This is a genomic window from Amycolatopsis albispora, assembly GCF_003312875.1.
In the GTDB taxonomy this organism is placed as follows: Bacteria; Actinomycetota; Actinomycetes; order Mycobacteriales; family Pseudonocardiaceae; genus Amycolatopsis; species Amycolatopsis albispora.
In genome coordinates this window covers 6,147,055-6,204,725 of sequence record NZ_CP015163.1, presented here as the reverse complement: position 1 = coordinate 6,204,725, position 57,671 = coordinate 6,147,055, and the positions used below count along the sequence as shown (strand labels likewise).

Annotated in this window: 51 protein-coding genes (2 of these 51 only partly in view); 26 read left to right on the top strand and 25 right to left on the bottom strand. The window is 71.0% G+C overall.

Features of this window, described 5'->3' with window-relative positions:
- On the bottom strand, positions 1-478 hold the 5' portion of the coding sequence (locus tag A4R43_RS29320) for an HpcH/HpaI aldolase/citrate lyase family protein (RefSeq protein WP_162788644.1). 377 nt of this gene lie to the left of the window's left edge; only the first 478 of its 855 coding nucleotides appear in the window; the start codon lies at positions 476-478; its stop codon lies off the left edge, out of view.
- Positions 475-1,533, bottom strand: a complete 1,059-nt coding sequence (locus tag A4R43_RS29315) for an HpcH/HpaI aldolase/citrate lyase family protein (RefSeq protein ID WP_113695243.1) — start codon at positions 1,531-1,533, stop codon at positions 475-477. The genes A4R43_RS29320 and A4R43_RS29315 overlap by 4 nt, the downstream gene beginning before the upstream one ends.
- A gap of 105 nt (positions 1,534-1,638) precedes the next feature.
- On the opposite strand from A4R43_RS29315, the gene A4R43_RS29310 reads away from it, so the two are divergent.
- From A4R43_RS29310 to A4R43_RS29290, 5 genes are all read left to right on the top strand, one after another.
- On the top strand, positions 1,639-3,603 hold the full coding sequence (locus A4R43_RS29310; protein ID WP_236808355.1) for a serine/threonine-protein kinase: 1,965 nt from the start codon (positions 1,639-1,641) through the stop codon (positions 3,601-3,603).
- On the top strand, positions 3,600-5,783 hold the full coding sequence (locus A4R43_RS29305) for a serine/threonine-protein kinase (RefSeq protein WP_113695241.1): 2,184 nt from the start codon (positions 3,600-3,602) through the stop codon (positions 5,781-5,783). The genes A4R43_RS29310 and A4R43_RS29305 overlap by 4 nt, the downstream gene beginning before the upstream one ends.
- Complete coding sequence (locus tag A4R43_RS29300; RefSeq protein ID WP_205215105.1) at positions 5,774-8,074, top strand: serine/threonine-protein kinase; 2,301 nt, start codon at positions 5,774-5,776, stop codon at positions 8,072-8,074. Before A4R43_RS29305 ends, A4R43_RS29300 begins: the two co-directional genes overlap by 10 nt.
- Positions 8,075-8,304: 230 nt before the next feature.
- On the top strand, positions 8,305-8,946 hold the full coding sequence (locus A4R43_RS29295) for a hypothetical protein (RefSeq protein ID WP_113695240.1): 642 nt from the start codon (positions 8,305-8,307) through the stop codon (positions 8,944-8,946).
- A gap of 44 nt (positions 8,947-8,990) precedes the next feature.
- Positions 8,991-9,641 carry an NAD(P)H-binding protein gene (locus tag A4R43_RS29290; protein WP_113695239.1) on the top strand — a complete coding sequence of 217 codons (651 nt, stop codon included), beginning with the start codon at positions 8,991-8,993 and terminating at the stop codon, positions 9,639-9,641.
- On the opposite strand, the gene A4R43_RS29285 is transcribed toward A4R43_RS29290, so the two are convergent.
- Positions 9,638-10,945, bottom strand: a complete 1,308-nt coding sequence (locus tag A4R43_RS29285; RefSeq protein ID WP_113695238.1) for a D-arabinono-1,4-lactone oxidase — start codon at positions 10,943-10,945, stop codon at positions 9,638-9,640. The two genes, A4R43_RS29290 and A4R43_RS29285, sit on opposite strands and share 4 nt — an antisense overlap.
- 93 nt (positions 10,946-11,038) lie before the next feature.
- Here A4R43_RS29285 and A4R43_RS29280 point away from each other — a divergent pair, with 93 nt between their 5' ends.
- On the top strand, positions 11,039-12,220 hold the full coding sequence (locus tag A4R43_RS29280; protein WP_113697977.1) for an amino acid deaminase/aldolase: 1,182 nt from the start codon (positions 11,039-11,041) through the stop codon (positions 12,218-12,220).
- Between the two features lie 636 nt (positions 12,221-12,856).
- On the opposite strand, the gene A4R43_RS29275 is transcribed toward A4R43_RS29280, so the two are convergent.
- A complete protein-coding gene (locus tag A4R43_RS29275; protein ID WP_236808354.1) occupies positions 12,857-13,492 on the bottom strand; it encodes a TetR/AcrR family transcriptional regulator in 636 nt (211 codons plus the stop codon).
- Positions 13,493-13,654: 162 nt separating this feature from the next.
- On the opposite strand from A4R43_RS29275, the gene A4R43_RS29270 reads away from it, so the two are divergent.
- The gene (locus tag A4R43_RS29270) at positions 13,655-14,983 is read left to right on the top strand and encodes a GH1 family beta-glucosidase (RefSeq protein ID WP_113695237.1); all 1,329 of its coding nucleotides are present in this window, start codon (positions 13,655-13,657) and stop codon (positions 14,981-14,983) included.
- Positions 14,973-16,214: an MFS transporter gene (locus A4R43_RS29265; RefSeq protein ID WP_113695236.1), complete on the top strand. Its 1,242-nt coding sequence runs from the start codon at positions 14,973-14,975 to the stop codon at positions 16,212-16,214. The genes A4R43_RS29270 and A4R43_RS29265 overlap by 11 nt, the downstream gene beginning before the upstream one ends.
- A gap of 329 nt (positions 16,215-16,543) precedes the next feature.
- Here the strand turns inward: A4R43_RS29265 and A4R43_RS29260 are convergent, their stop codons facing one another.
- Together A4R43_RS29260 and A4R43_RS29255 are read right to left on the bottom strand one after the other, a co-directional pair.
- A complete protein-coding gene (locus A4R43_RS29260) occupies positions 16,544-16,942 on the bottom strand; it encodes a hypothetical protein (RefSeq protein ID WP_113695235.1) in 399 nt (132 codons plus the stop codon).
- A 13-nt stretch (positions 16,943-16,955) separates the two neighbouring features.
- Positions 16,956-17,267: a hypothetical protein gene (locus A4R43_RS29255; protein ID WP_113695234.1), complete on the bottom strand. Its 312-nt coding sequence runs from the start codon at positions 17,265-17,267 to the stop codon at positions 16,956-16,958.
- A 326-nt stretch (positions 17,268-17,593) separates the two neighbouring features.
- Here A4R43_RS29255 and A4R43_RS29250 point away from each other — a divergent pair, with 326 nt between their 5' ends.
- Positions 17,594-18,985: a helix-turn-helix domain-containing protein gene (locus A4R43_RS29250; protein WP_113695233.1), complete on the top strand. Its 1,392-nt coding sequence runs from the start codon at positions 17,594-17,596 to the stop codon at positions 18,983-18,985.
- A gap of 42 nt (positions 18,986-19,027) precedes the next feature.
- A complete protein-coding gene (locus A4R43_RS29245) occupies positions 19,028-19,915 on the top strand; it encodes a phosphotransferase enzyme family protein (RefSeq protein WP_113697975.1) in 888 nt (295 codons plus the stop codon).
- 187 nt (positions 19,916-20,102) lie between these two features.
- Here the strand turns inward: A4R43_RS29245 and A4R43_RS29240 are convergent, their stop codons facing one another.
- The 5 genes from A4R43_RS29240 to A4R43_RS29220 all read right to left on the bottom strand — a co-directional run bounded on the left by A4R43_RS29240 (position 20,103) and on the right by A4R43_RS29220 (position 25,332).
- Positions 20,103-22,157, bottom strand: a complete 2,055-nt coding sequence (locus A4R43_RS29240; RefSeq protein WP_236808353.1) for an ATP-binding protein — start codon at positions 22,155-22,157, stop codon at positions 20,103-20,105.
- Positions 22,158-22,406: 249 nt separating this feature from the next.
- Positions 22,407-23,429 (bottom strand): copper resistance D family protein, encoded by a 1,023-nt coding sequence (locus A4R43_RS29235; RefSeq protein ID WP_113695232.1) that lies wholly within the window; start codon positions 23,427-23,429, stop codon positions 22,407-22,409.
- Entirely contained in the window at positions 23,426-23,965 is a 540-nt protein-coding gene (locus A4R43_RS29230) for a copper resistance CopC family protein (RefSeq protein WP_113695231.1), read from the bottom strand. The genes A4R43_RS29235 and A4R43_RS29230 overlap by 4 nt, the downstream gene beginning before the upstream one ends.
- The gene (locus A4R43_RS29225) at positions 23,962-24,738 is read right to left on the bottom strand and encodes a YcnI family copper-binding membrane protein (RefSeq protein ID WP_113695230.1); all 777 of its coding nucleotides are present in this window, start codon (positions 24,736-24,738) and stop codon (positions 23,962-23,964) included. The genes A4R43_RS29230 and A4R43_RS29225 overlap by 4 nt, the downstream gene beginning before the upstream one ends.
- A gap of 42 nt (positions 24,739-24,780) precedes the next feature.
- Positions 24,781-25,332 carry a hypothetical protein gene (locus tag A4R43_RS29220; protein ID WP_113697973.1) on the bottom strand — a complete coding sequence of 184 codons (552 nt, stop codon included), beginning with the start codon at positions 25,330-25,332 and terminating at the stop codon, positions 24,781-24,783.
- Positions 25,333-25,654: 322 nt separating this feature from the next.
- On the opposite strand from A4R43_RS29220, the gene A4R43_RS29215 reads away from it, so the two are divergent.
- From A4R43_RS29215 to A4R43_RS29195, 5 genes are read left to right on the top strand one after another with little or no spacing between them, the layout of a single operon-like run.
- Positions 25,655-27,418: a BCCT family transporter gene (locus A4R43_RS29215; RefSeq protein WP_113695229.1), complete on the top strand. Its 1,764-nt coding sequence runs from the start codon at positions 25,655-25,657 to the stop codon at positions 27,416-27,418.
- On the top strand, positions 27,415-28,062 hold the full coding sequence (locus A4R43_RS29210) for an ABC transporter permease (protein WP_113695228.1): 648 nt from the start codon (positions 27,415-27,417) through the stop codon (positions 28,060-28,062). The genes A4R43_RS29215 and A4R43_RS29210 overlap by 4 nt, the downstream gene beginning before the upstream one ends.
- Positions 28,049-29,248, top strand: coding sequence for an ABC transporter ATP-binding protein (locus tag A4R43_RS29205; protein WP_418190755.1), 1,200 nt, complete (start codon positions 28,049-28,051; stop codon positions 29,246-29,248). Before A4R43_RS29210 ends, A4R43_RS29205 begins: the two co-directional genes overlap by 14 nt.
- Complete coding sequence (locus tag A4R43_RS29200; protein ID WP_113695227.1) at positions 29,245-30,027, top strand: ABC transporter permease; 783 nt, start codon at positions 29,245-29,247, stop codon at positions 30,025-30,027. The genes A4R43_RS29205 and A4R43_RS29200 overlap by 4 nt, the downstream gene beginning before the upstream one ends.
- A complete protein-coding gene (locus A4R43_RS29195) occupies positions 30,024-31,001 on the top strand; it encodes a glycine betaine ABC transporter substrate-binding protein (protein ID WP_113695226.1) in 978 nt (325 codons plus the stop codon). The genes A4R43_RS29200 and A4R43_RS29195 overlap by 4 nt, the downstream gene beginning before the upstream one ends.
- A 73-nt stretch (positions 31,002-31,074) precedes the next feature.
- On the opposite strand, the gene A4R43_RS29190 is transcribed toward A4R43_RS29195, so the two are convergent.
- Positions 31,075-31,542, bottom strand: a complete 468-nt coding sequence (locus A4R43_RS29190; protein WP_113695225.1) for a DUF6474 family protein — start codon at positions 31,540-31,542, stop codon at positions 31,075-31,077.
- A gap of 118 nt (positions 31,543-31,660) precedes the next feature.
- Here A4R43_RS29190 and A4R43_RS29185 point away from each other — a divergent pair, with 118 nt between their 5' ends.
- Positions 31,661-32,542, top strand: a complete 882-nt coding sequence (locus tag A4R43_RS29185) for an RICIN domain-containing protein (protein WP_162788643.1) — start codon at positions 31,661-31,663, stop codon at positions 32,540-32,542.
- 33 nt (positions 32,543-32,575) lie between these two features.
- A complete protein-coding gene (locus tag A4R43_RS29180) occupies positions 32,576-34,207 on the top strand; it encodes a TM0106 family RecB-like putative nuclease (RefSeq protein ID WP_113695223.1) in 1,632 nt (543 codons plus the stop codon).
- Between the two features lie 168 nt (positions 34,208-34,375).
- On the opposite strand, the gene A4R43_RS29175 is transcribed toward A4R43_RS29180, so the two are convergent.
- The gene (locus A4R43_RS29175; RefSeq protein WP_113694850.1) at positions 34,376-35,749 is read right to left on the bottom strand and encodes an IS1380 family transposase; all 1,374 of its coding nucleotides are present in this window, start codon (positions 35,747-35,749) and stop codon (positions 34,376-34,378) included.
- Positions 35,750-35,909: 160 nt separating this feature from the next.
- Positions 35,910-36,668 (bottom strand): SDR family NAD(P)-dependent oxidoreductase, encoded by a 759-nt coding sequence (locus A4R43_RS29170; protein WP_113695222.1) that lies wholly within the window; start codon positions 36,666-36,668, stop codon positions 35,910-35,912.
- A 142-nt stretch (positions 36,669-36,810) separates the two neighbouring features.
- On the opposite strand from A4R43_RS29170, the gene A4R43_RS29165 reads away from it, so the two are divergent.
- Positions 36,811-38,121 (top strand): UDP-glucose dehydrogenase family protein, encoded by a 1,311-nt coding sequence (locus tag A4R43_RS29165; protein ID WP_113695221.1) that lies wholly within the window; start codon positions 36,811-36,813, stop codon positions 38,119-38,121.
- Here A4R43_RS29165 and A4R43_RS29160 read toward each other — a convergent pair.
- On the bottom strand, positions 38,060-38,947 hold the full coding sequence (locus tag A4R43_RS29160) for a DMT family transporter (RefSeq protein ID WP_113695220.1): 888 nt from the start codon (positions 38,945-38,947) through the stop codon (positions 38,060-38,062). The two genes, A4R43_RS29165 and A4R43_RS29160, sit on opposite strands and share 62 nt — an antisense overlap.
- Before the next feature lie 73 nt (positions 38,948-39,020).
- On the opposite strand from A4R43_RS29160, the gene A4R43_RS29155 reads away from it, so the two are divergent.
- Positions 39,021-39,602, top strand: coding sequence for a TetR/AcrR family transcriptional regulator (locus A4R43_RS29155; RefSeq protein WP_113695219.1), 582 nt, complete (start codon positions 39,021-39,023; stop codon positions 39,600-39,602).
- Positions 39,603-39,667: 65 nt separating this feature from the next.
- A complete protein-coding gene (locus A4R43_RS29150) occupies positions 39,668-41,440 on the top strand; it encodes a gamma-glutamyltransferase family protein (protein ID WP_113695218.1) in 1,773 nt (590 codons plus the stop codon).
- On the opposite strand, the gene A4R43_RS29145 is transcribed toward A4R43_RS29150, so the two are convergent.
- The 3 genes from A4R43_RS29145 to A4R43_RS29135 all read right to left on the bottom strand — a co-directional run bounded on the left by A4R43_RS29145 (position 41,437) and on the right by A4R43_RS29135 (position 43,561).
- Positions 41,437-42,315: a VOC family protein gene (locus A4R43_RS29145; RefSeq protein WP_113695217.1), complete on the bottom strand. Its 879-nt coding sequence runs from the start codon at positions 42,313-42,315 to the stop codon at positions 41,437-41,439. The genes A4R43_RS29150 and A4R43_RS29145 overlap by 4 nt on opposite strands.
- On the bottom strand, positions 42,312-42,827 hold the full coding sequence (locus tag A4R43_RS29140; RefSeq protein ID WP_113695216.1) for an RNA polymerase sigma factor: 516 nt from the start codon (positions 42,825-42,827) through the stop codon (positions 42,312-42,314). The genes A4R43_RS29145 and A4R43_RS29140 overlap by 4 nt, the downstream gene beginning before the upstream one ends.
- Positions 42,828-43,000: 173 nt before the next feature.
- Positions 43,001-43,561: a hypothetical protein gene (locus tag A4R43_RS29135; RefSeq protein WP_236808351.1), complete on the bottom strand. Its 561-nt coding sequence runs from the start codon at positions 43,559-43,561 to the stop codon at positions 43,001-43,003.
- A 161-nt stretch (positions 43,562-43,722) separates the two neighbouring features.
- On the opposite strand from A4R43_RS29135, the gene A4R43_RS29130 reads away from it, so the two are divergent.
- Positions 43,723-44,709 (top strand): LysR family transcriptional regulator, encoded by a 987-nt coding sequence (locus A4R43_RS29130; RefSeq protein ID WP_236808349.1) that lies wholly within the window; start codon positions 43,723-43,725, stop codon positions 44,707-44,709.
- A gap of 6 nt (positions 44,710-44,715) precedes the next feature.
- On the opposite strand, the gene A4R43_RS29125 is transcribed toward A4R43_RS29130, so the two are convergent.
- Entirely contained in the window at positions 44,716-46,140 is a 1,425-nt protein-coding gene (locus A4R43_RS29125; protein ID WP_113695215.1) for an MFS transporter, read from the bottom strand.
- A gap of 100 nt (positions 46,141-46,240) precedes the next feature.
- Here A4R43_RS29125 and A4R43_RS29120 point away from each other — a divergent pair, with 100 nt between their 5' ends.
- The 4 genes from A4R43_RS29120 (at position 46,241) to A4R43_RS29105 (ending at position 49,523) form a co-directional block, all read left to right on the top strand.
- Positions 46,241-47,080, top strand: a complete 840-nt coding sequence (locus A4R43_RS29120) for a helix-turn-helix transcriptional regulator (protein ID WP_162788642.1) — start codon at positions 46,241-46,243, stop codon at positions 47,078-47,080.
- A 96-nt stretch (positions 47,081-47,176) separates the two neighbouring features.
- On the top strand, positions 47,177-48,301 hold the full coding sequence (locus A4R43_RS29115) for a sensor histidine kinase (RefSeq protein WP_113695214.1): 1,125 nt from the start codon (positions 47,177-47,179) through the stop codon (positions 48,299-48,301).
- Complete coding sequence (locus A4R43_RS29110) at positions 48,298-48,966, top strand: response regulator (RefSeq protein WP_113695213.1); 669 nt, start codon at positions 48,298-48,300, stop codon at positions 48,964-48,966. The genes A4R43_RS29115 and A4R43_RS29110 overlap by 4 nt, the downstream gene beginning before the upstream one ends.
- A gap of 110 nt (positions 48,967-49,076) precedes the next feature.
- Positions 49,077-49,523, top strand: coding sequence for a hypothetical protein (locus tag A4R43_RS29105; protein ID WP_113695212.1), 447 nt, complete (start codon positions 49,077-49,079; stop codon positions 49,521-49,523).
- A 192-nt stretch (positions 49,524-49,715) separates the two neighbouring features.
- Here A4R43_RS29105 and A4R43_RS29100 read toward each other — a convergent pair whose 3' ends face one another.
- The 6 genes from A4R43_RS29100 to A4R43_RS29075 are packed head-to-tail and all read right to left on the bottom strand — an operon-like array spanning position 49,716 to position 57,335.
- Positions 49,716-51,491, bottom strand: coding sequence for a glycosyltransferase family A protein (locus A4R43_RS29100; protein WP_113695211.1), 1,776 nt, complete (start codon positions 51,489-51,491; stop codon positions 49,716-49,718).
- Positions 51,491-52,054 (bottom strand): hypothetical protein, encoded by a 564-nt coding sequence (locus A4R43_RS29095; RefSeq protein ID WP_113695210.1) that lies wholly within the window; start codon positions 52,052-52,054, stop codon positions 51,491-51,493. The genes A4R43_RS29100 and A4R43_RS29095 overlap by 1 nt, the downstream gene beginning before the upstream one ends.
- Entirely contained in the window at positions 52,047-53,654 is a 1,608-nt protein-coding gene (locus tag A4R43_RS29090) for a glycosyltransferase family 4 protein (protein ID WP_236808348.1), read from the bottom strand. The genes A4R43_RS29095 and A4R43_RS29090 overlap by 8 nt, the downstream gene beginning before the upstream one ends.
- On the bottom strand, positions 53,651-54,415 hold the full coding sequence (locus A4R43_RS29085; RefSeq protein WP_113695209.1) for a class I SAM-dependent methyltransferase: 765 nt from the start codon (positions 54,413-54,415) through the stop codon (positions 53,651-53,653). Before A4R43_RS29085 ends, A4R43_RS29090 begins: the two co-directional genes overlap by 4 nt.
- Positions 54,412-55,932 (bottom strand): class I SAM-dependent methyltransferase, encoded by a 1,521-nt coding sequence (locus tag A4R43_RS29080; RefSeq protein ID WP_162788641.1) that lies wholly within the window; start codon positions 55,930-55,932, stop codon positions 54,412-54,414. Before A4R43_RS29080 ends, A4R43_RS29085 begins: the two co-directional genes overlap by 4 nt.
- 8 nt (positions 55,933-55,940) lie before the next feature.
- Positions 55,941-57,335, bottom strand: a complete 1,395-nt coding sequence (locus tag A4R43_RS29075) for a flagellar basal body-associated protein FliL (protein ID WP_113695207.1) — start codon at positions 57,333-57,335, stop codon at positions 55,941-55,943.
- A gap of 205 nt (positions 57,336-57,540) precedes the next feature.
- Between A4R43_RS29075 and A4R43_RS29070 the strand changes: the two genes are divergently transcribed.
- On the top strand, positions 57,541-57,671 hold the beginning of the coding sequence (locus A4R43_RS29070) for a glycosyltransferase family 39 protein (protein WP_162788640.1). 1,519 nt of this gene lie beyond the right edge of the window; 131 of the gene's 1,650 nt are visible here — the first part of the coding sequence; it begins with the start codon at positions 57,541-57,543; its stop codon lies beyond the right edge, outside the window.

Sequence of the window (57,671 nt, the reverse complement as noted above, 5' to 3'; positions counted from 1 at the left end):
GCACGAACTCCGCGTGCAGTTCCTTCGCCAGGTCGTTCGTGCCCATCACCAGCACGGTCAGCCGGTCCGACGCGGCCGCGATCTCCTCCGCGTGCAGCATCGCGACCGGCGTTTCCAGCATCGCCCAGATCTTGGTGTGCTCGGGCGCGCCGCCCAGTTCGAGCGCGCGCTCGATGTTGTGCACCTCGCCCGCCGAGTTCACCTTCGGCACCACCACCGCGGCCGGACCGGCCTGCGCGGCGGCGCGGAGATCGGCGTCGTGCCATTCGGTGTCCAGGCCGTTGACCCGGATCGTCACCTCACGCGAGCCGTACTGCGAAACCGACGCGCACACCCGCTCCCGCGCCGCTTCCTTGGCGTCCGGCGCGACGGCGTCCTCGAGGTCGAGGATGAGCGCGTCGGCGGGCAGCGTCTTCGCCTTCTCCAGCGCGCGCTCGTTCGCGCCGGGCATGTAGAGCACGGACCTGCGTGGTCTCAAGACTGAGCCTCCCGGTAGGCCTCGGCCAGTTCCGGATCGGACGCGGCCAGCGCGTCGGCCAGCTCCGCCACCACCCGGCACTGCTTCACCGAGGCGTCGTCCTGCATCTTCCCGTCGATCATCACCGCGCCGGTGCCATCACCCATTTCGGCGATCACCCGGCGCGCCCAGGCCACGTCCTCCGGCGACGGCGAGAACACCCGCTTCGCGATGTCGATCTGCGCCGGGTGCAGGCTCCACGCGCCCACGCACCCGAGCAGGAACGCGTTGCGGAACTGGTCCTCGCACCCGACCACGTCGCGGATGTCCCCGAACGGCCCGTAGTACGGCAGGATCCCGTGCATCGCGCACGCGTCGACCATGCGCGCCACCGTGTAGTGCCACAGGTCCTGCTGGTAGGTGGTGCGCCCGGCGGTCAGGTCCTCGCCGACCGGGTCGGTGCGCACCAGGTAACCCGGATGCCCGCCACCCACCCGGGTGGTCTTCATCCGGCGGCTCGCGGCCAGGTCGGCCGGCCCGAGCGAGATGCCCTGCATGCGCGGGCTGGCCCCGGCGATCTCCTCCACGTTGGCCACCCCGGAGGCGGTCTCCAGAATGGCGTGCACCAGCAGCGGCCGCTCCAGCCCCGCCCGCGCCTCCAACTGCGCGAGCAGCCGGTCGACGTAGTGGATGTCCTGCGCGCCCTCCACCTTCGGCACCATGATCACGTCGAGCTTGTCGCCGATCTCGGTGACCAGCGTGATCAGGTCGTCCAGCACCCACGGCGAATCGAGGCTGTTCACCCTGGTCCACAGCTGCGTGCTGCCGAAGTCGTTGGCCTTGGCGATCTCCACCAGCCCGGTGCGCGCGGCCTCCTTGCGGTCGGCCTTCACCGCGTCTTCGAGGTTGCCGAGCAGCACGTCGACCTTCTTGGCGATCTCCGGCGCCTTGGCGGCCATCTTCTCGTTGCTCGGGTCGAAGAAGTGGATCATGCGCGAAGGCAGCGCGGGGATCTGCCGGACGGGCTCCGGCGCTCCCACGGCCAGTGGCGCGAAGAAGTCCTTCGGCGAGCGCATCGAACCTCCAACGGGTTGGCGTACCGACGGGTAACCCTAACTCTGGTTGCCGGGAACCGCTGCGGTGCACGTCACCTCCAAGTGGGGGTGACTAAGGAGGCCGGGGTGAGCGAGCCGGGGTTCACGGAGCTGGAGTCCCTCGGCGACGGCAACTTCGGCCGCGTGGTGCTCGCGCGCCAGGACCGCACCGGTGCGGTGGTCGCCGTCAAGTACCTCTTCGACTGGCTCCCGCTCGACGAATTCCGGGTCGAAGCCGCCGCCTGGCAGCACCTGGACAGCCCGTACGCCGTCCGCCTGCACGAGTTCATCGAGTCCTCCCGCGCGCTGGTGATGGAGGCCGTGCCCGGCGTCTCGCTGCACCGCCTGCTGCACGACAACGGCGCGCTCCCGCCGGAGGCCGCGCTCGCCGTGTTCAAGAACACGCTGCTCGGGCTCGCCGACGCACACGCCATCGAGCTGGTCCACCGCGACCTCAAATCGGCGAACGTGCTGGTCACCGACGACGGCCAGGCCAAGCTGGTCGACTTCGGCACCGCCGCGCTGGCCGGGGAGTCCGGCACCACCGCCGCCGACATCTACGCCGCGACCTGCGTGTTCTTCGAATGCCTCACCGGTCACCCGCCGTACGAAGCGGACGATCCGGACACGCTGCGCCAGTTGCACCGCTACGCGCCCATCCCGTTCGGTGAGGTGCCGGAACCGCTGTGGGGCCTGCTCACCTGGGGCATGGCGAAGGATCCGGCGTACCGCCCGGCCAGCGCCGAGCAGTTCGCCGACGCGCTGGAAACCGTGGCGACCACCACCTACGGCAAGAAGTGGGAACGTCGGGGCCGCGCCATCCTGGCGGCGGACCCGGCCGAACCACCGGCGACCGGGCTGCTGCTGAAAAGCGGCGTGGTCGTGCTCGGTCTCGCCGTGATCGCCGCCGGGGTCGTGTTTGTCGTGACCAGGGAAGAGGAACCGCCGCCCGCCGCGCCCCCGCAGATGCTGCAGCAGGTGCTGACCGTCGCGGTCGAGCCGGTGGCCGAGCGCGAAGCCACCTTCGCCATCGAGGGCGAGATCGTCCAGGTGCACGGCTACCAGGACCTGCTCGTCGGCGCCCGGGTCAACCAGGCGCTGCGCCACCCGTTCGACGAGCACCGCGAAAAGCTGCGCGCCGACAACCAGGACGGGACGTCAAAACCGACGATCGTGCTGCAGACCGGCGAACTACTGTCCGTGCGTTACGACAACAGGAGCGGCGACGAGCAGCCCTACCCCCGAGCCGTCACCGTCGCGCTCAACGAGGGCAAACCGCTGGGCGTGCGCGAACTGCTGACCCCGGAAGCGTTGAGCGACAACGGCATCGACCAGCTTTCCCACCGGCTCGACTACCACCGTCGCTGCGAGAACAAAACCCTGAACGCCGACGAGCTGGTGCTCGCCCTCGCACCGGACGGCGTGGCCTTCGCCCTCACCTGCCAGAAGCCGGAAACCGTGCTGCTCCCGTATGCGCGGATGACCGACCTGCTCGCCCCGGAGGTTCTCAAACTGCTCCCCGACCAGCGTTCGGTGCCCCCGGCGCCGACCACGACGACCCCGCCGCCGAAGGACGAGGCGTTCCGCTTCGGCGCGCTGAACCTCCGCCTGCCCACCCGCTTTTCCGTGCAGAACCAGGGACTGGAGAAGGTGGTCGTGGACGGCACCGGCTGCGCGGACCCGAAGCGCTACTACAACTGCGAGTACTTCCTGGTCACCGACAACACCCAGGCCAGCGACGAGCAGCCCAAGTACGAGCCCGGCAAGCCTTACCGCCGCAGCGCGAACGGCCGCGCGTGCAACGCCGCCGGGCGCAAGGACCTCAAGCAGGACGGTGCCGCGACGCTGGTCGAAAGCGCCACGGTGAAGGTCGGCGACCAGGACGCGACCTACGAGAAGTGGACCGTGCGGTGCGTCCGGCCCGGCAGCTCCGAAGCCGAGGCCGAGCTGACCCAGCGGATCTGGTTCGTGCCGTCGAAGAACGTGGTCATCGAGGACGAGTGGGGCATCGCCGAACTCGACGAGGCACTGGCGAAGGCGGTCTGGCGGTGAGCGGATGGACGCTCCCCGGCTTCACCGAAGTGAAGGCACTGGGGGAAGGCGGTTTCGGCCGCGTGGTGCTGGCGCGCCAGGAGGGCACGGGCGCCGAGGTGGCGATCAAGTACCTGTACGCCGAGCACCTCGCCGATCCGCGGCTGGTGGCCGCGTTCCGGCAGGAAGCACGGGTGCTGTCGCAGGTGGTCAGCCCGTATGTGGCGCGGTTGCACGAGTTCATCGAGACGCCCGACGGCGCGGCGATCGTGATGGAAGCCGTGCCGGGCGTCCCGCTCAGCGCGATCCTCACCGCGGAAGGGGAGCTCACCCCGGAAGCGGCGCTGGTGGTGCTCAAGGGTTCGCTGCTCGGCCTGTCCGCCGCGCACGCCGCCGGTGTGGTGCACCGGGACTACAAACCGGACAACGTGCTGGTGCGGCCGGACCGCCAGAGCAAGCTGGTCGACTTCGGCATCGCCGTGCTGGCCGGGGAAACCGGGCTGTCCGTCGGCACGCCGGGTTACATGGCACCCGAGCAGTGGGCCGGGAACGCGGCCACCCCGTCCACCGACGTCTACGCGGCGACCTGCGTGTTCTTCCAGTGCGTCACCGGACATCGGCCGTATGAGGCAGCCGACCGCGAAGCCCTGCGCAATCTGCACGCCCACGCGCCCATCCCGTTCGGTGAGGTGCCGGAACCGCTGTGGCGGCTGGTCGAGCGCGGCATGGCGAAGGATCCCGCGGCACGGCCGGGCACCGCGGCGATCTTCCTGTCCGAACTGGAATCCGCCGCGGTCGCGGCCTACGGCCCGGACTGGGAGGACCGGGGTTGGACGCGACTGGCCCAGCGGGCGGGCGCGCTGCTCGCGGTGTCGCCACTGGCGATGCTGGCGGGGGCGACCATGCTCGCGCCCGCCGGAACGGGTGCTGGTGCCGTCGCCGGATCGGGTGGGGTGGTCGCCGCCGGTGCGGGTGGCGGGATGCTGGTCAAGGCGGGCGCGATCCTGGTCGGCGCCGCGCTGGTCGGCACCGGCGCGGTCATCGTGGTCAACTCCACCGGCGAGGACCCGCCGCCGGAAGCCCCACCGCCCGCGGTCGAACAGGTCGCGCTGACCGCCGACGTGCGCACCCGGACGGAGAACTTCGGCACCTTCGACTTCAACGGCCAGTACGTGGCGATCAGCGGTCTCGGCGACCCTGCCGTGCAGAATCGGGTCAATGAAGCACTGATGGCCCCGGTGGACGACTGGATCGAATACGTCCGCGAGATCAATCCCGATCCGGCGACCGACACCCCGCACCTGAGTACGCAGGCCGAAATCCGCCGCCAGGACGACAAGGTGCTCTCGGTGAAGTACACCCGCCGCATCGACTCCATGCAGTTCGGCAACCGCGGCGGGTACAGCGTCCGCGGTGTCACCCTGGACCTGAAAACCGGTGACGTGCTCACCACGCCCGAGGTGTTCGCCGATGCCGCGACCAGCCAGTCCGGCGCGACCGCGCTGGAAGAGCGGCTGCTCGCCCGCTCGCCCGGCGGGTTCTGCGGCGGGCAGACCGAGCACGAGCCGATGGGCCCGCACCACCTCACGCAGCCCTACACCGCGGGCGACGGTGATCCGGCGGTGCAGGCGGTCTTCGCCGCCGACGCCGTGGAGTTCGACGTGTACGGCTCGGCCTTCGGCGGTCCGATGGCCTGCGACCACCAGACGGTCGTGGTGCCCTATCCCGACGTGGCCGACCTGATGACCGCCGAGGCCGCCGCGTTGCTGGGCACCGGCGCGGCGCCGCCCGCCGAGCAGCGGCTCGACCTCGGCTTCTTCACGCTCACCGTGCCGCAGGAGTGGCGGCTGTCCAACGAAAGCAGCACCGGCAGGCTGCTCGCGCGATCCGCCGACTGCGTGCGGGAGGGCTGTCCCGGAGTGCGGATCGCCTACGGTTCCGCCGTCGAACACGAGCCCGGACGCCCGTGTGCCCCGGCCGGCGCGCCGGGCCAGGTGACCACCGGTGCCGAGCGGCTCAAGCAGGAACTGCGCCCGTTCGGCACCAAGAAGGCCGCCTACGAGGAGTGGCGCATCACCTGCTCCGGCGGGGCGGATTTTGTGGAACGGTCGTGGACCCTGCCGAAGACGGGCATGATCTTCGCCGACGACTGGAACACACCCGGTCTCGACCAGATCCTGGAGCGTGCGACGTGGCGGTGAGCGAGTGGGCGCTGCCGGGGTTCACCGAGGTGGACCGGCTGGGGGAGGGCAGCTTCGGCCGCGTGGTGCTGGCCAGGCAGGACAGCACCGGGCACACCGTGGCGATCAAGTACCTGTTCGCGCGGCACCTGGCCGATCCGCGGCTGGTGGACGCGTTCCGGCAGGAAGCACGCGTGTTGTCGCAGGTGGTCAGCCCGTATGTGGCGCGGTTACACGAGTTCATCGAGACGCCCGACGGCGCGGCCATCGTGATGGAGGCCGTGCCCGGCGTGCCGTTGCGCGCGATCCTGGAGTCCGACGGCGCGCTCGCGCCGGAAGCCGCGCTGGCGGTGCTGAAGGGCTCGCTGCTCGGCCTGTCCGCCGCGCACCACGCGGGCATCGTGCACCGGGACTACAAACCGGACAACGTGCTGGTGGACACGCACCGCCAGAGCAAGCTGGTCGACTTCGGCATCGCCGTGCTGGCCGGGCAGGCCGGGCTTTCCGTCGGCACGCCCGCGTACATGGCGCCGGAGCAGTGGGCGGGCTCGGCCGCTTCGCCCGCGACGGATGTCTATGCGGCGACGTGTGTGTTCTTCCAGTGCATTGCCGGGCACCGGCCGTTCGAAGCGGACAGCACCGAGGTCCTGCGCAACCTCCACGAGTACGCGCCGATCCCGTTCGGTGAAGCGCCCGAACCGGTGCGTGGCCTGATTTCGCGTGGCATGGCGAAGAACCCGGCCGAACGGCCCGCCTCCGCCGACGCCTTTCTGTCCGAATTGGAATCGACGGCGGTCGCCGCGTACGGCGAGGACTGGGAGGACCGCGGCTGGGGCAGGCTCGCCCAGCGCGCGGGCGCGTTGCTCGCGTTGTCCCCGCTGGCCATGCTCGCGGGTGCTTCGGCGCTGGCCCCGGCCGGTGCGGGCGCGGCCGGGGTGGCCGTCGCGGGCTCGGGCGGGGTGGCCGCCGCGGGCGCCGGCGGCGGGGTGCTGGTCAAGGCGGGCGCGATCCTGGCCGGAGCGGCGCTCGTCGGCACGGGCGTGATCGTCGTGGTGAACAACTCCGGCGACGACCCCGCACCACCACCGCCGGTGGTGCGGAACGTGGCGATGCAGGTGAGCACCAACGTCACCACCGAGCGCGCGCCGGGGTCCACTGTGGACGTCAACGCGCAGTTCCTCAGCGTCGGCGGCGGCGCGGATCCGGGCGTGACGCAGCGGATCAACACCGCGCTGCGCGAGCCGGTCGACCGCTGGGTCGCCTTTGTCAGCCGGTCCGCGCCGGAATGGGGGCAGAACACCGGTGGCCCGCCGGTGATCGGCACCGACGCCACGGTCGGGCTACAGAACGACGAGCTGCTGTCCGTCCGGTACACGCACAAGGTGACCAACCCACCGCATTCGACGTGGATGTTCAAGAGTTCGGCGCTGACCTTCGACCTGCGCACCGGTGAACTGCTCACGCCGGACAAGCTGCTCCGGCCGGAGAAGCGGAACCCGGCGGGCATGACCGAACTCGCCGGCGCGCTGTGGCCGGGCGGCGACCCGTGCCGCGAAGGCGGCAGCACCCCGGCGATCCCGCTCGACGCGCTGAGCGCGGCGGACTCCATCGAGCGTCCCTTCGAGCTGCTGCTCACCCCGGACGGGGTCGAATTCGCCGTGGAGATGCAGACCTTCGGCGGCTCCACCGCCTGCGGGGTCAGCGACGGCGAGCTTTCCTACGACGCGCTCGGTGGCCTGTTCGCGCCCGCTTTGCTGGCCAAGGTCAACGCCGCGCCCGCGTCTTCTGGGCCGTCTGTGCCGTCTTCGAGCAAGCCAGCGGGGCCGACGGAAAAGCTTGCTGTGGGCCCGCTCACCTTCACCGTGCCGTCCACCTGGACGCGGCGCCCGCAGGGCCTGGAACAAGTGGTGGTCGACGCCGCGGAATGCGCTGATCCGGTGAAGTACTTCAACTGCCGGTACTTCATGGTGACCGACAACACAAAAGCGAATTCCGAACAGCCTGCCTACGAACCCGGAAAACCTTATCGGCGCAGTGCGAACGGCCGCGCCTGCAATGCCGCCGGGCGCAAGGACCTGTGGCAGGACGGCGAATCCACCCTCGAAGAGAGCACGGCGGCCCAGGTCGGCGGCCGTGCCGCCCGGTTCGAACGCTGGTCCGTGGAATGCGTTCCGCGTGGTTCGGCCGGCGGCGGCACCGGCGTCCGGATCACCCAGCGAATCTGGTTCGTGCCGTCGTCGAACGTGGTGATCGTCGACGAGTGGAACGTGCCGGGACTGCCGGAGATCCTCAATTCCGCGGAATGGAACTGAGCCCGGCGAACCCACCGTTCGGCGGGGTCTCACCCGTCCGGCGGCACCGTCGGGCCGAAGTCCGATGACCGCCCATCGACCGGTCACCGATGGCTGAGCGCCGCCGATCGCAGGTGCCCGGTTGACGTGGCGCTCTCGCCGGACCGCCCTGGTACCAAATTCATGTGCCTCTTTTCACGAGGCACGTGACTCGAGCGGTACCAACGGCGAAGGAAAGAGGAGGCGGACCCGTGGCGGTGACACCAGGAGAGGTCGCGGTGACCGGCGGTGCGAACGGCACCCGGTCGTTGCCGAGCCGCGTTGTGCCGCCGCACCAGCTGCCCTCGACGCCCGACGAGCTGGCTGCCGAAGCCGCCGCCCGGCTCGGCTGGCACGGCGTGGTGCTGCCGGAGATCCGGCTGCTCGGCCGCAAGGTGAACCTGGTCGCGCGGCTGCGCACGGTGGCACACGCCGAGCGCATCGCGATGGGTGTCGCCCCGGTCACCGACCGTGCCGTGGTGGACACCTGGACCTGGCCCGAGTTCGTCGGCAGCGCGCCGGCCGCCGCGGTGGAGATCGCCGGTGTGCTCACCGTGCAGCGCCACTGGCGGACCGGCCTGGCCGCGCTGGTGCCGTTCGCCCGCTACGGCGAGACCGCGATGGTGCTGCCCTCGGCCGCCACGCTCACCGAGGACTACGTGGACAACTGCCTGCCGCGGGCCCGCACCTACGGCATGGCCGTGCTGACCGCCGACGAGGACGCCGTGGTGGAGACCGACCTGCTCGGCCACTCCGAACGACTGCTGGTCACCGGCGACCCGATCTCCCGCTGGGTCAACGAGGTCGCCTACGAGCTGCTGCTCGCGCACGAACTCCCGGCTGCCGTGGACTGAGATCGCTGCGGCGCGATCCAGCGGTTCCGCATAGGGTCGGTGTCATGCGAGTTGTGATTGCCGGCGGACACGGACAGATCGCGCTGCGGCTGGAGCGGTTGCTCGCCGCGCGCGGTGACCAGGCGGTGGGCATCATCCGCAAACCGGAGCAGGCGGCCGACCTCCGCGACTCGAGCGCGGAACCGGTGGTGCTCGACCTCGAAACCGCCGAACTGGACGCCGTCGCCGAAGTGCTGCAGGGCGCCGACGCCGCGGTGTTCGCGGCCGGTGCCGGTCCGGGCAGCGGCTCCGCTCGCAAGGACACCGTGGACCGCGGGGCGGCCGCGTTGTTCGCCGAGGCCGCCGAGCGCGCCGGCGTCCGGCGGCACCTCCAGGTCAGCGCGATGGGCCTGGACCGCGCCGACGAGCCCGGCATGGACGAGGTCTTCTCCGTTTACCTGAAGGCCAAGGCCGCCGCCGAGGACGACCTGCGGGCGCGTGACCTCGACTGGACCATTCTCCGGCCGGGCCGCCTCACCGACGATCCCGGCACCGGGCAGGTCCACCTCGCCGAGTCGGTGGACTACGGCACGATCACCCGCGACGACGTGGCCGCCGTGCTGGTCGCGCTGCTGGACGAGTCGCGCACGGTGGGCCGCACCCTCGAACTGGTCGAGGGCCACACGCCGATCGAGGAAGCCCTCGAAAGAATTTAGGTCGCGGGGCCGAGCACCCGGTCCAGGTAGGCGTTGGTGAACACCCCGCTCGGATCGACGTCCTTGCGCACCTTGAGGAAGTCGTCGAAGCGGGGATACCGCTCGCGCAGCACGGACGCGTCCAGGTTGTGCATCTTGCCCCAGTGCGGGCGGCCGCCGACCGCGCCGGCGATCTTCTCGAACGCGGCGAAGTACTCGCGGTAGGGCATGCCGACGAACTGGTGGATGGCGATGTAGGCGGAGTCGCGGCCGTGCGCGGTGGACAGCCAGATGTCGTCGGCCGCGGCCACGCGCACCTCCACCGGGAAGGCCACCGGGTTCTCCAGCTTCGGCACCAGCGCGCGGAGTTCGCCGAGCACGTCGTGCAGGGATTCACGCGGGATGGCGAACTCGGACTCGACGAACCGCACCCCGCGATGGGTGACAAAAACGCGGTGCGAGGTGTCGCTGTATTCGCGTGCCGAGAGCACCGAGGACGCGAGCTTGCCCAGCGGCCGGACCAGGCCGGGGACCGTGCGGCCGATCCGGCACAGCGCGCCGAACGCGGTGTTCTCCATGATCCGGTAGTCGACGAACTGCCGCGCCCGGCTCAACGGCTCGGGCTCGGTGCCCGCCGGCTGCCGGTTGTTGCGCTTGACCAGCGCGTTCCGGCCGTACGGGAACCAGTAGAACTCGAAGTGGTCGTTGGTGTCGGCCTCGTCGTGGAAGGATTCGAGCACGCCTTCCAGCGGTTCGGGGCGTTCCTCGGCGGCGAGCACGAAGGCCGGTTCACACTGCAGGGTGACGGTGCTGATCACGCCGAGCGCGCCGAGGCCGACGCGGGCGGCGTGGAACAGCTCCGGGCGGCGGCCGGCCGAGCAGCCGACCACGGTGCCGTCCGCCAGCACCAGTTCCAGCCCGGCGACCTGCGTGGCGATGCCGCCGAACGCGGCGCCGGTGCCGTGCGTGCCGGTGGAGATGGCGCCGGCGATGGTCTGCGCGTCGATGTCACCCAGATTGGTCATCGCCAGGCCGAGCCGGTCGAGTTCGGCGTTCAGCTCGCGCAGCGTGGTGCCCGAGCGCACGGTGACCTGCTTGGCTTCGAGATCGGCCGAGGCCAGCCCGGTCCACTGGGTGAGGTTGACGGCGTCGGAATCGGCGACCGCGATCGGGGTGAACGAGTGGCCGCTGCCCAGCGCGCGCACGCGGCGGCCGTCGACCGCGGCGTCGGTCACGGCTTCGGCGATTTCCGCGACACTGCGTGGTTTGTGCACCCGCTGGGGGCTGGCCGTCGCGGTGCCTGCCCAGTTCGTCCACCGTGTCATCAACTGATCCCGTCGCCGGCTGTGGGTAAGCGAACGATAAGTGAATAGTATTCGCGTTTCAAGCGTGTTTGTCGTACCGTACTGGGAGTGAACCTGCCTGATGCCACCGCGTTCGACCTGGCGACGAAGGATCTCGACCCGCCGCTGGCGGTCGTCGACCTCGCCGCCTTCGACGCGAACGCCGACGACCTCGTGCGGCGGGCGAGCAAGCCCCTCCGCGTGGTGAGCAAGTCGGTGCGCTGCCGGGCGCTGCTGGAACGCGTGCTGGCCAAGCCGGGGTTCCGCGGCGTGATGAGCTACTCGCTGGCGGAGGCGTTGTGGCTGGTCGAGACCGGTACGGCGGACGACGTGGTGGTCGCCTACCCGACCGTGGACCACGCCGCGCTGCGCCGCCTGGCCGCCGACGACCGGGCCCGCGCCGCTGTTTCGATCATGGTGGACTCACCAGCGCACCTGGACGTGGTCGATTCCGCGCTGGGCTTCGACCACCCGGAGATCCGCGTCTGCCTGGAACTGGACGCGTCGTGGCGCCCGCTCCGCGCACTGCACGTCGGCACGCGGCGGTCGCCGGTGTTCACGCCACGCCAGGCTCGCGATTTCGCCGCGGCGATCGATGCGCGGCCGGGGTTCCGGCTGGTCGGGATGATGGCTTACGAAGGGCAGATCGCCGGTTTCCCGGACGCGGCCGGCGGCCGGCTGCAGTCGGCGGCGGTCCGCTGGATGCAACGGAAGTCCGCGGCTGAATTGCTGGCCCGGCGCGGCGCCGCGGTCCGCGCGGTGCGGGAGGTCGCGGACCTGGAGTTCGTCAACGGCGGCGGCACGGGCAGCGTCGAGGTCACCGGCTCGGACGCCTCGGTCACCGAAATCGCCGCGGGCTCGGGCCTGCTGGGCCCGACCCTGTTCGACGGCTACACCCGCTTCCAGCCAAAACCGGCCGCGATCTTCGCCCTCCCGGTGGTCCGCAAACCCACGCGGGCCATCGCCACCCTGTTCTCGGGCGGCTACGTCGCCTCGGGCCCGGCGGCCGCTTCACGCCTGCCTTCGCCGTACCTGCCCGCGGGCCTGAAACTGCTGGGTCTCGAAGGCGCAGGCGAGGTGCAAACCCCGGTCACCGGCCGCGGCGCGCGACACTTGAACGTCGGCGATCGAGTCTGGCTACGCCACGCGAAGGCCGGGGAACTCGCGGAGCGCTTTACCCACTACCACCTCATTCAAGGTGATCGAGTGGAGCAAACCGTCCCCACCTACCGAGGCGAACACCAAAGCTTCGGCTAACCAGGCCCCGGGCTCCCCTCGACCCGAAAACCCCTTGGCACACCGGGATTCCTACCCAGGGCCTCCCACCTGCTCAACCCCATCGGGCCAAGGCGCCCACCCGCCCGACGAGGTGCACCAACCTACCGAGGTGAACACCAAAGCTTCGGCCAGCCAGCCCGGGCCCTCCTCGATCTGTCCGCCCGCAACCCTTTGGCACACCAGCATCCCTGCCCAGCGCCCCCCACCTGCTCAACCCCACCGGGGCCAAGGCCCACCCGCCCAACTACAGCCCCCGCCGCTCCCAGGGGGGCGTTCCCATGCCCACTCTACGACGAATTCGCCGGGGGCTCGGCGGGATGCGGTGGTTGTCCACAGTGGTCATCCATTGTGGATAAGTGGCGGCTCGGATGGGGGATGCGGTTGCTTGTGCGGCGGGGCGCGTGCATGCGGACCGGCCCCCACCCCGGCGCTTGATCGTGACGACGGAAGGGGATTGGTTGTCAAGGCGGGAAAGCGTGCCTTGACAACCAATCCCCGCCGTGTTGTTGGCTGTGGACCGGGGTGGGGAGGGGCTGGCTGGTGGTCCGGCGAGTGTTCCCGGCCGCCGGTAGGCAAGCCCGGCGCGCCAAGGGCAACCAGCGAAAGCGCCCGTGCCTACTCGCCCAGGCGGCTGGCCAGGTAGGTCTTGATCAGGTACTTCGTTTCCTCCACCACTTCCGCGTCCCCGTTCGGGTCGCGGTGGAAGGCGAGTTTCAGCAGGGAGTCCGCCGCCTCGTTGGCGATGGTGATGGCGAACCACAGCCGTTCCTGCGGCACGTCCAGATAGTTCGACAGCAGCTCGGTCAGCGCATCAGCGATCACCCGGTTGTTGTCCCGGCTTTCGTCCAGCAGTTGCCGGTCGACCACGTCGCCGAAGTGGACCTTCGAGAAGCCCGGCACGTTCCGGTGCATGTCCAGGTAGATGTCCAGGATCGAGTCGACCACGTCCCACCAGTGCGAGTGCGAGACCCCGCTCAGCCGCTCGCCGACGGCCGCCATGAACCGGTCCAGGTTCCGCTGGGTGAGCGCCTGCACCACGGCCCGCTTGTCCGGGAAGAACTGGTACAGCGAGCCCACCGCCACCCCGGCCCGCTTCGCGATCAGCGTGGTGGTCAGCGCCTCGTACCCGATCTCGTCGATCAGCGCGGCCCCGGCGTCGAGCATCTGCTCGACCCGCTTGGCGCTGCGCTGCTGCACCGGCTGGCGGCGCAGCGGGGTGGCTTCCGTGCCGGGCGCCTTGTTCTCGGACACGTCCTGCTCCTCCCGGCCGCAACGCCCCAGTACTTGATCTTGCCGATATCGCTCGCCGGCTGGTCAGGACCCTACCGCGTGCGAACCCTTCCCCCCGGTCGAGGGAACGGGTTAGGATGTGAGAACTATTCACATTCCCCGCGCGGCGAAAGCGAGTAGCTGGTGGAGAACCTGAACTTCCCGCCCGGCTTCCGCTGGGGCGTGTCCACCTCGGCCTTCCAGATCGAGGGTGCGGTCACCGAGGACGGGCGCGGACCGTCCATTTGGGACACATTCACCGCGACCCCCGGCAAGATCGCGGGCGGCGAGCACGCGCGGACCGCCGCCGACCACTACCACCGGTACCGCGAGGACGTCGCGCTGATGGCCAGGCTCGGCGTCGACGCCTACCGCTTCTCCTTCGCCTGGCCCCGCATCCAGCCCACCGGCAAGGGCGCCCCGGAACCCCGCGGCCTCAGCTTCTACGACCGCCTGCTCGACGAGATCTGCGCGGCGGGCATCGACCCGGTCGCCACCCTCTACCACTGGGACACCCCGCAGGCGCTCGAAGACGCCGGCGGCTGGCTCGCCCGCGACACCGCCGAGCGCTTCGGTGAGTACGCCGAAATCCTCGGCACGCACTTCGCCGACCGCGTGAAGATGTGGATCCCGCTCAACGAGCCGATGGTCATGTCGATCTTCGGGTACGCCATCGGAGAGTACGCCCCCGGCCAGACGTTGCTGCTCGGCGCGATTCCCACCGCGCACCACCAGCACCTCGCGCACGGCCTCGCGGTCAGGGCGCTCCGCGCGGCGGGCGGCAAGTCCATCGGCACGGCGAACAACCACTCGCCGGTCTGGCCCGCGACCGATTCCGCCGCCGACGTCGAAGGCGCCCGACAGCTCGACGCGCTGCTCAACCGCCTCTTCGCCGATCCCGTGCTGCTCGGCAGCTATCCCGAGGAATTCCACGAGCACCTGCCGCCCGGGTTCGCCGACGACCTGCCGGTCATCGCGCAGCCGCTCGACTTCTACGGCGTCAACTACTACGAACCGCAGGGCGCCGCCGCTCCGGGCGAGGGCAATCCGCTGCCGTTCGAACTCCGCGACGTCGAGGGCTATCCCAGGACCACCAACGATTCCCCGATCGTGCCGGACGCCTTCCGCGAACTTCTGGTGCAGCTCAAGGAACGCTACGGCGACCGGCTCCCGCCGATCATGGTCACCGAGAACGGCTGCAGCTTCGCCGACGAGGTCACGCCCGACGGTCGTGTGCCCGACGTCGCGCGCATCGACTTCCTCCGCGAGCACCTGCGCGCGGTGCGTGCCGCGATGGACGCCGGGGTCGACGTCCGCGGCTACTTCGTCTGGTCGCTGCTCGACAACTTCGAGTGGTCCAAGGGCTACGCGCCCCGGTTCGGCTTGGTCCACGTCGACTACCGAACGCAGATCCGCACGCCGAAGGATTCGTACTTCTGGTTCCGCGAGCTGATCGCGGCCCATGGACACTAGACCGGCCGCGCTCGCCGAACCGGTCACCCGGGTCCGCCCGGGCTGGACCGCCCTGCTGTTCCTGGCGAACTTCGGGCTGTGGCTGGGTTTCTACGCGCCCATCCAGGTGCTGCTGCCACGCCAGGCGGAACTGCTCGACGCGGCGAACAAGGAACTGGTCTTCGGCATCGTGACCGGCGTCGGCGCGTTTGTTTCGCTGGTCGCCAATCCGGCGATCGGGCTGCTGTCGGACCGCACCACCTCGCGCTTCGGCCGCCGTCACCCGTGGACCGTCGCGGGTGCGCTGCTCGGCGCCGCCGGGCTCGTGCTGCTGGCCGTCGCGCCGAACGTGCTGCTGATGACCGTCGGCTGGTGCCTGGTCCAAGCCGGGCTGAACGGCATGCTCGCCACGCTGACCTCCGCGCTGCCCGACCGCGTCCCCGTCGGGCAGCGCGCGCAGATCGGCGGTTTCATCGGGATCAGCCAGATGTTCGGCACGGTGCTCGGCGCGGTGCTGGTCACCGTGCTCGTCACCAGCCTGCCCGGCGGCTACCTCGCCTGCGCGCTGGTGGTGCTCGCCGGCGCGGCCGCGTTTGTGCTGCGCACCCCGGACACCGTGCTGCCCGCCGCCTGGCGCCCGCCCGGTTCGCTGTGGCAGCTACCGCGTCGCCTGTGGATCTCCCCGCGACGGCATCCGGACTTCGCGCGGGCCTGGGCCTGCCACTTCCTGATCGGGCTCGGCAACGCGCTCGGCACGCTCTACCTGCTGTTCTTCCTCAAGGACTCGGTCGGCCACCCGGATCCGGACACCGGACTGCTGGTGCTGATGGGGCTGTACGGCGTCGCGCTGATCATCGGCGCGCTGGGCGCGGGGGTGCTGTCGGACCGCTCGGGCCGCCGCAAGCCGTACGTGGTCGGGGCGTCGATCGCGATGGCGCTCGCCGCGCTGCTGCTCGTCTTCTCGCAGACCTGGCTCGCCGCACTGGCCGCGGCGCCGCTGCTCGGCATTGGTTTCGGCACCTACTGGGCGGTGGCGATGGCGATGCTCACCCAGGTGCTGCCCGCGGCGCAGGACCGGGCGAAGGACCTCGGCGTGGTCAACATCGCGAACTCGCTGCCGCAGGTGGTCGCGCCCCTGCTGGCCACGGCCATCCTGGCCGGGCTCGGCGGTTATCCGGGGCTGTTCGCCGCGTCGGCGCTGGCCACCCTGCTGGCCGGGGTGATGGTCACGCGGATCCGATCAGTGCGCTGATCAGAAGTCCGGGAAGTGGGACCGCGGGCCGGTGCCGGTCGGGGGAGGGGGAGTGCAACGGCACCGGCCCGCGGGGTTCTCGGGGCCCGCGTCAGGGCGGGATGTCCACGGGTTGCGTTGTGCAATTTTGCGCCCGTGGGCTTGAGCATCACGTTAGCGTTCGATTACTGCTCTGGCTAGCGGATTCTCACTAAATTTGCGATTAATCGCAGAAGCACCGGTGGGGATCGGGGAGTTGGGGGGCGGTCGACTCATCTCGCTCGGGGGTACGGATGAGCCGACCGCCGGTCGGGGGCGCCCGCGGGGGATCGGGCGCACCGGTGGGGAGCTCAGGTGGTGGCGATCGCCTGCCGCGGCGAGGTCACCAGCGCGTGGCGGCCGGGAGCGCGGCCGTCCGCGCGGTTCTGGGCGGGCACCGAGCGACGGCCCTTGCCCTTGACGTCCGGCTGGGTGGCCAGGCCACCGGCGACCAGGTGCTCGTGGGCCACCTGCCACACCGAGCACGGCGCCTTGCAGCGGTGCCACCGGGTGGAGCAGGTCGGGCAGTCACCGCGCTCGTCCGGCTCGTGCGCCAGCAGGATCGCCCGCCAGCCTTCGGTCAGCCGCGGCAGTTCGGAGCGGGCCACCGAAACCAGCGACTGCGCGTCCGCGCGGTTGGCGAGATCGGAAAGCATGTCGAGGCGCTCCCACACGGCATTGCGGAGTACCTGTCCGAGGATCTGGTCCACCTGGAACTCACCGTTACCTTTCCGCCAGTTTGGCGGCTTCGTTGAGCGCGGTCCTGAGCTGCCCGAGCTGGCTGCCGGTCATCCGGGCGGTTTCGCCGGGCGGCCCGACGAGCACCACCTGGCGGTCGTCCACGAAAACCGTGACGCACCGCTCGCGGTTGATCAGGTCGCCGCACTGCACACGCCACACCGTCTGGCCGCCTTCGTGCCTGCGGAGGTGCGCCGAGCGCGGGTCGACCGCCTGGGGCACGGCACGCGGGACGGAAGCGCGTGCGGGGTTCACGGTGGCCGTGCGACCTGTCGGGATCGAGTCCAGGAACTCCACCGGCTACTCCGCTCTGCTCGTCGCTCGCAACTACTCGGGTCTTCTCGGGTGTTCGTAGCTCTCCGTGAGGGGCGGCCGCTGGCGGTCGCTGTCCGTGATCACCGGGGGTGCCGGAGTGCTCACGGAGAACTGCGATCTACATTGCGGTGAAAGCGAGGCGGAAAGAAGATGGCATGGCCGTCATAGCGGCGACCGGCCAGAGTTCCACGATAAGCGGTCGGCGGAGTTCGGCCGGGCCGATCAGACTCAACAATCGGCCTTTCGCACGGTTGAATAGGTGTGCCTACGCTGTGGACAGACGCCCGACGGACTGTGAGGGGGCGCGAATGGACGCCATGAACAGCGCTGAGTCCCACCAGGGACAAGCTGGTCATCCCATCCCGCCGACTGCCTGGGAGCAGCCGGAGATGCGAGAGGCGCTCGCCGCTCGCGAGATCAGCTCGGTCTACCGCCAGTTGCGCAAGCACGGTGTTTCGCAGCGCCAGATCGCCGCGATGACCGGCCAGTCGCAGTCCGAGGTGTCGGAGATCCTCAAGGGGCGGCAGGTGATGGCCTACGACGTCCTGGTGCGGATCGCCGACGGCCTGGGTGTCGCCAGGGGATACATGGGCCTCGCCTACGACGAGGCCACGGCGATACAGGTCGTCGGCAACGCCGACGGCCAGCAGGCTGAGGAGGACGAGTCCGTGAAACGGCGGAAGTTCCTCGCGCACGCCGCGCAGGTCACCATGGGTGCAGCGGTCTTCGGGCCGGCGTCCGAGGCTTGGGCGACGCGTCCCGCGAGGACACCGGCGCCAGGCCGGATCGGGATGACCGACGTCCGGCAGATGGAGGCCGCCACCCGGGCCCTTCGCGCGCTGGACTACCAGTACGGCGGCGGGTTCTGCCGCGACGCGGTGGTCGCGCAACTGTCCTGGGGTCAGCAGATGCTCGAGTCCAGCGGTGCCGAGCTGGTCAAGTCCCGGCTCTACGTGGCACTGGCCGACCTGCACAGCCTGGCCGGCTGGACCTCGTTCGACACCGGCCTGGTCGACTCGGCGCGCGGGCACTTCGCCAACGCGCTGGACCTGGCCAAGCAGGGCGACAACAACCCGCTGGTGGCCAACGTGCTCTACCGGATGGGCCGCGTCTACCTGCACCAGGACGCGCCGAACGACGCGCTCAAGCTGTTCCAGCTGGGCCAGATCGCGGCCCAGGAATCGGGCTCCGAGCTGGCGATCTCGGTGCTGTGCGCGAACCAGGCGTGGGCCTACGCGATGATGGGCAACGAGGAGCAGGCGCTCAAGCTGCTCGGCCGCACCAAGGACGAGTTCGCCCGCGCGGACATCGCCAGCGCCGAGTCCTGGGTGCAGTTCTTCAACGAGACCGACGTCTACGCGATGATCGGCACGGTGCACACCGCGCTGGCCATCGAGGGCAAGGCCGAGCACACCAAGTACGCGATCCCGGCGCTGACCAGGGCGGTCGAGGCCTACGGCGACGACATGGCCCGCAGCCGGGTGTTCAACCTGAGCGCGCTGGCCACCAACCACCTGCTCGAAGGCGACCTGGACCAGGGCGCGAAGGTGGGCGGCAAGGCGCTGGACGCGGCCGAGGGGCTGAAGTCCGCGCGCATCAAGGACCGGATGATGCCGTTGAAGGTCGAGGCCGAGCGGCGCCGGAACAACGCCGACGCCCGCGAGCTCGCCGAGCGCATCAACGCGTTCTACGCCGCTTGAGCGAGGCGGGCGGGACCGGTGACGGCGACCCTGGACACCGTCTTGGACGGCCGGTTCACCAGGGAGAAGCTGGACGGGGCGCTCGCGCAGGCGTGCGCCCTGCTCGGCGTGGAATCCCGCGGGGCGCGGCTGCTGCGGTTCACCAACAACGCGGTCTACTCGCTGGCCGGCGCGCCAGTCGTGGTGCGGATCGTCGGTTCGCGGACGCTGCGCCACCGCGCGTACAAGGTGGTCACCGTGGCCGAGCACTTCGCCCGGCACGGCGTGCCCGCCATTCGCCTGTTCGGTGACCTGCCGCAGCCGCTGGAGCTGGGCGAACACCGGGTGACGGTGTGGGAGCGCGTGCCGGGGCCCGCCGGTCAGGGCACCGCCGCCGACCTGGCCGCGCTGCTGCGCCAGGTGCACCGGCTGCCACCGCCGGACGGCGTCGGCGACTGGGCGCCGCTGGACGACGTCCGTGCCCGCGTGGCCGACGCCGAGGAGCTGGCACCCGGCGACCGGCGGTTCCTGCTGGACCGCTGCGCCGAGGTGGAAGAACAGCTGGCCGAGGTCGAATTCGCGCTGCCGAAGGCGCTGGTCCACGGGGACGCGCACCCCGGGAACGTGATCGCCGGGCCGGACGGGCCGGTGCTGTGCGACTTCGACTCGTCCTGCGTCGGCCCGCCGGAGTGGGACCTGATCCCGCTGGCCGTCGGCCGCGAGCGGTTCGGCGACCCCGCCGGGCGCTACCGGGAGCTGGTCGAGGGGTACGGCTTCGACGTGACCCGCTGGTCCGGCTTCCCGGCGCTGCGGGCGGCCCGCGAGCTGAAGCTCACCACCAGCGTGCTCCCGATCCTGCGCAGCCATCCGTACGTCCGGGGGCAGCTGCGGATGCGGCTGGCCGACCTGCGCGCGGGCCGGACCGGTACCCGATGGAGTCGGTACCGCTGAACAGCGGTAAAAAACCCCGGCATTCAGCGACGGAGAATGACCGTTCGTCGTTTCTGTTCCACACCGGCGCTGCAGCTAGTGAATTCGGCCCGACTGATCACCCCACTTAGATGATTCGTTACTCAGAATGAACGCGGACTGATTACACACCGCCACCAAGCACCCGATCGAAGATCGTCTTGCCTGCTCAGGCGAGTGAGCGGAGCTCTTCCGCGAGCGGTTTTGCCTCGGGACGGTTGAGCTCTGTGTAAATGGGCAGCGCCGCTTCGTAACGCGCGCGGGCCTCGGCGATATCACCGGCGAGCTTCGCGACATCACCGAGCGCGTGGATCGCGCGCGCCTGTTCGAAGGCCGACCCGGCCGATTCCATCGTGGCGAGCGCGGCGCCGACCTGGGCGCGTGCCTCGTCGAACCGTTCGTCGTGCGCGAGCGCCCGGCCGAGGTCGATCTGCGCGCGGGCGCGGTTGTACTCGTCGCCCTGGGCGTCGAGCAGCGACTTGGCCTGCTCCAGCCGGTCCACCGCCTCGTGTGCCCGGCCCGCCTTGACCAGCGTCACGCCGAGGTTGACCAGCGCGAGGTTCACGTCGTGCGCGCGCTCGAGGCGGCGGGCGTAGGCCAGGTTCTCCTCGAAGTGGGCCAGCGCGTCCTCGGTCCGGCCCTGCGCCAGCGCGACCAGGCCCAGCCCCTCCATGGACCGGATCGCGATGGCCTGGTCACCACCGCCGGCCAGGGTTTCCTTCGCCGCCGTGTAGTACTCGATGGCCTCGTCGAACCGCCCGGCACCGCGGCAGGCGGCGCCCGAACGGTTCAGCATCAGGGCCTTCGCCGAGGTGTTGCCCCATTCCTCGGCGCACTCCACGCCGAGCTGGCTGACCGTGAGGAAGTCGCGGTAGTGCTTGCGGAGCAGGAACAGCGGCCACATCGCGGCGGCCAGTTGCCAGGCCAGCTCGGGCAGCTCGTGCCGGACGGCGTCCTTGATCGCGGCGATCAGGTTGGGCCGCTCGCGCTCCAGCCACGGCAGGGCGTCGTCGTTGCCGGGCAGCGAGTCGGCGTCGGGCGCGTGGCCGGCGAACTCGTACGGAATGCGGTCCTGGTCGGGCACGGTCAGCGTGTCCTCGGTCCGGCGCGCGGCGTGCAGGTACCACTCGAGGATGCGGCGGCGGGCGGCTTCGGCCTCCACCGGATCGGCGGCGGCCTTGTCCCCGGCGTGCATGCGCACCAGGTCGTGGAACTCGAACCGGTCCTGGTTCGCGTCGAGCAGCCCGGACTGCACCAGCTCGCCGAGCAGCACCTCGGTGTCGTCCACCGACCGCCCGGCGGCGCCGGACGCGGCGCCGAGCCCGAACTCGGGCCCCGGGTGCAGGCCGAGCGCGCGGTAGAGCCGCGCCGCCTCCGGGGACAGGTCCTGGTACGAGAGGTCGAAGGTGCTGGTCACCGAGAGGTTCTCCTTCTGGTCCGCCAATGCCGCCAGCCGCAATCGTTCCAGTTGGGCGGCGGCGCGCGCAGCGGACAGGTGCGGCTGGTTGGCCAGCTTGACGCCCAGCACGTGCAGCGCGATCGGCAGTCCGTCGCAGAAGGACACCATCTGCGTCAGGTGCGGGGAGAGCACCTCGGTGCGCTCGTCGTCGACGATCGCCGACAGCAGCTGGACGCCGTGGCCGTGCTCGAACTTGGTCAGCTCGAGGCGCCGCGCCCCGTGGCTCGCACGCAGCCCGCCGAGGCGGAAACGGCTGGTCACCACCACCACGCTGCCGGACGCGGTGGGGATCAGCGGGGCCACCTGCTCGGAGGACACGGCGTCGTCGAGCACCACCAGCAGCGGACGGCCCGCGGTCTCGGAGCGGTAGAGCGCCTTCAGCTCATCGAGCCCGGCGGGCTGCTTCTTGCCGTCGATGCCGAAGGCCTCGAGGAACCGCTTGAGCAGTTCACCCGTATCGGTGGGTCCGCCGGCGTTGAAGGCGCCGAGATCGGCGTACAACTGCCCGCGGGGGAAGCGCGCGCGGACGCGGTGCACCCAGTGCCGCGCCAGCGCGGACTTGCCGATGCCGCCGAGCCCGCTGATCACCTGCACCACGGGCCGGTCGCGGGGACCGTCGAGCAGCCGGTCCAGCAACTCCAGCTGCTCGGTGCGGTTGGTGAAATGGGCGGGCGGGTGCTCCAGCTCCCGCGGCACCGCCGGCTCCACCTCCGGCGAACGCCGCGGCGCCGGCGCGGTGGTCATCGAACCCTGGCCGGTGGTCACACCTGCTCCTCCGCTGTGCACACGCGTGCTGACGTCAGAGCGTGCCGCCCCGGTTCCGCTTCGGGCAAGACAACCACCAGGAAGCGCCCGTTCGGCCCAGGTCCGTACCCCCGAACAGCCCTACGTCACCTGGCCTCCGGGTCCGGTGTCACGAATGTGGCTTTCGAGACGCCAGACGTCTCGAAAGCCACATTCGTGACACGCGGGGTCCCGGGGCTTGGTGTTGTTGAGGGCCCCCGCGCCATGGGCCTAGGCGACCGGCGCTCTGGTGAGGACCACCGCGAAGCCGAAGGCCAGGCCCATCACGGTGAGTTCCAGGGTGGCCCAAAGCGCCAGCGCGGTCCGTTCGTGGCGCATGATCTTCGGCATCAGCCGCCACCGCACGTGTGCGCCGAGCAGGGCGATCACGCCGGTGCAAGCCAGCTTCAGCAGGACCAGCTGCCCGTACGGCGTGGTGAGCAGCCCGGTCATCAGGTCCATCGTCGGGTTCAGGTTGATTTCGACGATCCCGTTGAACAGCCCGGTCGCCGCGGAGAGGAGCAGACAGAGGGTGGCCAGCTTCGAGAAGCGCGGCAGGGCGTGCGCCAGCAGAGTCCGGTTGCCGACCAGGAGCACCGCCATCGCGCCGAGGCCGCCGGTCCAGGCGACGGCGCTCATCACGTGCAGCTCCATCGAGATCATCGTGTAGTCGTGGTAGTCCCAGTTCGACGCGTGCCCGGTGACCGGCAGCGGCAGCAGCGCGAACAGGCCCAGCCCGACCCGCACCTCCGCGGGCACCTTCTCGCCGTGCCGCAGTGTGAGCACACCGAGCCCGGCGTGCACCAGCGCCAGCACCCCGACCACGAGCAGCGCCTTGCCCGCGCCGATCTGCACGATGTACGCCCACACGTCCCCCGCGCCGATGGTTTCGGCCTGCGGGCGGAACTCCGCGGTCTGCAACACGAGCGCGACGAACGCGGTGACCGACCACACCAGCGCGCTTGCCACCGCGGCGGGCCGCGCCAGGCGCAGCACCGGTTCGGTCAGCTTCGGCCGGTCGTAGCCGACGAGCACCGACAGCAGTGACAGCCCGATCGTCGCGACGGCCGCGATGTCCAGCAGCACCCGCACGATCGGGATGGCCACCGAGACCACCTCGCTCACCTCGGTCACCCCGGGGATCGGCGCGGTCGCCGACAGTGCCACGCCGATCAGCGCGCCCACCAGTGCGGCGGTGACCACGCAGAACAGCGTGGAGTAACGGACTCGCGAGGTGGTCTCGGCCTGGGTCATGACTTCGTCGGTTCCTTACCCGCGCGCAGCGCGAACACCAGGCCCAGCGCGAGCAGCACCACCGCGCCGGCGATCCACACCCACAGCGGGACGCCGCCGGACGCTTCTTCGGCCGCGCCGCCGCCGGTGCCGCCGGAGCGCGCCGCGTCGGCGGCCGCCGGGGTGCCGGTGCCCGCCTTCGCCAGGGTGAACTTGATCTCGTCGCTCACCGCGTGCCCGTCCGCGGACAGGATGCGGAAACCGATCGTGTACTCACCGGCCGGGCCGAGCGGGCGCAGCGGCGCCGACACCACGTTGCCCTTGACCTCGACCGCGCCCTCGGCCCACTGCGAGCCGTCGGGGCCGGTGACCGCGACCTGGTTCACGTCGGCGGACTGCACGTACTGGTCGAAGGTCAGGGTGACCCGCGCCGGGCCCTCCTGCAGCGTCGTGCCCTTCGCCGGGTCGGACGACACCAGCACGTTGTGCGCCAGCGCCGGGGAGGCGAGGCCGAGCAGCGCCGTCGCGGTCAGCACCGCGACCAGGATCCGCCTCATGCGTCCGCCTTCGGGGCCGCACCGCGGCGTGCGCGGATGGTCGCGCCCGCGCCGACACCGAGACCCAGCGCGCCGACGGCGAGGCCGACCCCGCCGAGCCAGCGCGCGGTGTTGTCGGTGGCCGAAGCAGCCGACGCCTCGTTGTGGCCGGACGACTGCTCGCCGGAACTCGTGGCCGCGGCGTCGTGGCCGTGGTCACCGCCGCTGCTCGCCGCGGCCAGCTTGATCGTCGGCGCCGGGTGCTCCGGCTCCTCGCCGCCGTCCGGGGGCGGCGGCGCGTCCCAGGCCACCACCTTGCCGTTCTCGTAGGTCTGCGTGGCCGGCAGCACCAGGGTGTCCACAGTGGACGGCAGGGTGGACGCGTTGAACTCGAACTCCTGGTATTCCCCGGATCCGGCGGCGATCTTGGTGCCGCCCTGCGCGGTCCAGGTGATCTTGCTGACCACCTCCGCCACGTCGGCGCCCTTGCCGTTCTTCACCGGGGTCGGCAGCGTGGCCTTGGTGATCTCGGCGGACCAGCCCGGCACCGGCTTGGTGCGCGCGGAGGTGATCCCGTACTCGGCGGGGAAGGCGACCTCGACCTTGGTGGTGCCGGCGTCGGCTTCCTCGTTGGGCACGCGCAGCACGATGAGGCCGCGGCCGCCCTTCTGCGGCTCCTGCCCGTAGTAGTCCGCGGTGACGTGCGCCGAGGCCAGCCCGGCACCCATCAGGCCGGTGAGCCCGGCCACGCCCGCGAGCACGGCAGCGCGCTGGATGAATCGTTTTGTCGACATTGAACTTTCGCTCCTGAACAAAGGTCTTGGGGGGTAAGGGGTTCAGGTAGCGAGAGGCGGTCCGCGCCGGCCGAGCGCCGTGCGCAGGAACACCGGGACGGGCCCGGCGGACAGTTCCGGGTGGACGGTCACCGGCCGGATCGCCCGGCCGCGGACCGGCGCGGGCGTCCAGCTGACCGGCAGCAGCAGCCGCAGGCTCGCCAGCACCACGCGCAGCAGCGACTCGGCACGCGCCAGCAGCACCGCGGTGCCGAGCACGGCGAGCGTGTGCGCCGCGGTCATCGGCAGCGTGCCGCTGATCACACCGGTGCCGCTGTGCTCGGTGGCGTGCCCGCCGAGTTCGGTGAGCACGAAGTGCATCACCAGCTGTGCCGGGCCGAGCACGGTGAGAATGCCGGGCAGGCCGGTGGTCCGGTCGGCCAGCGCGGTGGAGACCCACCCGATCAGGGCGGTCAGCAGCACGGTGAGCGAGAGGTTCGGGAACTGGCCATCGGCCAGGGCGTGGGCGGTGATCGCCAGCGCCGCGGAAGCCGGCGCGAGCAACAACCCGCGTACAACGCGTAACGCGCTGTGTTCGGGGCGGGGTCGGCTCACCAGACCAGCGTATGGGACCCGTCCACGGTCGGCGAAGGCCATCCCGCGTCTTGAACACAGTGTATCCACCGGCTGCGCGCAAGTAGGAGAAATTCATGGTTGTCGCAGGTGACACCGGTTGCCGCGATAAATCGGCTGCCGATTGTCACGCCCCTGTGCTTGCCGATTCGGAGGTGATCCGCAAATGTAGTCGCACCCAATGGCGGCTTGACCCGCCTCAGCGATTCGGGGCATGCCGCGTACGGGCCAAGGGTTAGGGTGCTGCACCAAACGGGTTAGTTCCGGCCGGAGGGAGGTCGCGCCGATTCGTCGGCGTGCGCATATGACTACGGGTTCGAAGGACGGCAAGCCAGGCGAAGAGGAGGCCGTGGGTGGTGGCGCGCACAGCGCCGAGACCCAGGACCTCGCGAACGCCCCGGACACGACCGGCGCAGGTCATTCCCCGGACGAGCATGTCCCGCTCGAACTGGCCGCGGACCGGCCCGCCGAGACGGACAAGACGGTGTTCGGGATCGCCGCGGTGCTGGCGATCGCCATCATCGCCTGGGGTGTCTCGTCCCCGTCGAGCCTCGCCTCGGTGGCCAAGACGCTGCTCAACAAAGCGGTAATTCCCTACGGTGGCTGGGCATTCGTGCTCACCGCCTCCGGATTCGTGTTGTTCGCGGTGTGCCTGGCGATCAGCCGGTACGGCCGCATTCCGCTGGGCCAGGACAAGGAGAAGCCGGAATTCCGGACCTCCTCGTGGATCGCCATGATGTTCAGCGCCGGAATGGGCATCGGCCTGATGTTCTTCGGTGTCTACGAACCGGTTTCGCACCTCGCGAGCCCGCCGCCGGGGACCGCCGCGGCCGGCTCCGACGAGGCCGTGCACACCGCGATGGCGACCACGCTGTTCCACTGGACCGTGCACCCGTGGGCGATCTACGCGGTGGTCGGCCTGGCCATCGCCTACAGCACCTTCCGCAAGGGCCGCAGCCAGCTGATCAGCTCGGTGTTCGCGCCGCTGCTCGGCAAGCGCCGCACCGAGGGCCCGCTGGGCAAGGCGATCGACGTGATGGCGATCTTCGCCACGCTGTTCGGCTCGGCCGCCTCGCTGGGCCTCGGCGCGCTGCAGGTCGGCGGCGGGCTCGGCGCGGTCGGCTGGATCGACAACCCCGGCAAGGGCGTGCTGGTGGCGATCATCGCCATCCTGACCATCGCGTTCATCGCCTCGGCGGTGTCCGGTGTGGCCAAGGGCATCCAGTGGCTGTCCAACATCAACATGGTGCTGGCCGCGGTGCTCGCGGTCTTCGTGCTGGTGGTCGGCCCGACCGTGCTGATCTTCAACCTGGTGCCCGGCGCGATCGGGGACTACTTCCGCGAGCTGGCCGAGATGTCCGGCCGCACCGGCGCCACCGGCGGCGAGGAGATGCAGACCTGGCTCTCCGGCTGGACGGTCTTCTACTGGGCGTGGTGGATCTCGTGGACGCCCTTCGTCGGCATGTTCATCGCCCGCATCTCGCGTGGCCGCACCATCCGCCAGTTCATCATCGGCGTGATCGCGGTGCCGAGCGTGGTGAGCCTGCTCTGGTTCGCCATCTTCGGCGGGGCGGCCATCGACCGGCAGCAGAACGGCGTGGACATCGCCGGTGCGGGCAGCGAGCAGTCGGCCACCTTCGAGCTGCTCGAGACGCTGCCGTGGTTCATCCCGATCGCCATCCTGGTGATGGTGCTGGTGTCGATCTTCTTCGTCTCCGGCGCGGACGCGGCGTCGGTGGTGATGGGCACGCTGTCGCAACGCGGCTCGGTGCACCCGCGGAAGAACGTGGTGATCTTCTGGGGCGTGCTGATGGGCGCGGTCGCCGCGGTGATGCTGCTGGTCGGCGGGAACGACGGCCTGAAGGGGCTGCAGAACCTGACCATTCTCATCGCCGTGCCGTTCGTGCTGGTGATGATCGGTCTCTGTGTCGCCGTGTGGCGCGACCTGCGCCATGATCCGCTGGTACTGCGGGAGGACGAGATGATGAGGTCACTGGAAGAGATGCACGAGGAGCGCACCGGGGGAGCCAGGCCCCGGCGCCGGCTGCTCAAGGGCCGCCGGCCGTGAACTTCTTCGAGTTCGTCGCCGACCGGTGGGATCGGATCTCGCTCGAGGCGTGGTTGCACGTGAGCGCGGTCGTGCAGTGCACGATCATCGCCGCGGTGCTCGGCGTGCTGATCGGGGTGGCGGTCTACCGCTCCCCGATCGGCTCGGCCGTGGCCACCGCGCTGGCCAGCGCGATCCTGACGATCCCGTCGTTCGCGCTGCTCGGCCTGCTGATCCCGGTGGTCGGCCTCGGCACCGAGCCGACCGTGATCGCGCTGGTGCTCTACGCGCTGCTGCCGATCGTCCGGAACACCATCGTCGGGCTGGCCGGGGTGGACCCGGCCATCGCCGACGCCGCCAAGGGCATCGGCATGAGCCGGTTCGGCGTGCTGACCAGGGTCGAGCTGCGGCTGGCCTGGCCGGCCATCCTGGCCGGCATGCGCGTGGCCACCCAGATGCTGATGGGCATCGCGGTGATCGCGGCCTACGCGAAGGGGCCCGGCCTCGGTGACGAGGTGTTCTCCGGGCTGGTCCGCGCGGGCAGCGCCAACGCGGTGAACGAAGCGCTGGTCGGCACGATCGGCGTGGTCATCCTCGCGCTGCTGCTCGAGGGCGTGTACTTCCTGATCTCCCGATTCACCATCTCAAGGGGTGTCCGTGGCTGAGAACGTGGCAACGTCGGCGACCGCCGTCGAAAACGGCGGCGAAGAGGTCTCCGGGGTGGAGATCCAGCTCGAGCAGGTGAGCAAGCGCTACCCCGGCCAGCAGCACCCCGCGGTGGAGAACTTCTCCATGGTGGTGCCAGCCGGGAAGATCGTGATCTTCGTCGGGCCGTCCGGCTGCGGCAAGACCACCACCATGCGGATGATCAACCGGCTGATCGAGCCCACCTCCGGCAAGATCACCATCGGCGGCAAGGACGCGCTCTCGCTCAACCCGGACCAGCTCCGGCGCACCATCGGGTACGCCATCCAGCAGGCCGGGTTGTTCCCGCACTTCACCGTCGGCCAGAACATCGCGGTGGTGCCCGGCCTGCTCGGCTGGACCAAGCAGAAGATCTCCAGCCGGGTGGACGAGATGATGGACCTGGTCGGGCTGGACCCGGCCCAGTTCCGCGACCGGTACCCCCGGCAGCTCTCCGGTGGCCAGCAGCAGCGCGTCGGGGTGGCCCGCGCGCTCGCCGCGGACCCGCCGGTGCTGCTGATGGACGAGCCGTTCGGCGCGGTGGACCCGATCACCCGCGGCAACCTGCAGGACGAGCTGCTGCGGCTGCAGACCGACCTGAAGAAGACGATCGTTTTTGTCACGCACGACTTCAGCGAGGCGGTCAAGCTCGGCGACAAGATCGCCGTGCTCGGCGACCGGTCGACCATCCTGCAGTACGACACCCCGGACGCGATCCTGGCGAACCCGGCGAACGACACGGTGGCCGGTTTTGTCGGTGCCGGCGCCTCGCTCAAGCAGCTGACCCTGCTGCGGGTGCGGGACATCGACTACAGCGACGAGGGCCTGATCACGGTGACCAAGGGCGATTCGCCCGCGGACGTGCGCAAGCGGCTCACCGACGCGCGCAAGACCTACGGGCTGGTGCTCGACAACCGGCGCCGCCCGCTGAGCTGGGTGCACGTGCGTGACCTGGCCGCGGCCGGCTCGCTGGAGGCGGTGGCCCGCCCGATCGGCGACTCGGTGAGCACCCAGTCGACGCTGCAGGACGCGCTGGAGGCGATCCTCACCGAGGGCGGCCGCGCGGTGGTCACCGGCCCGCGTGGCGAGTACGTCGGCGGGGTGGACATCGAGACCGTGATGGACACCGTCCGGCAGCTGCGGGCCGAGCACGGGGACGACGCATGACCACCGCGCAGACCGACACCTCCGGCTTCACCACCGAATCCGGCTCGGCGCGTGCCGAGCGGGTGCGGTTGTTCGCGCAGCCGCTGGTGGTCGTGCTGATCGTCGGCGTGGTGCTGGCGTGGGTGTTCTCCAGCGAGCTGAAGCCGAACGAGCAGAAGACGCTCAACGCGAGCACGCTGCTCACCACGCTCGGCGAGCACCTGCTGATCACCGTGGTGGTCACCGCCATGGTGGTGGTGATCGCGGTGCCGCTCGGCATCGCGCTGACCCGCCGCTGGGCGAAGCCCGCCGCGCCGTTCTTCCTGGCCATCGCGAACATCGGGCAGGCCGCGCCCGCGCTGGGCGTGCTGGTGCTGTTCTTCCTGTGGACCGGCTGGGAGGGGCTGTGGGTGGTGGCCATCCCGCTGGCCTTCTACTCGCTGCTCCCGGTGCTGCGCAACACCATGGTCGGCCTGCAGCAGGTGGACCCGGCGCTGATCGACGCCGGCCGCGGCATCGGCATGTCGTCGTCGGCGGTGCTGCGGCGCATCGAGCTGCCGCTGGCCGTGCCGCTGATCCTGGCCGGGCTGCGGACCTCGCTGGTGCTCGCGGTGGGTACCGCGACGCTGGCGGTCTTCGTCAACGGCGGTGGCTTCGGCGTGCTCATCGACACCGGCTACAAGCTGCAGCTCAACCGCGTGATCGTGGTGGGCGCGGTGCTGGCGGTGGGCACGGCACTGATCGTGGACTGGCTCGGCGCGGTCGCCGAGCAGTACCTGGGACCGAAGGGGCTGCGATGAAACGCGGAATCCGCAAGATTTCCGCGCTGCTCGGCGCGGCGGTGCTGGCCCTGTCGGTGAGCGCGTGCGGGCTGGAGACCAACGCCGCGCTGCCGTACGCGGTCGGGCCGGGCTCGATCAAGCCGGTGCCCGCACTGTCCGGTGTGGACATCACGGTCGGCTCGAAGGACTTCACCGAGAACATCCTGCTGGCCTACATGGCCGAACTGGCCCTGTCGGCGGCGGGCATGGACGTCACCGACCTGTCCGACATCAAGGGCTCGACCAACGCGCGGCAGGCGCTGCTCGCCGGTGAGATCGACATGACCTGGGAGTACACCGGCACCGGCTGGATCAACTACCTGGGCAACACCGATCCGATCCCGGACGAGCAGCAGCAGTACGAGGCGGTGCGCAAGGCCGATCTCGAGCAGAACGGGATCAGCTGGCTGGACTACTCGCCGGTGAACAACACCTACGCCTTCGCCACCACGGCCGACTTCGCGCAGCAGCACAACCTGAAGACCACCTCGGACATGACGAACTTCCTCAAGCAGAACCCGGAAGAAGCGGTGTTCTGCGTGGAGACCGAGTTCGCCAGCCGCCAGGACGGTTTCCCCGGGGTGCAGAAGCTGTACGACTTCCCGGCCACCGAGGTGAAGCAGTTCGGCACCGGCGCGATCTACGCCTCGATCGCGAACAACACCTGCCGGTTCGGCGAGGTCTTCACCACCGACGGCCGGATCGCCGGGCTGAACCTGACCGTGCTGGCGGACGACAAGAAGTTCTTCCCGCAGTACAACGTCTGCCCGACGCTGCGGCAGGACTACCTCGCCGCGCACCCGGAGGTGGCCGACGTGCTGCGGCCGGTGGCCGCCGAGATGACCAACGACCAGATGATCCAGCTGGGCAAGAAGGTGGACATCGAAGGCCAGGACGCGGGCGCCGTCGCCCGTGACTGGATGGTCGAAAAGGGCTTCGTCACCGCGGGCTGACCCAGAACACGAAGGTGGCTTTCGGGGCGGAGATTCTGCCCCGAAAGCCACCTTTGTGTCCGGGGTCTTCGGGTCAGATGCCCAGGCGGTGCAGGAGCTGGCCTTCCAGGTGGTCCAGTTCGCTGGCCACCGCGCGGTGCGCGGCCTTGCGGCGCGCGGTCGGCATGCGTTCGGCGGCCCGCACCGAAGCGGCCAGCTGCTGCAGCGTTCCGGCGGCCTTGTCGGCGAACTTGGTGTCCTCCGGCGTGGCCCGCGAGGAGGCACGCAGCTCGTCCAGGCCTTCCCCGACCCCGGCGATCCGCGCGTGCAGGCGGGCTCCGCGGCCGGTGAACTCGCCTAGCCGGTCGACGTCGACGCCCAGTTTGCGGGCCTGGTAGCGGTCGTAGGCGTTCCGCGCGGCCCCCGCCGCCTGCACGGCGAACGGCGCCACCACCGGGATCACCGCCGGTCCGACCACCTTCGCCACCGCGATGACGTTGCGGGCCCTCTTCGGCGTGAACAGACCCTCTCCGGCCTCTTTCTCGATCTTCTTGCGGCCCATCCGTGCTCACCTTCCGTGCCCGCCGGTGTCCACCGTGAACTTACTGCCCGTCCCGGACGGGAGCACGTCGGCACGCTTTGCCCCTAGAATCTCCGCGTCGTCCTGGGGAAGGAGTGCGGTGCCTGGAGAATGGCCGGACCCACGAACGGCGACGGACGCCGCGGCGTTCGTCGAAGCCATGCGCCAGGTGCGGATCCGCACCGGTCACAGCTACCGCGCCCTGGAACGCCGCGCGGAGCAGGCCGGGCTGGTGTTGCCGAGTTCCACCATCAGCGCGGCGCTGGCCCGCGACAAGCTCCCGCGTGCCGAGCTGGTCGACGCCTTCCTGAAGGCCGCCGGTGCCGACGAGGAGACCGTCGAGCGCTGGCTGGCCGTGCGTGCTGACCTCGCTTCCGGAGTCGAGGTCACGCCGGAGGACCCCCGGCCGCCGCGCCGAAGACTCGGGTACGCGCTGGTCGCACTGGCCGCGCTGGCGGTGATCGCGGTGGTGGTCGCGGTGATGACCGTCGGCGGTGAGCCGGAGTCCCCGCCGATGGCGCAGCCCGCCCCCGCCGAACTCCGCCAGGCCCCGGACAAACAGCGGATCCGTGTGGTGCACACCGGGATGTGCCTCGGTGAGGGCAAGGAACTGTTCACCGGCAGCGGCCGCGACGTGATCGGGCAGCACCCCTGCGAAACGGCGACGCCGGAGCTCTCCCTGGTGTGGTTCCCCAACAACACCGCGCAGATCCAGCTGCACCACCCCGACAAGGGCCTCGGCTGCCTGGCCGTGGACGGGGTCAGCAGCGAGATGCTGCTCGCCGGACGGATGTGCGAGGACGGCCGGGAGGACCAGCTTTTCCAGTTCGAGCCGGTGGACGGCGGGCACCGGATGCGCTCGGTGGCGGCCGGCCGCTGGTGCATCGGGGTGTACCGGGCCAGCGCGGAACCCGGCGTCCAGCTGATCCAGGGACCCTGTGACGGCGGCAGGCACCAGGTGTTCGACATCGACGGCGCGTGATCTTCTGTCGTACCCCCGACCTAGAGTAGGGGGATGGAAAACGAGGTGTTGCTGGACGCGGCGGCGGTCACGCGCTGCCGTCGTCGCGTGCACCTCGACCACGATCCCACCATGCGCGAGGTGCCGCGCGCGCCGCAGGACCCGTCCGCCGCGCAGCGCATCGCCGACGCCGCCGCCCACCGGGACGAGATCGCCCGGCGGCTGATCGCGGCCACCGGCGAGGGCTGGGCGAGCGTGCCGCGTGAGCTGCCGGCGCCGGACAGGGTCGCGCTGACCGAATCCGCGCTGGCCACCCGTGTGCCGTTCATCTGGGGCGCGCTGCTGCCGGTCGATCCCGAAGGCGGCCGTCGCGGCGGGGTCGAGGTGCTGGTGCGCACGGCGGGCGGGTACGTGCCGGTGCTGGTCGTCCGCCACCGCATCACCGACCGCGGCGAGGGCGCGCTGACCACCGGCCTCACCGATCTGGACCCGGACAACGCCACCGCCGACCCGGAGCGCAAGGTCCGCTCCCACCCGCGTGACCAGCTGCGCCTGGCGCACATCCGCCGCATGCTGCAGAAGCTGGGCCTGGCCGATCCGCGGGCGCTCGGCGGCGTGATCGGGCTGGACGCGGACGTGGTGCTGTGGCACGACCTCAACGCGCCGACCTGGCCCGGCGGCCGGGGCGCACTCACCGAGTACGACGCCCGCTTCGCCGACAGGCTGGCCGTGGCGAAGGCGGCCGCCGCCGGGGATGAGCCGCTCGCGCAGCCGTCGCGGGTGCTCGAATGCCGCCGCTGCCCGTGGTGGCCGACCTGCGGGGACGAGCTGCTCGCCGCCAGGGACGTCAGCCTGGTGGTGCGCGGCGAGGACGGCGTGGAACTGCGCCGCGCCGGGGTGTCCACTGTGGACAAGCTGGCCGCGCTGGACCCGGCCGAAGGTCCGCCGGTGCCGTTGAGCGGGGAGTCCTTCGGCAATTCGGTGATGCTGGCCAGGGCGTGGCTGGCGGATCTGAACGTGGTGCGCAAGGTGGACCGGATCGAGGTGCCGCGCGCCGACGTCGAGGTCGACGTGGACATGGAGAGCTTCGGCGATTCCGGCGCCTACCTGTGGGGCTGCCTGCTCTCGGGCGCGGACATCGGCGTGCGCCAGGGGTATCACGCCTTCGCCACCTGGGAACCGTTGCCCACACCCGACGAGGCGCGTTCGTTCGCCGAGTTCTGGGGCTGGCTGACCGAGGTGCGCCAGCGCACCGAGAAGGCCGGGCTGACCTTCCGCGCCTACTGCTACAACGCGCTCGCCGAGAACCGCTGGCTGTTCGGCACGGTGAAGCGCTTCGCGGGCGAGGACGGCATCCCCGCCCGCGCCGACATCGCGTCCTTTGTGGACTCCGAGGAGTGGGTGGACCTGTTCCAGCTGGTCTCCGACCAGTTCCTCTGCTCGCACGGCAAGGGGCTGAAGGTGATCGCGCCGGTGGCCGGGTTCAGCTGGCGCGACCCGGAGGCCAGCGGCGAGGCGTCGATGCGCTGGTACCGGGACGCGGTCGGCATGGACGGTGACGAACCGCGCCCCGAACAAGCCGAGCGCATCCTCCGGTACAACGAAGACGACGTGATGGCCACCTACACCCTCCGCCGCTGGATGACTGACGAAGCCCAGAACGTGCCCTACATGGGAGATCTCTAGAGGGGATGTCACGAATGTGGCTTTCGAGACGCATAACCTGGATCCACCGATGTGTTTTGTCGGTGGATCCAGGTGGTGGTTGTTGATCTTGTGGTGGTGGTTGGGCGTGTGGGATTGACCGGTCTCGCATCCGGTGTGTCCACTGTGGCTTGGTTGTGGGGTTGGGGGTCAGGGTGTCCGGGTGTGGGTGGCGGTGAATAGGCCCTGGTAGCTGGCTTGCCAGGGCCAGTTGGTGGGCAGTCGCAGGGTGATGCGGCGGGCGGTGCGGATGATGCGGGCTGGGATGGTGATCAGGTGCCGGCGGAGGGTGCCGGTGCGGGCTTTGGCGTGAAAGACGCTGGCCAGGCAGCCGGCGGCGCGGAGCAGGTTGTGGGTGAGGCAGGCCAGGATCAGCCAGGCGTGGTTGGCCGGGAAGCGGCCTGAGGGGAAATGTGCCAGGGCGGAATCGTTGAGGTCGGCGAAGACCTGCTCGATGATCGCGTGCTCGCGGTGGTGCTGGTCGGCGGTGGGCAGGTCGAAGCCGGTGTCGGTGAAGATCGCGTGGTAGTTCCAGGCGCGGAACAACTCGCCCTGGTCGTTGCGCTTGTTTCTCGGGGTGCGGCGGACCAGCAGCCGTGCGGTGACCTGGCGGCCGGGGTTCTGGGTGGTGTTGACGAACGCGGTCAGGGTGGTTTCGGCGATCTGCGCGTGCGTGATCAACTCGCCGGTGTCGGGGTCGGGGATCGGGTGACGGTAGGCGATCTCGGTCCAGTCGTCCTCGCCGATCCGGTCGATCACAGCCTGGGTGGCCACGTTTTTCTGGGCGGTGACCGAGAAGGACGCGCCCGCTGCGCGGATCGCGGCGATGATCGGGCCGGTGAAGAACGCCGAGTCGGCGCGGACCACGATCATGCCGGTCGCCCCGGCCCGGCGGGCCAGCCCGATCGCTTCGGTGATCATCGAGGCCGCCCCGCGGCGGGAATCGCAGGTCCCGCCGCGCAGCCGGGCGGTCAGGATCACCGGCGCGCAGACCGGGCTCGACAGCGTGGCGATCAGGTGGTTCAGGCCCCGGACCCCGGTGTAGCCGAATCCGCTGCCCTGTTTGCGGTGACCATAGGTTCGCTTGATTTTGGCGTCGATATCGACAAACGCCAGCCGGTCGACCCCGGCCAGCAGTGACGGCACCCGCCCGGCCAGCCGGACCAGGGCCTCCCCGGCAGCGGAGGCGAGCTGGCGGACGTGGCCGTGGGTGAACCCGCGCAGCCACGAACCGCAGGTCGAAGGCGCCCGCACCCGATCGAACAACCGCCCCATCCCGCCGTGCCGGATCACATCCAGGTCATCGATCGAATCAGCACCAGCCACCATCCCGGCCACGACCGAGAGGGCTTTCGCGTCCGTGTTCGCCCCGACCGCCATCCCCAGATCGACCCGCTCATCGATCAACACACCCAGGCCGATGCCCTCGGCCAGCCGCAGCATCGGCACCAGCCCCGCGCACGACACGAGACTCTCCTCGTCGAACCTCACCGACACCGACCCGGCGCTATGAGACGATCGCATCCAGCAGATGCCCTCTCACTCAGTGGACTTTGTTCCCTCGCAAGAACAATCATCCCAAGTCAGAGGGCATCTGCCCCTCAACGACACCACTCCACCACCACAAACACCGGTGGATCCAGGCATAACGTCTCGAAAGCCACATTCGTGACATGCGAGCCGCTTAGCGGGGGGCCATGCGCAGGGAGCCGTCCATGCGGATGACTTCGCCGTTGAGGTAGTCGTGGTCGATGATCGAAAGGGCCAGTTTGGCGTACTCCTCCGGCAACCCGAGCCGCTTCGGGAAGGGGACGCCGGCGGCCAGGCCCGCCCGGAACTCCTCGCTGACCGTGGCCAGCATCGGGGTGTCGATGATGCCCGGCGCGATGGTCATCACGCGGATGCCGTGGGAGGCCAGGTCCCGCGCGGCCGAGAGGTTCAGCCCGACCACACCGCCCTTCGACGCGGCGTAGGCGGCCTGCCCGATCTGTCCGTCGAAAGCGGCCACCGAAGCGGTGTTGATGATCACGCCGCGGGCGTCGTCGGCCAGTGGCTCGGTTTTGGCGATCGCCTCGGCGGCCACGGTGACCACGGTGAACGTGCCGATCAGGTTGATCTCGATCACCTTGCGGAACAGGTCGAGGTCGTGCGGCCCCTTCTTGGACAGGATCCGCGCGGACGGCCCGATGCCCGCGCAGTTCACCACCACGCGCAGCGGCGAGCCGGAGTCCGCGGCCTGCGCGACGGCGGCGCGGACCTGCTCCGGGTCGGTCACGTCGGCCTCGACGTAGGTGATGCCGTCGACCTGGTCCGCCTTGGCGATCGACGGGGCGAGGTCGAGCGCGAACACCTTCGCGCCCCCGGCGGCCAGTGCCTTGGCGGTCGCGCCGCCCAGGCCGGACGCGCCCCCGGTGACCACGGCCGCGGTGTCGGTGATCTGCATGTGTGCGGTGTCCCTTCTAACCCGAGTACGCCACCAGGTTAACGCTCGTTCGCATCGCGTCCACCCCACCCGTCCGCAGGAGTACGCGGGTGTGTTCGCTGCTGTTGGTTTCGCGGTCAACTCCGGCTGTCACCTTCACGGCATGAGTCCAGCTCGGATCGTGGTGGTGGGGACCGGATACGTAGGACTGACCACGGGCGCCTGCCTGGCGTCGATCGGTCATCAGGTGACCTGCGTCGACGTGGACGCGGCCAAGGTGGCCCGGCTCGCCGCCGGGCGGGTGGACATCCTGGAACCCGGACTGGCCGAGCTGGTCGGCCGCGGGCTGACCAGCGGCAGGCTCTCGTTCGTGGTGGGGGCGCGGGCCGCGGTCGCCGAGGCCGACGGCGTCTTCCTGTGCGTGCCGACGCCGATGGGCGCGGGCGGCTCGGCCGACCTGCGCGCGGTGGAGGCGGTGACCGCCGAGATCGGCGACGTGGTGCCGCCGGGCTGCGCGCTGATCACCAAGTCGACCGTGCCGGTGGGCACCTCGCGGCGGATCCGCGAACTGCTCGGCCGCGACGACGTGCCGGTGGTGTCGAACCCGGAGTTCCTCCGCGAGGGCACCGCGGTCTCCGACTTCCTGCACCCGGACCGGATCGTGGTCGGCTCGGACGACCTGGCCGCCGCGCACTGGGTGGCCGGCCTCTACGACGAGCTGGCCGCGCCGAGCGTGGTCACCGACGCCGCCAGCGCGGAGCTGGTCAAGTACGCGGCGAACTGCTTCCTGGCCACCAAGCTCTCCTACGTCAACGCGGTCGCCGAGCTGTGCGAGCGGCTCGGCGCCGACATCGAGGCGGTCACCGAGGGCATGGGGTACGACCGGCGCATCGGCCGCTCGTTCCTCAAGCCCGGCCCCGGCTGGGGCGGCTCCTGCCTGCCGAAGGACACGCACGCGATGACCAGGATCGCCGAGGCCGCGGGCTTCGAGTTCGGCCTGCTGCGCGCGGCGATCGACGAGAACGTGGCCCAGCGCGACCGGATCATCGCGAAGATCGCCGGTGCGGTCGGCGGCTCGCTCGCCGGGGCCCGGATCGGCCTGCTCGGCCTGGCCTTCAAGGCCGGGACGAACGACCTGCGCGACTCGCCCGCGCTGGCGGTGGCCTCGGTGCTCGCCGCGCACGGTGCCGAGCTGACCGCCTACGACCCGGCCGTCGGCGGTGAGCTGCCCGGCATGACCGTGGTGGACGACGCCTACCAGGTGGCCAAGGGCGCGCACGCGGTGGTGGTGCTCACCGAGTGGGCCGAGTTCCGCCGGCTCGACTGGGACTACCTGGCCGAGCTGATGGACGGCGACGCCGTGGTGGACACCCGCAACCTGCTCGAACCGCGGCGCGTGCTCGACGCCGGGCTCAGCTGGCAGGGCATCGGGCGGGCTCGGCAGGCGCTTTTCCCGACGGCCGCGGTTTCCTGAGCACCAGGAACACCGCGACCGCGCAGACCGCGACCCCGGCCAGCCCGCGCGGGTCGAGCGTCTCGCCGAAGAGCAGGAACGCGGCCAGCATGGTGGTCGGCGGGGTGAGGTAGAGCAGGCTGGACACCGAGGTGACCGAGCCGCGCCGCAGGTTGAGCCAGTAGAAGCCGTACCCGCCGAAGGTGGACAGCAGCACCACCCAGCCGATGGCGAACCAGAACGACCCGCTCGCGGGCGGCACCAGCTGCCCGGTGACCGCGGCGACCGCCGTGAAGACAACGGCGCTGGTCACGCACTGAATGGCCAGGCTGTCACCGAGCGCGGTCGTGGTGCCGGACCGCCGCTCGATCAGGGTGGCCGCGACCAGCCCGAGCATGGCCAGCACCGGCAGTCCGTAGGCGAGCGCGGGCGCGGTGCCGCCCGCCAGGTCACCGCCGACCACCAGCGCGACCCCGGCCAGGCCGAGCACCAGCCCGGCCCACTGGCCCTTCGAGGCGTGCTCACCGAGCACGAACTGGCCGAGCACGGTGGCCACGATCGGCTGCATCGCGGCGATCAGCGCGGCGGTGCCCGACGGCACGCCGAGATTGACCGACCAGAAGATGCCGGACAGGTACACGCACTGGGAGAGCAGCCCGATGCCCGCCTGGAGGCCGATTTCGGCGAGGCTCAGCGTCCGGCGCCTGGTCAGCCACCACCAGCCGCCGATCAGCGCCGCGGCCACCAGGAACCGCCACATCAGCGTGGTCGCGGTGCCCGCGGTGCCCGCCGCGAGCGCGGCCCCGACAAAGCCCGAGCTCCACATCAGCACGAAGCCCGTCCGCATGCGACCTCCCGAGAGATATACCGATCTGTTTACTCATTCGAGGGTGGTAGACAGATCGGTGTACTGTCAAGTGATGGCCACGACGGAACTCACCCCGGCGGCCGAGCGGGTGCTCGAGGTCGCCGGGAAACTCTTCTACGCCAAGGGCATTCACGCGGTCGGCGTGGACCTGATCGCGGGTGAGGCCGGGGTCACCAAGAAGACCCTCTACGACCGGTTCGGCTCGAAGGACGCGCTCATCGGCCACTACCTGCGGCGCCGGGACAAGCGCTGGCGGGCCCACGTGCACGCGGTGGTCGGTGACGCCGGGGACACCGCACCGGCCGACGGGCTGCTGCTCGTCTTCGACGCGCTCGACAGCTGGATGCGCACGATGAACCCGCGTGGCTGCGCGTTCGTCAACGCGCACGCCGAACTGCCCGACGGTGACCACCCCGGCCGCCGGGTGATCGCCGCGCAGAAGCGCTGGCTGCGCGACTACCTGCGTGACCTGGCCGAACGGGCCGGGCTGCCGGAGCCGGCGAAACTGGCCGGGGCGCTGCTGATCCTGCTCGAAGGCGCCACCGTGGCCGGTTCGCTGGACGTGGTGCCGGGAGCGGTCGGCTCGGCGAAACAGATCGCGGCCGGGCTGATCGGGGCTCAGCAAAACCGTTAGCAACGCGTACTATGTTGTCTGCTCGGGGGACGACCCCCGGACCCCCGGACAGAACGTGAGGGCGCGTGTTCACGACTCGGCCGGAGCTGACCGGCACATACGGCATGGTGGCGTCGACACACTGGCTCGGCTCGGCCACCGGGATGGCGGTGCTCGAAAGCGGCGGCAACGCCTTCGACGCGGCGGTCGCGGCGGGCTTCGTGCTGCAGGTAGCCGAACCGCACCTGTGCGGCCCGGCCGGTCAGGTCCCGGCGTTGTTCACCACCGCGGACGACCCGACCCCGCGGGTGCTCGCCGCGCAGGGACCGTCACCCGCGGCCGCGACGCCAGAGCACTTCGCCGACCTCGGCCTCGACCTGATCCCCGGCAGCGGCCTGCTGCCCGCCACCGTGCCGGGTGCCTGGGACGGCTGGCTGCTGCTCCTGCGTGACCACGGCACCAAATCCCTGCGTGAGGTGCTCGGGTACGCGATTTCCTACGCGGAGAACGGGGTTCCGCTGGTCGATCGGGTCAGCGCGACGATCGACCTGGTGGCGGAGCTGTTCACCGATCACTGGCCCACGTCGGCCGAGATCTGGCTGCCGGACGGCAAGGCCGCCAAGGGGGTGCACCGCAACCCGACCCTGGCGCGCACCTGGACCCGGCTGCTCGAAGAAGCAGAGGCGGTCAGCGGGCGTGAGGCGCAGATCGACGCCGCCCGGCGAGCGTGGTCGCAGGGCTTTGTCGCCGAGTACGTGGACGCGTTCTCCCGCAAGGCCTTCCGCGACGACTCCGGCCGTGACCACGCGGGCCTGCTCACCGGCGACGACCTGGCGAACTGGGAAGCAAGCTACGAGGACGCCGTGGTGGTCGATCTCGACGGCTGGAGCCTGGTCAAGTGCGGTGGCTGGACGCAGGGGCCCGCGCTGGCGCAGCAGGTGCTGCTGCTCGACGGCCTCCGCGACGAACTGTCCTATGTGGACGGCAAGCCGACCGCGCGCACGGTGCACCTGGCGGTCGAGGCGGCCAAGCTGGCCTTCGCCGATCGTGAGGCCTGGTACGGCGACAGCGGTGACGTCCCGCTCGACGACCTGCTTTCCCGCGAATACACCGCACGGCGCCGCGAGCTGATCGGCGACGAGGCCAGCGGCGAACTGCGCCCGGGTTCGCCCGGCGGCCGCACGCCGAAGCTGCCGAAGATCCTCGACTCGCTGCGTGACGTGACCGCCGCGGTGGGCGCGGTCGGCGAGCCGACCGTCATGCCGACCGGCGAAACCCGCGGTGACACCGTGCACATCGACGTGGCCGACCGGTTCGGCAACCTGGTCTCGGCCACCCCGTCCGGCGGCTGGCTCCAGTCCAGCCCGGCGATCCCCGAACTCGGCTTCTGCCTCGACTCACGCGGGCAGATGTTCTGGCTCGAACAGGGCCTGCCGAACTCGCTGGCGCCGCGCAAGCGCCCGCGCATCACGCTTTCGCCGTCGATGGCGCTGCGGGACGGCGTGCCGCGGATCGCCTTCGGCACCCCGGGCGGTGACCAGCAGGACCAGTGGCAGCTGTGCTTCTGGCTGGCGCACACCCTCGGCGGGCTCAACCTCCAGGAGAGCATCGACGCCCCGGCCTGGCACACCACCGCGTTCCCCAGCTCGTTCTACCCGCGTTCGTGGACCCCGCGGGAGATCGTGGTGGAGTCGCGGCTCGGCCAGTCCACAGTGGACCAGCTGCGGGCGTGGGGGCACCAGGTCACCGACGGCGGCGAGTGGGGCCTCGGGCGGCTTTCCGCGGTGTCCAACGAGAACGGCGTGCTGCGGGCGGCGGCGAACCCCCGCGGCATGCAGGGGTACGCCGTCGGCCGTTAAGCCTCCCAGAGCCAGAACTCGATGCCCTGGTTGTCGGCGCAGTCGGCGGTCAGGCCGTACGGTTCGCGCTTCGGGCCTTCGAGCACGCGCCCGCCAGCCGAGCGGACGCGCTCGATCGCGGCCGCCAGGTCGTCGACCGCGTACATCAGCTTCCAGCCGGTCTGGCGGTCACCGCCCCACAGCCCGCCCTGCAGGCCGTGGCCTTCGATGCCCCAGGCGTCCGGGACCGAGCCCGGGCTGAACTGCCAGCCGAGCACGGAACCGTAGAACGCCTTGGCGGCGTTGTCGTCGGGCACCTGGAAGGTGAAGTACAGGGCGTGGCCGTGCCGGATCTCCGGCCCGTTTTCGAACGGCCGCGCCGGTGCCGGGTTGATGATCCAGCGCTGGCCGAACGGGTCCTTGACGTGCCCGGTCAGCCCGTGCCCGCGGTCCTCGACCTCGTCCAGCGCTTCGGCGCCCAGCTCGACCGCGCGAGCCACCGCGGCACGCACGTCCGGCACCTCGACCCGGACCAGCGGGCCACCTTCCGGCGCGACCACGAGGCCCATTTCGGGGAATTCCTCGGCGAGCATCAGCACGGTGTCGCCGATGGCCAGTTCCGCGTGCCCGACCCGGCCGTCGTCCATCACGATCGGGTCGGCCCGCCGGGTCGCGCCGAACACCTCGACGTAGAAGTTCAGCGCCCGGCGGGCGTCGGTCACCACGAGGTACGGGGTCAGCGAGCGGACCTGGGCCTGGGTGGCCGGTGCGGTGGTGGTCATGTCTCCTCCGTTCAGCACCGCGCGGCGCAGCTGGTCGCGCAGTTCTTCGGCGAATCGCGGGTCCGGGTCGACGGGCTCGCCGAGGTGCCGGAGGGAGTCGAACGGATCGGTCACTGTTCCCCCTCCTCGTACGCTCGGCGGAACGCGGCTCGCGCCCGGACCAGCAGGGCTTCGGTGGCGTGCACCGTGCGGCCGAGGTGCTCGGCGACCTCGGGCACGGGCAGGCCGTCGAGGTACCGCAGGCTCAGCGCCGCCTGGTGGTGGGCACCGAGCGAGGCCAGCACCTCGCGGGCCCGCAGCACGTCGAGTTCGGCGTCCCACGGGTCGACGGTTTCGGGTTGTTCGTCGTGCACCAGCCGCAGCCCGCGTTCCTCACGGGCCCGGCGGCGCCAGTGGTCGGCCAGCTTGTGCCTGGCCACCCCGATCAGCCAGGGCACGGACACCGGCCCCGCACCCGCCTTGCGGCAGGTCCGGACCGCGCCGAGAAAGGTCTCCGAGGTCAGCTCCTCGGCGACCACCCGGTCCCCGCACCTGGCCAGGAGGTAGCCGTAGACCTCCGGCAACGCCGCGTCGTACAGCTCGAGCAGCGCGAACGCCGGGTCCCGGTGCACCCTGGGTTCGTTCACAACCCCATCGTCGTCCGGGGGACCGGAACTCCGACGGGGTTCCGGCCCTCCTCACCGGATTTCCCCCTGACGCGCGAAGGACCGGGCCCGCCGCGATGCGGCGACCCGGCCCGACCTGCGTTCCGCTCGACCTCGTGAGTGGTCGCACCCCCCGCCACCACTCACGACCCCCCTCAGGGCAGGCGAGCGGACTTCACGGCGCGTGCGTACCGGTTGCCGGCGGGCGACCAGCACAGCACCACCGTGGCCAGGCCGGTCGCCACGGCGACCCAGCCCAGCGGACCCACCGCGCCCGGTGGGTAGTCGGCGACCACCAGCAGGTGCAGCAGCACCAGCAGCACCCCGCCGATGGTGATCAGCACCCGCGCCCAGGTGGCGGCGGCGCGGGCGAAGACGGCGGACACCACCAGCCACAGCGCGAGGCAGACGGCGATGCCCGCGCGGGCGGACAGGCTCGACGCGCGCGCGTCGACCACCTCCTGCCACAGCGAGCCGGACAGCGCCTCCACGTCCGCGGCCTCCATCCCGGCCAGCCCCAGTTCGGGGGCCAGCTCGTCGAAGACCGAGCGCACGTTCTCCGCCGCCAGCGCCGAGCCCCCGGTGAACACCAGCACGGCGGCGGCCACCGCTGACAGCGCCGCGGCCGCCGTGGTGCACAGCAGCGCGGTCAGCGCCGCGGGCCGTGGCGGGGCCGTTGAGGCCGTTGAGGCCGTGGTGGCGGGTGACGAGAGCACGGACGTGTTTCTCCTGGCGAGTGGAAGTGAGGAAGGCGCCATCGGTGGCGGCAGGAATACTGACACGGAACGGGGGCCGCTGAGAAGTAATTGTCGGAAGTAATTTCCAGATTTGTTCAAGTGGTGCCGGGATCAGTTTCGCCGGGGCTACACTCCCCGATATGAATCGGTTGCTCCAGAGCCCGCAATCGTTGCTGGACACCACGATGGATCAGCTGCGGACGCTGATCGCCGTCCGTGACACCGGGACAGCGCTCGGTGCGGCCCGCGCGCTCGGCCGCGCGCAATCGAGCATCCAGAAGCAACTCGACACGCTCAACCGCAATTTCGGCGAGCTGTGCGGTGAGCCGCTGGTGGTCAAGCAGGGGCGCGGGCAGGACGTGCTGTTCACCGAGACCGGCAAGGCGATGGTGGAACGCGCGCGGCGCACGCTCGCCGACTGGCTCGACGAAATCGACGAAGGCCGCCGCCGCACCGGCGAGACGCTGACCGTCGGCACCACCCGGTTCACCCTCGGTTTTGTCACCAGTGTCAGCGAGAAGATCGCCGGTGAACTGTCCCAGCGCGGCGTGGAACTGCGCTTCCTCCACCTGCGCACCAAGGACCTGCTGCCCGCGCTGGCGGACAAGCGCGCGGACGTGGTGTGCGGCAGCGTGGTCACCGCCGGCGGTGAGGAGTTCGCCGACTGCGAGGTGCTGGAATGGCGCCGCAGCGGGCTTTCGGTGATCACGAACCTGCCGGAGGAGCAGCTGCCGGGCCAGGCGGTGCGCGCGAAGGAACTGCACACGCTGCCGCTGGTGATCTCCGCGACCGGGCTGATCGCGGAGATCCTGCGCGGCTGGTTCGGCACGGGCTACCGGGAAAAGCTGGACGTGGCCGCCGAGATCGACACCTTGAACTACGGGTTCGAACTGCTGCACTCCGGGCTGGTGCGCGGCTGCATGCTGGTCACCCGCGGCATCGGCGAGGCCGCCACCGACGGGCGGATTCCCGAAGGTGACGGCCTGCGGGTCATTCCGGTGCACAACGACCTGGATCCGCGGCTGGAAGTGCTCGTCGGCGCATTCGCGCGGCGCGGTGAGCAGTCCCCGGCGGTGAAATTGCTCTGGGACGCTTTGCTGCGGCAGCATTCGGAATGGCGGGAATGAGCATTTTCACCGCGGATCCGGCAGTTTCACCGAGAAAACGGAAAGCGCCAGAGAAGTGACCGCCTGAATCGTCATGATCAGCACGAACGCATTCCGCATGCCGAGTGCGCCCGGTTCGGCGGCCGCGGCGAACAGCGTGCCGAAGGCGGCCACGCCGAGCGCCATCGAGGTTTGCTGCACGGTGGTCAGCGCGCCGCTGCCGACCCCGGCGCGGTCGGCGGGCACCCGGGCCAGCACCACGCGGAACACCGTGGTCATCCCGGCGCCCTGGCCGAGCCCGGTCAGCAGCATGCCGGGCGCGAACTCCAGCACGCCGAGGTCCGGCCAGGCGAGCAGCGTGGTCACCGCCAGCACCACCATGCCGAAGGCCTGCAGGCCGGTGCCGTAGGTGATCACGCGGGTGCCGTACCGCGCCACCAGCCTGCTGCTGACCAGTGAGGACACCAGGAAGCCCAGTGCCATCGGGCTCAGCGCCACCCCGGAACCGAGCGCGCCGAGCCCGAGGCCGTCCTGCGTCGCCACCGCGAACGCGAACATCAGGCCGGAGAAGGCGGCGAAGAACGGCGACGCCAGCAGCAGCCCACGGGCGAGACCGGGGGACCGCAGCACCGACGGCGGTAGCAGCGGCACCTGACCGGCTCGTTCACTCCGGCGCTGCGTCACCACAAACCCGGCCATGGCCAGCGGGAACACCGCGAGCAGCACCCACATCCAGCCCGGCCAGCCCAGTGCCCGGCCTTCGAGCAGCGGGACCAGCAGCGCCAGCATGGCCACGCCGAACAACGCGGTGCCCCGGACGTCCACGCCGAGCGGGTGCGCCGAGCGGCTCTCCGGGATCGTGCGACGGGCGATGAGCAGCCCGACCAGCCCGATCGGCACGTTGACCAGGAAGATCGGCCGCCAGCCGGACCCGGCGAGGTCGGCGTGGATGAGCAGGCCGCCGAGCAGCTGCCCGGCCACCATGGAAATGCCACCGGCCGCGCCGTACCTGCCGAGTGCCTTCGACCGGCGTTCCCCGGTGGTGCCCGCCTGGATCACCGAGAGCACCTGCGGCATCAGCATGGCGGCCGACGCGCCCTGCGCGATCCTGGCCGCGACCAGCGCTTCGACCGTCGGCGCCAGGCCGCACAGCAGTGAGGTGAGGGTGAACGCGGCGAGCCCGGCGAGGAACAGGCGCCGCCTGCCGAACGCGTCGCCGAGCCTGCCGCCGAGCACCAGCAGCAGCGCGTACGCCGTGCCGTACCCGGCGACCAGCAGTTCCAGCGTCGCGGTGGAGGCGCCGAGATCAGCGTCGATGGTGGGCAGCGCGACGTTGACGATGAAGAAGTCGAGCAGGGGCAGGGCCAGGCCGAGCAGCACGGTGGTCAGCCCGGCGGTGGACAGCGGACCGGCCGCGGGGATGGGCGGCCGTCGAATCGGGGTGGTGGTCACCGCACCAGGCTCGGCGCGGGCCCAGCCGGGTACCAGAGCGTGCGTATCCAGGTATCAGGACTACCTGGTAACACGCTGGCGGCGGTGTCATGGTGGACCGGTGACCACGATGATCGACGCGCCGCCGCGGGCGGGGGCCGCCCGCCGCCGCGCCCTCGCCGACTTCCTGCGCAGCAGGCGCGCGCGGATCGCGCCGGAGGAGGTCGGCCTGCCGCACGGCACCCGCCGTCGCACGCCGGGACTGCGCCGCGAGGAGGTCGCGCAGCTCGCCGGGGTCGGCGTCACCTGGTACACCTGGCTCGAACAGGGCCGAGACATCCGCGCGTCCGAGCAGGTGCTCGACGCCATCGCGCGCACGCTGCGGCTGGACCGCAACGAATGCACGCACCTGTTCACCCTGGCCGGGGTCGCGCGCACGATGGGCCCGGACAACGTGGTGATCTCGCCCGCGCTCGAGCGCATGCTGGCCAAGCTCGAGCCGTTCCCGGCGATCGTGCAGAACACCCGCACCGACATCCTCGCCTTCAACCGCGGGTTCGACTGGCTGATGGACGTCGGCGGTGTGCCGGTGGACGAGCGCAACTCGATCCTGCTGGCGTTCACCCGGCCGGACTGGCGCTCCCGGATCGTGGGCTGGGCGGAGCACATGCCGGCCACGGTGGCCCAGTTCCGCGCGGCGATGGCCAGCCACCTGACCGAGCCGAGCTGGAAGTGCCTGGTCAAGCACCTGCGCGCGGAGTCACCCGAGTTCGAGGTGATGTGGAACCGGCACGAGGTCGCGGCGCCGAGGAACTTCACCAAGCGCTTCCGGCACCCTGAGGCGGGCCTGCTCGCCTTCGACAGCACCTACCTGTGGCTGGGTTGCCGGTCGGAACTGCGGCTGGTCACCTACACCCCGGCGGACGACGAGACACTGGCGAAGCTGCCCGCGCACACGTAAGGCACACGTCGTAATCCAACAGCCGCTTTTGAACGGACGTGCTGGTCCATCCGGTGCCGTAGGTTTTTCCAGGTGGTGACGGGGAGTGGAAGGCGCGTGCCGGGCTGGGCCGATCTGGTCCTGACCGCGATCGTGCTGTTCTTTGTGCTGGGGGTCACCAGCGGGGCTTCCCGCTGGCAGGACCAGTGGGATCCGGCGGCCGAGCCGGTCCGCCAGCTGGACCCGCTGGGTTACGGGTGGCTGGCCGCCGCGGTGCTGCCGCTGGTGCTGGCCCGCCGGTTCCCGATCGTGGTTTTTGCCGTGTCGTCCGCGCTGGCGATGACCTACTACTGGTCGGACTACCCCGGCGGCCCGGTGAGCGTGGCGTCGGCGCTTTCGCTGCTGGTGCTGACGCTGGTACGGGGTGCGCTGGCGGGCGTCATCGCCGGTGGCTCGCTGCTGGTGCTGATGTACGGCTTCTACGTGGCCTCGACCGGGAACCTGGTGCCATCGCCCGCGTCCGGGGCGCTGGCCGCGGCCGCGGCCGCGATGGTCGGCATCGGCGCCGCGATCCGGGCGCGCCAGGAAGCCGCGAAGGCCGCCAAGGAGCAGGCACTCGAGCACGAGCAGCGGCTGGCCGAGCAGGAGCGGCTGCGGGTGGCGCGTGAGGTGCACGACGTGGTCGCGCACAGCCTGGCGATGATCAACGTGCAGGCCGGGGTCGCGGTGCACGTCGCCGACCGGCGGCCGGAGCAGGCGAAGGAAGCACTGCTCAACATCAAGGAGGCCAGCGCGTCGGCACTGGTGGATTTGCGCGCGACGCTGGCCGTGCTGCGGTCGGGGCAGGATCGCGGGCCGGTGGCCGGGCTCGCGCAGATGGACGAGCTGCTCGAGCACGCGCGGGCCGCCGGGCTCACCGTGCGGGTGCACGGCCAGCCGGGTGAGCTGCCCGCGCCGATCGACGGCGCCGCGTACCGCATCCTCCAGGAGTCGCTGACCAACGTGGTCCGCCACGCCAACCAGCCGTCCACTGTGGACGTTCATTTCTCGCGGGCGGGCGGGCGGCTGGAGCTGCGGGTGCGGGACGACGGCATGGGCGCGGCGCCACCGCGGATCGGCAACGGGCTGCGTGGCATGCGTGAACGGGCCGACGCGCTCGGCGGCAGCGTGGAGGCCGGTCCGCGGGACGGCGGGTTCGAGGTCCGGCTGCGGTTGCCGGTGAACGGGAAGGACGGCGAATGACGATCCGGGTGGTGCTGGCCGACGACCAGGCGCTGGTGCGCGCCGGTTTCCGCGTGCTGCTGGAGACCGAGGACGGCTTCGAGGTCTGCGGGGAGGCCGGGAACGGGGCGGAGGCGGTCGAGCTGGCGGTCGAGCACCGGCCGGACATCGTGGTGATGGACATCCGGATGCCCGGCACGGACGGGCTGGAAGCCACGCGCCGGATCACCGTGAACCCCGAGCTGACCGGGGTGAAGGTGCTGGTGCTGACCACCTTCGACGTGGACGAGTACGTCTACGAGGCGTTGCGGTCGGGGGCCAGCGGTTTCCTGCTCAAGGACACCGAGCCGGTGGAACTGCTGCGGGCGCTGCGGGTGATCGCCTCGGGGGAGGCGTTGCTGGCGCCGACGGTGACGCGGCGGCTGATCGCGGAGTTCGTCGGGCGGCCGGAGCACCGGCGGGTGGACACCGGGGCGATCCGCGAGATCACCGAGCGGGAGCGCGAGGTGCTGGCGCTGGTCGCGGGCGGGTTGTCCAACGACGAGATCGCCGAGCACCTGGTGATCTCCACCGCCACCGCGCGCACGCACGTCAGCCGGATCATGACCAAGATCGCCGCGCGCGACCGGGCGCAGCTGGTGGTGCTGGCCTACGAGTCGGGCCTGGTGAAGCCCCGCGGGCAGTAAGCCCTCCGAACACTGAACGTCACAAAGCTCACGTTGAAAACGCTGCGGTTACGCCAATGGAGCGATATGGTCACTTCGGACAGTAGTTCGATCATGAGGGGACCGGATCCATGGCCGCCTGGCCGACGCTCGACAGTGACCAGCAACGCGAGAAGATCGAGGAGCTGACGAGCACCGTGCTCGCCGCGCTCCCGGACCACTGGCAGCAGCTGGCGATCGAATACCGCCAGGTCGGCGCGCACATCGACGTGCGGACCGGGCTGACGAACGAGAACGGCGAGACCGAGGTGTGGGAGCCGCCGGTCGAGGCGTGGCACCGGTTCCAGGACCTGCGGGGCGGCATGTACCGGGACGGCGAGGGCACCTGGTTCGCCGCGCGGTACGTGCTGGACGGGCCGGAGCGGTTCACCATGCAGTACAACACCGAGCGGGAGCCCGCCTTCCGCGAGCCGCTCGGCGAGCACGACGTCGCCGCCGAGCAGCACGAGTTCCCGCGCGACGAGGCCCACATGCCCGACTGGTACCGGGACAAGCTCACCGCCGTCGCTGCTGCCTGAGCGGCGCTTTTCCGGGGCTCAGCCCCGGCGGAGCTGCAGGGCGAGGCGCACGAGGAACACCACCGCCAGCACGGCGACAATGGTGATCTCCACCCACATGGCCGCCTCCCTTCTCCACGGATGCTCCTTCAGGAAGGCGCACCGGCGTGGGAGGCGTTCCGCGACACGGCTTACCTCACCCGATCGGCGGGCTTACAACGCCTGGATGGCGGCCCACACCCGGTGCGGATCGAGATCGACCGGGCGCGGAGCCGGGTCCGGCCGCGTCCGCCGCAGCAGCACCTGCTGCACCAGCGTGCTCCGGTGCCGCCCGGCGACCACCCCGCGCCAGAAAACGTGGTCCTCCAGCTCGTCGAACAGCGGGTCCTCGGTCCATCCGCCCAGGGTGTCCAGCACCGACCGGTGCACCAGGTAACCGGAGCCCAGGTACGGCAGCCGCCGCAGCCGGCGGTCCTCTGCGGGCAGCGCGCCGACCAGGCCCTCCACCGGATCCCCGAGCAGGCAGTGCGCCACGTCCGTGCCCGCCGCCAGCAGCCGCTCCAGCAGCACCGGCGAAGCCCGCAGCCCCGCGTCGACCACCAGCAGCCAGGGCGCGTCCGACCGTTCCAGCAGCGCGTTCCTGGTGTACCCGCGCCCGAGCGCGAACTCCTGTTCCAGCACGTCATACGGCCTTGCCGCCGAACTGGTCAGCGCGCCGTCCTCACCAACGAGCAGGCGTCGCGGCAGCACGGTCCCGTTGAGCAGGTCACCGGCCAGCTCGACCGGGTCCGGCTCGCCGGGGCGGCGCACCAGCAGCACGTCCACCGGCGCCCGCGAGGCCTCCGCGAACACCGGCGTGCCCGAGATCCACCGCCGCGAAGCCGCCCGCCGCGCGTACCGGATCCGGTCGACCGCCATCGCGCACGCCGAGGCGTCCGACTCACCGGACGGGCCGTGCGGACCCGGCGCGAACCGGACGTCCCACGACGGCGTGTCCACCGACAACGACTCCGCCGCCGAGCGCGACCCCACCGCCAACCGCTGAACGGGCTCCACCGGGGCCGGGCCCAGCTCGGCGGACCCGCCCACCAGCCCGGCCGCCATTTCCAGCAGCATCCGCGCCGAGCCCGGCAGGTCCAGCTTGTTCCGCACGAAGTCGTACCCGGCCATGCGCAGGTCCCGCTCGCGCGACGGCTGCGCGACCAGCGCCGCCGCCACCGCGCCGAGCGCCTCGGGCCGCGCGACCACCAGGTGCTCGCCGGGCACCGCCGGCTCCAGGTCCGCCGACGGCTCGGTCAGCACCACGCACCCGTTGCACAGCGCCTCCAGCACCCGCACCCACTCCAGCGCGACCGTGGTGCCGCGGTGCAGGTTGAGCAGCATCCGCGAGTTCGCCAGGTGCTCGTGCTTCGCCGAACCGGGCAGGAAGTCCACGCGCGGCGGGCCCATCATCTCGTGCGGCGGCACCAGCAGCCGCGACCGCACGCCCTCGAGGTCGCGCCAGTACGACGCGATCAGCCGCGACCGCCGCCGCTCCTCGGTGCCCAGATAGGTGACGTCCACCTCGCGCGGGCTGTCCGGGTCACCGCCCCAGCGGTCCCACAGCGGGGTGTAGCCGAGCTGGAAGTGCTCGACGCGGTTGCCCTGCCGCCGCAGTTCCGCGGTGGAGTCGAGATTGATGTCCACCCCGCACGCCAGCTTCGGCAGGAACCGCGCGGTCCGCTCGAACGACAGCGTGCCGGGGTGTTCCACGCAGAAGCCGATGGTGCGGGCCAGCTGCTCCGGGGTCGGCTGGAGGTGTTCCGGGGTGACGATGAAGTACTCGTGCGGCACGATCACGTAGACCGTGTCCGCGTGGGGTTCCGGGAACCGGCCCGCCGCGGTCCGGACGCGGCCGCCGACCCGCCGCACGGCGTCGGCGACCACGTCCAGCAGCTCGTCCATGAACACCGAGCCGCCGACACCCGAAACGAAGCACAACTCCGCCATCAGCGCGCGGTCCGCTTCCGCACGGCTCGCAGCGGCGCGGTGACGCGCCAGCTGATGGTGGCTCTGGTTGCTTCCAGCTCGTTCGACAGCTCCGCCACCTCGGCCGCCAGCCGGGCGGCGCGCTCGTCGGCCTCCGGACCGGCCGGCGCGCGGCGGACCGGCATCGGCTGCCCGGCCAGGCTCAGCTCGGCGTCGAGCAGGGTCAGCCGCAGCCTGTCGCGCTCACCGCGGGTGTCGGCCAGTTCGGCGCGCAGCGTGTCCCGTTCGGCACGGGCGGCGGCGGTTTCCTGGCGCTGGGCGTCGGCCTCGGCGCTCTTCTCGCGTGCCTCGGCCTCCGCCTCCTCGGCACGGCGGGTGAGGGCGGCGAGGTGCTCCGCCGACCGCTCGCCGTTCAGGGTTTCGGCCAGCTCGTCGCGCTCGGTGGTGACCTCGGCGAGCTTGGCCTCGGCTTCGGCCAGCTCGGCACGCAGGCGGTCGCGCTCGGCGGTGTACACCTCACGCTCGGCCCGCAGCCGGGTCAGCTCGGCCTTGAGCGGGCCGGGCAGGTTGTCTTCGTTACCCATCTTGGTCCCCTAGCGATTCCAGCACCTGCGAGTACTCCGCGGCGTAGCCGGCCGGATCGAGCCAGCCGGACAGCTCGGCGAAGGCACGCGCGGCGATCTCGGCCCGCTCCCGCGGCGGTGTTTCCAGCGCGCGGAGCAGGGCCACGGTCAGTGCGTCCACGTCGTTCGGCTCGAACAGCCAGCCGGTGCGGCCGTCGGCGACGATCTCCCGCGCGCCGAACACGTCGCTGGCCACCACTGGCAGCCCGACGCACACCGCCTCCAGGATCGACCGCGGCAGCGACTCCAGGTCGGAGCTGTTCACAAACAGGTCGGCGGCCTGGAACCACGGCACCGGGTCGCGCTGCACCTCGACCAGGTTCACCCAGTCGCCGAGGCCCATCCGGCGCACCAGCTCCGCGGTGGCCAGCCCGTACTGCGACTCGTGGTACCCGACCACGGTCAGCAGCACCTCCGGGTGCCGCCGCCGCACCCGGTCCATCGCCGCGATCAGCCCGGCCTGGCCCTTGCGCGGCTCCATGATGCCGACGTTGAGCACCACCAGCGCGTCCGGCGGCAGGCCGAGCCGCTCGCGGGCGTCGTGCCGCACGCGGCCGCTGGTCCGGCCGTCGAACCGCACCATCGGCGTGCCGTAGCGAATGGTCCGGCCGCGGTGGGCCGGGCTGTACCGCTCGTACATCTCGCGGGTGGCGTCGGCGACGAAGGTCAGCTGGTCGGCCTCGCGGAACAGCTCCTCCCAGCGCGCCCGCACGGTCGGGTTCAGGCCCGCGCGCCAGGTTTCGTAGGCGAAGGTGCCCAGCGGGAAGCTCTCGTGCACCGCCCAGGTCACCGGCAGCCCGGCGCGCTTGGCCGCGTCCACGCCGGGGAAGGCGGTGATCGTGTTGACCAGCGCCACGCTCGCGCCGGAGGTCTTCGCGATCAGGGCCAGCTCGGCGACGTGGCCCTCGTAGGCGGCGACGGTGTCCACTTGGTACGGACGCGTCAGGTGCACGTCGATGCCGAGATCGGCGCAGTCCTGCCGCAGCGGCCCGTCCACCGGGGTGACCACGGTGACCCGCCAGCCGTGCTGCTTGACCAGCCCGTTCAGCAGTTCCTGCAACCACAGCTGGCCGCCGCCGAGGTGCAGGCCGTGGGAGAACACCAGCACGTGCCGCGGATCGGCCTCGGTGCGCACGTGGGTGAGCAGGCTGCCCGAGCGCGTGCGCAACGCGGCCGCGAGCTGCTCGTCGTCGGTGTCGCGCGCGGGATTCCGGACCGTGCAGTAGCGCGCGGGCGAGGTCCACTCGCCGACTTCGTGGTGGCGCAGCCGGACGCGCAGCGAAACGCGGTGCTCGGCGCCGGGCGGCAGGTCCAGTGCCACGCGCGCCTCGAACCCGCAGGTGCCCGCCTCGCCGAAATCGGGGAACCCGGCGGCCACGTCGGCACGCGGAATGCGGATGCGTGCGCTGACCGGGGCGGCGCCGTCGACCAGCACCTCGGCGAAGCTCGGCGCGAACCCGTCCATCAGCGCCCAGCCGCTCACCGGCAGCACGTCACCGGGCACCACGAACTCGGCCGGCGGGTGGTCGAGTTCGAAGTGGACTCTGGGACCGTCGCTCACAGGTCCGCCTTCAGCGTCGCGTTGGCGTCCTTGACCAGCACCATCACGTCCTGGTGGCGGTCCCAGGCGGCCTCGTCGTACCCGGCCAGCCGCAGGTCGGGCGCCTCCAGCGCGCGCTGCACCGCCCAGCCGGGCGAGCTGAGCGAGATGCCGTAGCCGTCGTAGCCGACGTAGTCGTTGTAACCGAACCCGCAGGCCTTGTACGCGGCGAGCACGCGGTCGATGGCGCGTGCGTCCAGCCCGTAGTCCTTGCCCGCCTCGGCACGCATGGCCATCCGGCGGCCGTGCGTGGTGACCACCGCGACCCCGCCGGGCGCGAGCGCGCGCGAGAAGTACCGCAGCAGGGGGCCCCACTGCGGGGCGTCGAGATGGGTGAGCACCGAACCGCACCAGATCAGGTCCACGTCGGTGACCTGCTCGATGTGGTCGGGGTCCGGGGCGCCGGTGATCGCGCGGGCGCCGAACGCTTCGGCGCAGCTGGCCAGCGCGGTCGGATCCATGTCGCAGGCGATCAGCTCGGTCGACGGGAAGGCGGCCCGCAGCGAGCGCAGCACCCGGCCGTACCCGCAGCCGAAGTCCAGCAGCCGCTTGGGCTCACCGCGCCCGGTGACGTGCAGTGCGGCGAGCACCGCGCGCAGCGCGTCCCGCGACACGCTGAAGTAGTGCTCGGTGCTGCCGGCGAACATGCTGTCGCCGTCGGCGATCGTGGTGTTCACGCCCGCCATCACGCGTGCGACGGTCTCGTCCAGCGTTTCGCTCATCCATCCACCCCTGGTAGTTCGTCCGGCACGGCCACGGCCTCCGCGAGCCGGTCGTGCCAAGCCGCCCGTATTGTGCTCTCCGTATCCGGTGTCGCGGTGCCCCCGTGCACCCCGATGGCCTGGAACCGCGCTTCCCGGTCCACCGCCTCGTCCACGTAGTCCGGCGTCATGCCGAGCAGCACGCCCAGCCAGGCGGCCAGGTCGCGCACCGTGCTCGACGGGCCCGCGCCCCGCCAGGCCAGCCCGGCGAGCCGTTCCGCGGTGAGCAGCAGGCCGCGTGCCACCACGGTGTCCGGGTCCGCCTCGGCGAACCGCCATTCCAGGTCGATCGGCCGCGGCACCCCGTCGCCGGTGACCACGAGGTTGTGCGGCAGCAGGTCCCACAGCGCCGGGCCGAGCGCGGCCGCGTGCTGGTGGACCAGACCACGCCAGGCGAGCAGCAGTTCCTCGGCCAGCCACGGCCGTTCCGCCAGCACGCCGATCATGGTCGGCCCGTCGTGGATCGGATCGGTCCACGCCTGCACGGAAACCGGCCCGTCGCCGCTGGGGCCGAGCAGCGGTGCCCGCCGGACCTCGTGCCGGGTCACCTCCGCGCCGGTGCACCACCTGGCCGCGCGATCGGTGTTGAAGTACTTCGCCAGCCGGCCGTCCGGCCAAAGCGGGGAGTCGCCGGAAACCGTTGCCAGCACAAGGAAAGCGTTCGCCGCGTCCTCGGCCTGACCGGCCTCGACCAGTTGCGCCCACACCTTCGCCTCGTCGACCGGACGCGGGGCGTCGAACCCCTCGTCGGGACTGGGCAGGCGCGGCAGCTCGATCGCCAGCCGGGGATGCGCGTCGAGCAGTTCCCGGTCGAAAACCACGCGGGTGTACCGGAAGTCGGGGAAGCAGCCGAGCACGCGCAGCGCGCCGAACCCGGCCTCGCGCACCAGTTTCTCCAGTGGACGCCGGGCGAGCAGCCGGGTGGGCCCGCCGAAGGGATGCCCTTCGACCGCGTCCCAGCGGCGGCCGGTGTGCCGATCCGGGGCCCCGGCGAGGTTCCGCACGCCGAACTGGTTCTCCACGGCCAGGCACAGCGTGCCGCCGGGAGCGAGCCGTTCGCGGGCGGCGCGGAGAAAGGCCGTCCGCTCGCCCGGGTCCAGCAGCGTTTCCAGCATTCCGGCCGCGACCACGACGTCGTAGTGACCCCGCGGAACTTCCCCGAGCACGCGCACGCCGGTCAGCCCGGCGACGCGGTCCTCGGTGATCTTCGCCAGTTCCGGATCCGGTTCGACGGCGTCCACTTCGGACACCGTCTCGGCCAGGTACCTGGTCAGCGAACCGCTGCCCGCGCCAAGGTGCAGCACCTTCGCCCGCGCCGGAAGATCCAATGCGCGCACCAGGTTCGCCCGCCCGCGGTCGAGGTGCCACCGCTCCGCGGGGTCCTTCGCGGCGAAGTGCAGTTCGTCGCTCAGCGCGGAGCGGTCCCCGGCCCTGGCCACGATGGCGCCGGCCAGCGCCGTGGTGAGCCGGGAACCCACCGCTGCCCTCAGCTGGCCGAAACCGGGAAGTTCGCCAGCGTGGCGATGACCTGCCGCTGGTAGCTACCGCTCATCGCGGCCTCGGCGTCGTTGGCCGGCGACGGCAGCGGGTCCAGCGAGACGTGCACCTGGATCACCACGTCCTGCGAAACCCAGACCCCGTAGTAGGCGGCCTTCTTCTCGTTGACGTCCTTGTAGAACTGGACGTCCGACGGGATGTTCTCCAGCGGGTCCTTCACCGCGATGTAGCCGAGGTCGTCCATCCGGCCGGTCATCGCGGCGAGCGAGGCCTGCGCCTTCTCCGCGTCCGGCAGGCGGACCGCGGTGATCGAGAACTTGTCCGGGTACGGGCTGTTCGCGTCGGCGCCCTTGACCGAACCACGCCAGGCGGCCTCGGTGGCACCGTTGCTGTTCAGCGCCGACACCATCTCACCGTCCATGATGGACTTCTCGCCGAGCTGGGCCAGCTCGAGCTTGCCGCTGCCGCTGTCGGCGGTGCCCGGCGGCGCCGGGATGCGCTCGATCAGCGGCGCGCTCGGGTCGACCGGCTTCGGCGAGCTCTTGGTCGGCGGCGCGGAACTGGGCGGGGGCGGCGGTGCCTGGCTGGACTGCGCCACCGGCGGGTTCGGCTCCTCGTCACCGGAGAAGAGCAGGATGCCACCGGTCACCAGGCCACCGACCACCAGCAGGGCGACCAGCGCGAGCAGGGCCACCTTGCCGCCCTTGCCCTTCCCGCTGGACTCCTCGAACAGCTCCGGGCCCTGGCGGGTCCATTCCGAACTGGACGCCGGGGACAGCGGCGGGAATTCCGAGCCACCCCAAGGCGGGCTCAGGTCACCCTCGGGCTGGTTCCAGCCCGGCTGCGGCTGCTGTTGCTGCTGCGGGTGCTGCTGGTTGAACCCGCCCGAGTGCGGGCCCTGCGGCTGGTACCCGGGTTGCGCGAACCCGCCGGCCGGCGAGTTCGGCGGCTGCTGCGGGTAGCCGGGCTGCTGGTAGTTCGGCTGCGGCGGGGCCTGGGTCTGCCAGCGCGGCACGGCCTGGGTGCGGTCGGCACCGGGATCGGCGCTCGGCACGATCTGCGTGGCCTCGGCCGAGTTCGGCTGCGGTGTGCCCTGCGGCGGGCTCACCGGCGAGACCACCTGGGTCGCGTCGGCACCACCCGGCTGGGCCTGCGGCGGCTGCTGCTGCGGTTGCGGCTGCTGGGGCGGTTGCTGCTGCTGCGGCTGGAACATCGGCTGCTGCTGCGGCGCCTGCTGCTGGGCGAACCCACCGGACGCCGGGTTCTCGCCCGGCGCGACCGCCGACGAGAGCACCTGATCCCGGCGAATCCGGTAGTCATCGGCGGAAAGCCGGCCCGAGGCGAGTTCCTCGTCCAGCTTGCGGAGCTCCTCCTGCCAGGACACCCTCTGGCCCCTCTCTTCCGGCGGTGCGGATCCAATTCGCGGCCGCCTGCGACTACTGGTGCGGTGACCTGCGCCATTGTGCACGCCCGGGTGACCGGCCCTCGGATCGGGCCGGACTTCCTTCGGGTGACAAGCAGCGCGTAATGCCGAACGTTCGGCGGTTGATAAGTGAGTGTATTCCGGACCGGAGGGGGAGGACCTCGACTTGGCCGCATTCACCGGGCGGAGTTCCGGGGTCTTCGCCACATTCGGCGGTACCGCCCTGGTCGCCGCGCACGGCCTGCTCTACGGAAACTGGCTGATCGACGACGCCGCCATCACCTTCGCGTACGCGCG

Bases quoted from the DNA above. Each gene is read 5' to 3' on its own strand.
- A4R43_RS29095 (WP_113695210.1), bottom strand. From the start codon at position 52,054: ATGGGTAACGAAGACAACCTGCCCGGCCCGCTCAAGGCCGAGCTGACC.
- A4R43_RS29195 (WP_113695226.1), top strand. From the start codon at position 30,024: ATGAAACGCGGAATCCGCAAGATTTCCGCGCTGCTCGGCGCGGCGGTG.
- A4R43_RS29230 (WP_113695231.1), bottom strand. From the start codon at position 23,965: ATGAGGCGGATCCTGGTCGCGGTGCTGACCGCGACGGCGCTGCTCGGC.
- A4R43_RS29155 (WP_113695219.1), top strand. From the start codon at position 39,021: ATGGCCACGACGGAACTCACCCCGGCGGCCGAGCGGGTGCTCGAGGTC.
- A4R43_RS29180 (WP_113695223.1), top strand. From the start codon at position 32,576: ATGGAAAACGAGGTGTTGCTGGACGCGGCGGCGGTCACGCGCTGCCGT.
- A4R43_RS29175 (WP_113694850.1), bottom strand. From the start codon at position 35,749: ATGCGATCGTCTCATAGCGCCGGGTCGGTGTCGGTGAGGTTCGACGAG.
- A4R43_RS29215 (WP_113695229.1), top strand. From the start codon at position 25,655: ATGACTACGGGTTCGAAGGACGGCAAGCCAGGCGAAGAGGAGGCCGTG.
- A4R43_RS29085 (WP_113695209.1), bottom strand. From the start codon at position 54,415: ATGAGCGAAACGCTGGACGAGACCGTCGCACGCGTGATGGCGGGCGTG.
- A4R43_RS29190 (WP_113695225.1), bottom strand. From the start codon at position 31,542: ATGGGCCGCAAGAAGATCGAGAAAGAGGCCGGAGAGGGTCTGTTCACG.
- A4R43_RS29225 (WP_113695230.1), bottom strand. From the start codon at position 24,738: ATGTCGACAAAACGATTCATCCAGCGCGCTGCCGTGCTCGCGGGCGTG.
- A4R43_RS29160 (WP_113695220.1), bottom strand. From the start codon at position 38,947: ATGCGGACGGGCTTCGTGCTGATGTGGAGCTCGGGCTTTGTCGGGGCC.
- A4R43_RS29285 (WP_113695238.1), bottom strand. From the start codon at position 10,945: ATGACACGGTGGACGAACTGGGCAGGCACCGCGACGGCCAGCCCCCAG.
- A4R43_RS29110 (WP_113695213.1), top strand. From the start codon at position 48,298: ATGACGATCCGGGTGGTGCTGGCCGACGACCAGGCGCTGGTGCGCGCC.
- A4R43_RS29290 (WP_113695239.1), top strand. From the start codon at position 8,991: ATGCGAGTTGTGATTGCCGGCGGACACGGACAGATCGCGCTGCGGCTG.
- A4R43_RS29235 (WP_113695232.1), bottom strand. From the start codon at position 23,429: ATGACCCAGGCCGAGACCACCTCGCGAGTCCGTTACTCCACGCTGTTC.
- A4R43_RS29265 (WP_113695236.1), top strand. From the start codon at position 14,973: ATGGACACTAGACCGGCCGCGCTCGCCGAACCGGTCACCCGGGTCCGC.
- A4R43_RS29130 (WP_236808349.1), top strand. From the start codon at position 43,723: ATGAATCGGTTGCTCCAGAGCCCGCAATCGTTGCTGGACACCACGATG.
- A4R43_RS29315 (WP_113695243.1), bottom strand. From the start codon at position 1,533: ATGCGCTCGCCGAAGGACTTCTTCGCGCCACTGGCCGTGGGAGCGCCG.
- A4R43_RS29170 (WP_113695222.1), bottom strand. From the start codon at position 36,668: ATGCAGATCACCGACACCGCGGCCGTGGTCACCGGGGGCGCGTCCGGC.
- A4R43_RS29105 (WP_113695212.1), top strand. From the start codon at position 49,077: ATGGCCGCCTGGCCGACGCTCGACAGTGACCAGCAACGCGAGAAGATC.
- A4R43_RS29200 (WP_113695227.1), top strand. From the start codon at position 29,245: ATGACCACCGCGCAGACCGACACCTCCGGCTTCACCACCGAATCCGGC.
- A4R43_RS29100 (WP_113695211.1), bottom strand. From the start codon at position 51,491: ATGGCGGAGTTGTGCTTCGTTTCGGGTGTCGGCGGCTCGGTGTTCATG.
- A4R43_RS29250 (WP_113695233.1), top strand. From the start codon at position 17,594: ATGGACGCCATGAACAGCGCTGAGTCCCACCAGGGACAAGCTGGTCAT.
- A4R43_RS29165 (WP_113695221.1), top strand. From the start codon at position 36,811: ATGAGTCCAGCTCGGATCGTGGTGGTGGGGACCGGATACGTAGGACTG.